This is a genomic window from Subtercola vilae (genome assembly GCF_004923255.1).
Taxonomy (GTDB): Bacteria; Actinomycetota; Actinomycetes; order Actinomycetales; family Microbacteriaceae; genus Subtercola; species Subtercola vilae.
Genome location: NZ_QYRT01000034.1, coordinates 1 through 41,114, shown reverse-complemented (window position 1 = coordinate 41,114; position 41,114 = coordinate 1). Strand labels below are relative to the sequence as shown.

46 protein-coding genes are annotated in these 41,114 nt (G+C 67.2%); 19 read left to right on the top strand and 27 right to left on the bottom strand.

Annotated elements, in window-relative coordinates; translation table 11 throughout:
- Positions 1-540, bottom strand: a 540-nt coding sequence (locus D4765_RS14725) for a DUF1003 domain-containing protein (RefSeq protein ID WP_237280461.1), incomplete at its 3' end; no start/stop codon positions are given.
- Positions 541-621: 81 nt separating this feature from the next.
- Positions 622-1,059 (bottom strand): MarR family winged helix-turn-helix transcriptional regulator, encoded by a 438-nt coding sequence (locus D4765_RS14720; RefSeq protein ID WP_136643054.1) that lies wholly within the window; start codon positions 1,057-1,059, stop codon positions 622-624.
- Between the two features lie 18 nt (positions 1,060-1,077).
- Here D4765_RS14720 and D4765_RS14715 point away from each other — a divergent pair, with 18 nt between their 5' ends.
- Both D4765_RS14715 and D4765_RS14710 read left to right on the top strand, forming a co-directional pair.
- Positions 1,078-1,314, top strand: a complete 237-nt coding sequence (locus D4765_RS14715; protein WP_136643053.1) for a hypothetical protein — start codon at positions 1,078-1,080, stop codon at positions 1,312-1,314.
- Between the two features lie 131 nt (positions 1,315-1,445).
- On the top strand, positions 1,446-2,153 hold the full coding sequence (locus tag D4765_RS14710; RefSeq protein ID WP_136643052.1) for an SDR family oxidoreductase: 708 nt from the start codon (positions 1,446-1,448) through the stop codon (positions 2,151-2,153).
- Positions 2,154-2,349: 196 nt separating this feature from the next.
- Here the strand turns inward: D4765_RS14710 and D4765_RS14705 are convergent, their stop codons facing one another.
- From D4765_RS14705 to D4765_RS14695, 3 genes are read right to left on the bottom strand one after another with little or no spacing between them, the layout of a single operon-like run.
- Entirely contained in the window at positions 2,350-2,811 is a 462-nt protein-coding gene (locus tag D4765_RS14705) for a hypothetical protein (protein ID WP_136643051.1), read from the bottom strand.
- Positions 2,811-3,518, bottom strand: a complete 708-nt coding sequence (locus D4765_RS14700) for a hypothetical protein (RefSeq protein WP_237280460.1) — start codon at positions 3,516-3,518, stop codon at positions 2,811-2,813. Before D4765_RS14700 ends, D4765_RS14705 begins: the two co-directional genes overlap by 1 nt.
- Positions 3,515-4,108: an RNA polymerase sigma factor gene (locus D4765_RS14695; RefSeq protein WP_136643050.1), complete on the bottom strand. Its 594-nt coding sequence runs from the start codon at positions 4,106-4,108 to the stop codon at positions 3,515-3,517. Before D4765_RS14695 ends, D4765_RS14700 begins: the two co-directional genes overlap by 4 nt.
- Before the next feature lie 125 nt (positions 4,109-4,233).
- On the opposite strand from D4765_RS14695, the gene D4765_RS14690 reads away from it, so the two are divergent.
- The 7 genes from D4765_RS14690 to D4765_RS14660 all read left to right on the top strand — a co-directional run bounded on the left by D4765_RS14690 (position 4,234) and on the right by D4765_RS14660 (position 7,243).
- Positions 4,234-4,671: an Asp23/Gls24 family envelope stress response protein gene (locus D4765_RS14690; protein WP_136643049.1), complete on the top strand. Its 438-nt coding sequence runs from the start codon at positions 4,234-4,236 to the stop codon at positions 4,669-4,671.
- On the top strand, positions 4,668-4,877 hold the full coding sequence (locus D4765_RS14685; RefSeq protein ID WP_237280459.1) for a DUF2273 domain-containing protein: 210 nt from the start codon (positions 4,668-4,670) through the stop codon (positions 4,875-4,877). Before D4765_RS14690 ends, D4765_RS14685 begins: the two co-directional genes overlap by 4 nt.
- On the top strand, positions 4,874-5,281 hold the full coding sequence (locus tag D4765_RS14680) for a hypothetical protein (RefSeq protein ID WP_237280458.1): 408 nt from the start codon (positions 4,874-4,876) through the stop codon (positions 5,279-5,281). The genes D4765_RS14685 and D4765_RS14680 overlap by 4 nt, the downstream gene beginning before the upstream one ends.
- Complete coding sequence (locus tag D4765_RS14675) at positions 5,278-5,898, top strand: hypothetical protein (RefSeq protein WP_136643048.1); 621 nt, start codon at positions 5,278-5,280, stop codon at positions 5,896-5,898. The genes D4765_RS14680 and D4765_RS14675 overlap by 4 nt, the downstream gene beginning before the upstream one ends.
- Positions 5,895-6,500, top strand: coding sequence for a hypothetical protein (locus D4765_RS14670; RefSeq protein WP_136643047.1), 606 nt, complete (start codon positions 5,895-5,897; stop codon positions 6,498-6,500). The genes D4765_RS14675 and D4765_RS14670 overlap by 4 nt, the downstream gene beginning before the upstream one ends.
- Positions 6,501-6,565: 65 nt before the next feature.
- On the top strand, positions 6,566-6,739 hold the full coding sequence (locus D4765_RS14665) for a CsbD family protein (protein ID WP_136643046.1): 174 nt from the start codon (positions 6,566-6,568) through the stop codon (positions 6,737-6,739).
- A gap of 72 nt (positions 6,740-6,811) precedes the next feature.
- Positions 6,812-7,243 carry a hypothetical protein gene (locus tag D4765_RS14660; RefSeq protein WP_136643045.1) on the top strand — a complete coding sequence of 144 codons (432 nt, stop codon included), beginning with the start codon at positions 6,812-6,814 and terminating at the stop codon, positions 7,241-7,243.
- A gap of 118 nt (positions 7,244-7,361) precedes the next feature.
- Here D4765_RS14660 and D4765_RS14655 read toward each other — a convergent pair whose 3' ends face one another.
- Positions 7,362-8,093 (bottom strand): polyprenol monophosphomannose synthase, encoded by a 732-nt coding sequence (locus D4765_RS14655; protein ID WP_136643044.1) that lies wholly within the window; start codon positions 8,091-8,093, stop codon positions 7,362-7,364.
- Between the two features lie 196 nt (positions 8,094-8,289).
- Here D4765_RS14655 and D4765_RS14650 point away from each other — a divergent pair, with 196 nt between their 5' ends.
- Positions 8,290-9,195, top strand: a complete 906-nt coding sequence (locus D4765_RS14650) for an oxygenase MpaB family protein (protein ID WP_161580454.1) — start codon at positions 8,290-8,292, stop codon at positions 9,193-9,195.
- 190 nt (positions 9,196-9,385) lie between these two features.
- Here D4765_RS14650 and D4765_RS14645 read toward each other — a convergent pair whose 3' ends face one another.
- The 3 genes from D4765_RS14645 to D4765_RS14635 form a co-directional block, all read right to left on the bottom strand.
- The gene (locus D4765_RS14645; protein WP_136643042.1) at positions 9,386-10,711 is read right to left on the bottom strand and encodes an alpha/beta hydrolase; all 1,326 of its coding nucleotides are present in this window, start codon (positions 10,709-10,711) and stop codon (positions 9,386-9,388) included.
- Between the two features lie 440 nt (positions 10,712-11,151).
- Entirely contained in the window at positions 11,152-12,135 is a 984-nt protein-coding gene (gene add, locus D4765_RS14640; protein ID WP_136643041.1) for an adenosine deaminase, read from the bottom strand.
- The gene (locus tag D4765_RS14635) at positions 12,135-12,785 is read right to left on the bottom strand and encodes a helix-turn-helix domain-containing protein (RefSeq protein ID WP_201799329.1); all 651 of its coding nucleotides are present in this window, start codon (positions 12,783-12,785) and stop codon (positions 12,135-12,137) included. Before D4765_RS14635 ends, add begins: the two co-directional genes overlap by 1 nt.
- Before the next feature lie 129 nt (positions 12,786-12,914).
- Here D4765_RS14635 and D4765_RS14630 point away from each other — a divergent pair, with 129 nt between their 5' ends.
- The gene (locus D4765_RS14630; protein WP_136643040.1) at positions 12,915-14,045 is read left to right on the top strand and encodes an NAD(P)/FAD-dependent oxidoreductase; all 1,131 of its coding nucleotides are present in this window, start codon (positions 12,915-12,917) and stop codon (positions 14,043-14,045) included.
- Positions 14,042-14,788: a class I SAM-dependent methyltransferase gene (locus D4765_RS14625; protein WP_237280457.1), complete on the top strand. Its 747-nt coding sequence runs from the start codon at positions 14,042-14,044 to the stop codon at positions 14,786-14,788. The genes D4765_RS14630 and D4765_RS14625 overlap by 4 nt, the downstream gene beginning before the upstream one ends.
- A 93-nt stretch (positions 14,789-14,881) precedes the next feature.
- Here D4765_RS14625 and D4765_RS14620 read toward each other — a convergent pair whose 3' ends face one another.
- A complete protein-coding gene (locus D4765_RS14620; RefSeq protein WP_136643039.1) occupies positions 14,882-16,141 on the bottom strand; it encodes an NAD(P)/FAD-dependent oxidoreductase in 1,260 nt (419 codons plus the stop codon).
- Between the two features lie 132 nt (positions 16,142-16,273).
- Between D4765_RS14620 and D4765_RS14615 the strand changes: the two genes are divergently transcribed.
- On the top strand, positions 16,274-16,615 hold the full coding sequence (locus D4765_RS14615; protein ID WP_136643038.1) for an L-rhamnose mutarotase: 342 nt from the start codon (positions 16,274-16,276) through the stop codon (positions 16,613-16,615).
- A 42-nt stretch (positions 16,616-16,657) separates the two neighbouring features.
- Here D4765_RS14615 and D4765_RS14610 read toward each other — a convergent pair whose 3' ends face one another.
- The 3 genes from D4765_RS14610 to D4765_RS14600 all read right to left on the bottom strand — a co-directional run bounded on the left by D4765_RS14610 (position 16,658) and on the right by D4765_RS14600 (position 19,883).
- A complete protein-coding gene (locus D4765_RS14610; protein ID WP_136643037.1) occupies positions 16,658-17,689 on the bottom strand; it encodes an aldo/keto reductase in 1,032 nt (343 codons plus the stop codon).
- Between the two features lie 186 nt (positions 17,690-17,875).
- Entirely contained in the window at positions 17,876-18,643 is a 768-nt protein-coding gene (locus D4765_RS14605) for a G5 domain-containing protein (RefSeq protein WP_237280456.1), read from the bottom strand.
- 100 nt (positions 18,644-18,743) lie between these two features.
- Entirely contained in the window at positions 18,744-19,883 is a 1,140-nt protein-coding gene (locus D4765_RS14600) for a lactonase family protein (protein WP_201799328.1), read from the bottom strand.
- 73 nt (positions 19,884-19,956) lie between these two features.
- Between D4765_RS14600 and D4765_RS14595 the strand changes: the two genes are divergently transcribed.
- A complete protein-coding gene (locus tag D4765_RS14595) occupies positions 19,957-20,550 on the top strand; it encodes an RNA polymerase sigma factor (protein ID WP_136643036.1) in 594 nt (197 codons plus the stop codon).
- Positions 20,547-21,584 carry a hypothetical protein gene (locus D4765_RS14590; RefSeq protein ID WP_136643035.1) on the top strand — a complete coding sequence of 346 codons (1,038 nt, stop codon included), beginning with the start codon at positions 20,547-20,549 and terminating at the stop codon, positions 21,582-21,584. The genes D4765_RS14595 and D4765_RS14590 overlap by 4 nt, the downstream gene beginning before the upstream one ends.
- Positions 21,585-21,724: 140 nt before the next feature.
- On the opposite strand, the gene D4765_RS14585 is transcribed toward D4765_RS14590, so the two are convergent.
- Genes D4765_RS14585 through D4765_RS14575 form a run of 3 tightly spaced genes read right to left on the bottom strand, consistent with a single transcriptional unit; the run spans position 21,725 to position 25,462 of the window.
- The gene (locus tag D4765_RS14585; RefSeq protein ID WP_136643034.1) at positions 21,725-23,266 is read right to left on the bottom strand and encodes a M18 family aminopeptidase; all 1,542 of its coding nucleotides are present in this window, start codon (positions 23,264-23,266) and stop codon (positions 21,725-21,727) included.
- Between the two features lie 59 nt (positions 23,267-23,325).
- Complete coding sequence (locus D4765_RS14580) at positions 23,326-24,501, bottom strand: hypothetical protein (RefSeq protein WP_136643033.1); 1,176 nt, start codon at positions 24,499-24,501, stop codon at positions 23,326-23,328.
- Between the two features lie 28 nt (positions 24,502-24,529).
- Complete coding sequence (locus tag D4765_RS14575; protein ID WP_136643032.1) at positions 24,530-25,462, bottom strand: Ppx/GppA family phosphatase; 933 nt, start codon at positions 25,460-25,462, stop codon at positions 24,530-24,532.
- A 131-nt stretch (positions 25,463-25,593) separates the two neighbouring features.
- Between D4765_RS14575 and D4765_RS14570 the strand changes: the two genes are divergently transcribed.
- Both D4765_RS14570 and D4765_RS14565 read left to right on the top strand, forming a co-directional pair.
- A complete protein-coding gene (locus tag D4765_RS14570; protein ID WP_201799327.1) occupies positions 25,594-26,856 on the top strand; it encodes a pyridoxal phosphate-dependent aminotransferase in 1,263 nt (420 codons plus the stop codon).
- Positions 26,853-27,290, top strand: coding sequence for a RidA family protein (locus tag D4765_RS14565; protein WP_136643031.1), 438 nt, complete (start codon positions 26,853-26,855; stop codon positions 27,288-27,290). The genes D4765_RS14570 and D4765_RS14565 overlap by 4 nt, the downstream gene beginning before the upstream one ends.
- Positions 27,291-27,342: 52 nt before the next feature.
- Here the strand turns inward: D4765_RS14565 and D4765_RS14560 are convergent, their stop codons facing one another.
- The 11 genes from D4765_RS14560 to D4765_RS14510 form a co-directional block, all read right to left on the bottom strand.
- Positions 27,343-28,365, bottom strand: a complete 1,023-nt coding sequence (locus tag D4765_RS14560) for a D-2-hydroxyacid dehydrogenase (RefSeq protein ID WP_136643030.1) — start codon at positions 28,363-28,365, stop codon at positions 27,343-27,345.
- Positions 28,362-29,288, bottom strand: a complete 927-nt coding sequence (locus tag D4765_RS14555) for a DUF4438 family protein (protein ID WP_136643029.1) — start codon at positions 29,286-29,288, stop codon at positions 28,362-28,364. The genes D4765_RS14560 and D4765_RS14555 overlap by 4 nt, the downstream gene beginning before the upstream one ends.
- A complete protein-coding gene (locus tag D4765_RS14550; RefSeq protein WP_162849206.1) occupies positions 29,281-30,234 on the bottom strand; it encodes a DUF4438 family protein in 954 nt (317 codons plus the stop codon). Before D4765_RS14550 ends, D4765_RS14555 begins: the two co-directional genes overlap by 8 nt.
- Positions 30,234-31,658 carry a TldD/PmbA family protein gene (locus D4765_RS14545; protein WP_136643027.1) on the bottom strand — a complete coding sequence of 475 codons (1,425 nt, stop codon included), beginning with the start codon at positions 31,656-31,658 and terminating at the stop codon, positions 30,234-30,236. Before D4765_RS14545 ends, D4765_RS14550 begins: the two co-directional genes overlap by 1 nt.
- Positions 31,655-33,178: a TldD/PmbA family protein gene (locus D4765_RS14540; RefSeq protein ID WP_136643026.1), complete on the bottom strand. Its 1,524-nt coding sequence runs from the start codon at positions 33,176-33,178 to the stop codon at positions 31,655-31,657. Before D4765_RS14540 ends, D4765_RS14545 begins: the two co-directional genes overlap by 4 nt.
- The gene (locus D4765_RS14535) at positions 33,175-34,362 is read right to left on the bottom strand and encodes a Gfo/Idh/MocA family protein (protein WP_136643025.1); all 1,188 of its coding nucleotides are present in this window, start codon (positions 34,360-34,362) and stop codon (positions 33,175-33,177) included. Before D4765_RS14535 ends, D4765_RS14540 begins: the two co-directional genes overlap by 4 nt.
- A 26-nt stretch (positions 34,363-34,388) precedes the next feature.
- Complete coding sequence (locus D4765_RS14530) at positions 34,389-35,321, bottom strand: ABC transporter permease (RefSeq protein ID WP_136643024.1); 933 nt, start codon at positions 35,319-35,321, stop codon at positions 34,389-34,391.
- Between the two features lie 4 nt (positions 35,322-35,325).
- Positions 35,326-36,249: an ABC transporter permease gene (locus D4765_RS14525; protein ID WP_136643023.1), complete on the bottom strand. Its 924-nt coding sequence runs from the start codon at positions 36,247-36,249 to the stop codon at positions 35,326-35,328.
- Positions 36,246-37,241: an ABC transporter ATP-binding protein gene (locus D4765_RS14520; protein WP_136643022.1), complete on the bottom strand. Its 996-nt coding sequence runs from the start codon at positions 37,239-37,241 to the stop codon at positions 36,246-36,248. The genes D4765_RS14525 and D4765_RS14520 overlap by 4 nt, the downstream gene beginning before the upstream one ends.
- Positions 37,238-38,254: an ABC transporter ATP-binding protein gene (locus D4765_RS14515; RefSeq protein ID WP_136643021.1), complete on the bottom strand. Its 1,017-nt coding sequence runs from the start codon at positions 38,252-38,254 to the stop codon at positions 37,238-37,240. Before D4765_RS14515 ends, D4765_RS14520 begins: the two co-directional genes overlap by 4 nt.
- Positions 38,255-38,349: 95 nt before the next feature.
- On the bottom strand, positions 38,350-39,993 hold the full coding sequence (locus D4765_RS14510) for an ABC transporter substrate-binding protein (RefSeq protein ID WP_136643020.1): 1,644 nt from the start codon (positions 39,991-39,993) through the stop codon (positions 38,350-38,352).
- Between the two features lie 146 nt (positions 39,994-40,139).
- Between D4765_RS14510 and D4765_RS14505 the strand changes: the two genes are divergently transcribed.
- Both D4765_RS14505 and D4765_RS14500 read left to right on the top strand, forming a co-directional pair.
- Complete coding sequence (locus tag D4765_RS14505) at positions 40,140-40,787, top strand: GntR family transcriptional regulator (RefSeq protein WP_136643019.1); 648 nt, start codon at positions 40,140-40,142, stop codon at positions 40,785-40,787.
- Between the two features lie 126 nt (positions 40,788-40,913).
- On the top strand, positions 40,914-41,114 hold a 201-nt coding region (locus D4765_RS14500), incomplete at its 3' end, for a hypothetical protein (protein ID WP_136643018.1).

Here is a 41,114-nt window from a genome sequence, read left to right as displayed (position 1 = left end):
GGGCAGGGAGGGCAGGGCGGGAGCGCTCATGACGTGCTGGTGGATCTCGGTGGTGAGCTGGTGCACCTGCCGGGTGAGGTCGGCGATGGAGGTGAGCTCTTGGTCGGACTTAGCGAAGTCGTGGTCGGCCTTGGCCTGCTGAAAGGCGGCCTGCCTGTTCTGGGCGATCATGACGAAGGTCGACAGGAAGATGGCCTCGAGCGACACCACCAGGGTGAGCGTGGGCCACGGGCTCTGCTCGAAGACGAGCATCCAGAGCGCGAAGAGGGCGGCGTGCAGGTAGACGAACCTGATCGACCCGGCAAACGAGGTGATGCCGTCGGCAACCCTCAGCTGCACGCTGCCCGCGCGGCGGCGCGCTTCGGCCAACACGAGTGGGTGGTGTGGCTGGCCATCGCGCAGGATGCGGCGGGGCACGGTGGCGTGGCCGAGTGGCAGCGGCGACCGGGTGGGGGCGGGAGCCATCGCCGGAGCGGCTGGTGGCGCAGTGGCCGGCGCCGGCGCACTGGCCGGGCGAGGCGGATGAACGGGGGCAGACATGCGTCGAAGTTTAGGCAGCCCGACGCTGACGTTGGCCGATTATCTATGCATTCGAGCAATACTCACATCAGAGATTCAGCGTCAGCTGGAGGCCGCCGTGGCACCGATGACGCCGTGCAGCGCCGAGCGGAGGTGCTCGAGCTCCGGCACGGGCATGCTCAGCGCCTCAGCCACCCGCGGCGGAATGGTGAGCGCCTCGGTTCGGAGTGCGGCCCCGCGGGCGGTGAGGGTGAGGTCGAGCATCCGTTCATCTCTGGCACTTCGGGAGCGAGCGAGGTACCCGGCCGCCTCGAGGCGCTTCAGCAGTGGTGACAGGGTGGCGGGCTCGAGACTCAGCGCGTGACCGAGGCTCGTGACCGAACGTGGGCTCTGCTGCCAGAGCGCGAGCATCACGAGGTATTGGGGGTGAGTGAGGCCGAGCGGCTCGAGCAGCGGACGGTAGAGCGCGATGACATTGCGTGCGGCCACCGCGAGCGCGAAGCACACCTGATTCTCGAGCGCGAGCGGATCATCCGACATAGTTAGTACACTAACAGTATGCGCACGAAACGACCACGCAAGGTCACACTGAAAGAAGCCGGCGGCGTTGGCAACTGGCTGAATGCCCGGCTCTTTCCCTACCTGGGCCCACCCCCACTGGGCACGGTCGATCAGCGCGAGCCCGCCGAACGCGCGGCCGAGGCGCTCACCCGAGCCTGCCCGCTCTGCGGGGCGCCGATGTCAGAGCACGAGGTCGACCGCTCGGGTGAGCGTACGCAGCTGTACTGTCCCTGACGGCTGCCTGAAGAGATTTCGGCTGAGTAGGAATATCCAACTCAGACAGTGGTTGAGATGAACACGCCTCGGCGGCGACCGCACGAGCGGGAGCAGCCGGGCATCCGATCACTCGAGCACAGGAGTCAGCTATGTCAACCACCCTCAGCGGCGCAACCGTTCTTGTCACCGGAGCGAACGGCGGCCTCGGCGCCGAGTTCGTTCGCCAGGCGCTAGACCGCGGCGCGGCGAAGGTCTACGCGACCGCCCGCACGCCCCGCGAGTGGAGCGACCCGCGCGTCGTACCGCTGGCCCTCGACGTGACCTCTACGGCATCGATTGCCGCTGCGGTCGCCCAAGCGGCAGACACGAGCATCGTGGTGAACAATGCGGGCGTGCTGGGTGCCGGCGGCATTCTCGAGGGCACTCTGGATGACCTGCGAGCCGTCTTCGAGACGAATTTCTTCGGCGCGGTGGCGGTGGCGCGCGCGTTTGCACCGGTCGTGGGCGCGAACGGGGGCGGCGCCTACCTCGACGTACACTCCGTTCTCAGCTGGATCGGCCTCGCCGGCGGCTACAGCGCCTCGAAGGCGGCGTACTGGTCGGCCACGAACTCGCTGCGCCTCGAGCTCGCTCCGCAGGGCACTCAGGTGGTGGGGCTGCACCTCGGCTACACCGACACCCCGATGACGGCCGGCATCGACGCCCCAATGAACGACCCGGCCGACGTCGTGCGCGCGGCCTACGACGGGCTCGAGGCGGGCGAACTCGAGGTGCTCGCCGACCAGCTGAGCGCCGACGTCAAGAGCGGCCTCGCCGGCCCGATCGAGGCGCTGTACCCGCAGTTCGCGCGCGTCTGACCCGGGCCGGCATCGCCCGCTGTGCGCCGGGGCAGCGGGTCAACCGGCTGGAGACGAGACGGCCTCGAACCTGAGGCAGCTGGTGGCCGCTCGCACGCAGCGACAGCACGGCCCGCAGCACTGGCCTCAGGGCTCAGGCATCAGGCATCAGGCATCAGGCATCAGGCATCAGGCCTCAGGCCTCAGGCCTCAGGCATCAGCCGATGCGGCCGACCGTCACCGCGATCGACTCCACCGGTTCGCCCGCAGCGGCCAGCAGGTCGGCGATGACGTCGTAGACCCGGCGGCAGGCCTCGGTGGCCGAATCTGCCTCGTCGACTCCGATGGTGACCGAGACGACAAGCCCCCCGGGGCCGTCTGACACGCGAACGCTGTCGCGCGCGGAAACGGCTTCGGCCGTGATCGCTGAAACATCGATCGCCGACGCGTCGAGCACGGCCGCGCTCCGCGACACCGAACCCGCCACCCTTCCGCCTACCGAACCCGCCACCGCACCCACGACCGAGGCTGCCGCTGTGGCTGCGACGGTGGCTGCCACCGAGGCTGCCACCGAGGCCGCCGACACGACGGCGGGTGCACTTGCATACACGGCGGTCACCCCGGTAACGGTGCGCACGGCAGCGGTGAGGGTCGCCGAGAGGGAAGCCAGGTCATCCATCAGTCGTCCTCGTCTGTTCGAACCAGCAGAGCCTCGGGTGCGCGGGAGCGGTGCACGTCGTGCACGGTCACGTCGATCGAGGCGACGGTGAGCTCGGTGTGCTTCAACAGTTCGGCGTAGATCGCCTCGCGCACCCTCGCGGCCGCCGCCACGATGGGTTCGCCCCAGAAAACGCTCGCATCGACGAGAACGGTGATGGGTTCACCCGCGAGGGTGACGTCGCCGACAAGCCGTACCCGCCCGATGAGCAGCCCGCCCACGGTGTCGCCGGCCGCCCGGATGAGCCCGCGCACGGCCCCCTCGGTGAGCGTCAGCTTCGCCGCCGGCGACGGGTGCTGCACCGGAATGTCGCGCCCCGCCCGGGCTTCGAGCCCGATACGGTTCAGGATGCCCGACACCCAGGTATCGGTGGGCGCCGGCTCTGACAGCACATCGGTCTCCAGAAGCGTGCGCGACATCTCGCGCAGGCGCAGCATGGCCGACAGCGCTATCTGGCAGCCCGGAGAGTTCTCGATCGAGGGGTCGAGCGGCTGCCGCCCGGCGTCGAGGTAGTCGTTCAGCTGCTCGATGGTGTGGCCGTCGAGGTCGGCGGGTTCGAAGCCGTCGAGTACAGCATCCGGCGCCTCGAGGTCTACGGGCAGCACCGTGTCGACGGGCAGCACGGCGTCGGTGGGAACACCTCGGGCCTGCAGGGGTTCGTCGCTCATCGCCACTCCTCCATCTGCCGGATCAGGTTCTTGCGCGCACGAGCCAACAGGCCGCGAACAGTCGAGAGGGGCAGATCGAGCTCGCGGGCGATGTCGTCGTAACTGTACTCTGCGAGCTCTTTCAGCACCCAGCACTGTCGCTGCTGCTCCGGCATCGCGTTCAGCGCGGCCGAGAGCGCCGTCTCGCGCGAATGCACCTCCGCGACGTGGTGAGGGGAGGCGGTGTGGGGCGCGGCCTGCTCGTGGTCGTCGATGTCGAGGTGGAGTTTGCGCGCACGGATGCGGTCAATGCTCTTGCGGCTCACGATGCGCATCAACCAGCTCTTGACGACTCCGCCGTCGTTCAGGCTCGGAAGCTGCTGCCAGGCAGTGATGAACGCCTCCTGCACCACATCGTCGCTCTCGCTGTTCGAACCCAGAACTCGTGTGGCGTACGCGCGCATCAACGGCGAGTACCGCCGCACAATGACCTCGAACGCTCGAACGTCTCCGTCGGCCGCCCGGCCCGCGAGGGTGCGGTCGTCGGCCTCGTCGAGCACCGAAGCACGCGCCGGCGGGAGGCTGGCAGGGAGCCGGCTGCGAACATCCACCCTCGCTCCCCCACTTCGAAACTTCTGCACGCTCTGCGTGACGAATCTGACACTGGCTGCGTCTCAGTAGTGACTATCTCATAGCCGCCCTGCAAGGTGCAGGGGTTGATATAAGGAGAAAACTGATGGCAAGCACCACAGCAGCAAGCACCCCCACCACCGTCATTCCGAACTCTGAGACTGCGATCGGCAAGACCGTCATCAACGACAGCGTTGTTGCTAAGGTCGCCGGCATCGCCGCCCGCGAGGTGTCAGGCGTTCACGCTCTGGGTGGCGGCGCAGCTCGCGCCCTCGGCGCCATTCGCAACGTCATGAACAACACCGACCTCAGCCAGGGCATCAGCGTCGAGGTCGGCGAGACCCAGGTCGCCGTCGACGTGACCATCGTCGCCGAGTACCCGGTGCCGCTGCAGACGGTTGCCGACGGCGTGCGTTCGTCGATCATCCGAGCGATTGAAACCCTCGTCGGCATGGAGGTCACCGAGGTCAACGTGACCATCGACGACGTGTACATCGCCTCTGACGACGACACCACCGAGCCGGCCGAGGCGCGAGTTCAGTGAACCCCTCAGGCATCGGCTCGGCGACCCGCACCGGCATCGCGATCGGCGCGGTGCTCGCCCTCACCTGGATCCTCTTCGGCTTCTGGGCGTTCGTCTTCGTCGGCGTCGCCATGGCGATCGGCGCGCTGATCGGCCGCATCGTCGAAGGCAAGCTCGACCCGTCGGCCCTCGTCGGGGCCCTGCGCGGCAAGCGGTCATCGTCATGAGTTCGGTCGCAGCGGCGGGCCCCGGGGTGGGGTCGCTCAGCGTTCCCGCCCAGACCGACGCTGACGGCCGAACCCGCATCACCTCACGGGCACTGAACCGCGTGGTCACGGCGGTGGCCGCCGATGCTCTCGGCGTCGAGGTTCGAAGCGTGAGCGTCGACCTTGCTGACGAAGCGGGCCAGTTGGTGGTCACCGTCAGGTCGCCGCTTCGCGTGGTGTCGCTGACCAGGGTTCAGGATGACCTTTCTCTGGTCGCCCGCACCTCTGGCACCATCCTCGAGCGTGCCGCCGCCGCGCAGCAGCAGATCCGTCGCCAGGCCGCCGATCTCACGGGCTCAGAGATCGCCCGCGTGGTGATTCGGCTGACCGGGGTCGACATTCGCACAGAAAGGCGTGTCTCATGAGTGACACCGTCATGAAGCCCGCAGCGGCGGGCGGCAGCGCCGGCTCAGGGCGGCTCTACCGCCGGCTGCTGCGCCGCGAGACGCACTCACCGAAGTCGGGCCTGGCTATCGTTCTGGCCGTCATCGCCATTCTGATGCTCGTCTACGTGGGCACCGAATGCGTGTTGCGCCTGCTCGGCCAGCCGGCCCTGCTCGTCGCGCCCGCCCGGCTCGCGCAGGCGGTGATCGACGCCCCCACGTACCCAGCGGGCGCGCTGATCGCCGGCGGTATTGTTGCGGCCGTGATCGGTGTCGCACTCGTGATCGGCGCCTTCGGCGGCGGTCGTCGCGCCCGGCACACGCTGCCGGGGTCGCGCGCGGCAACGGTCGTCGACAACGAAGTGATCGCCTCGGCACTCGCCCGGCACGCGGCGAAAGCGGCACACGCCAGCGCCGACAACACCATGGTGTCGGTCTCGCACCGTACCGCTGTGGTTCGGTTGACGCCCACCTCGGGCCGGCCGGTCGACCGTGACGCCGTGGTTCGGGCGGTCGATGAACAGCTCGCCTCGTACGAGGTGAAGCCGGGCATCCGGTCGCGCGTCATCATCAGGGAGCACGGGAAGGTCGGCGCATGAACTCCACCAATCGAGGGGCGAACCGCGCGGTCATCCTGATCGCCGGGCTCGTACTGCTCGTCGCGGGGGCCGCCGCTGTCGCCGTGGGCGCTGTGCCGCAGTTTCGTGACGGCTGGCAGCAGCGCGCACCCGAGGTGCAGAAGACCGTGACGGGCTGGCTCTACCAGACCCCGCTCGGCGATTCCGGGCACAGCTGGCTCTGGATCGTCGCCGCCGCCGTGGCACTCGTCGTCTCGGTTCTGCTGCTGGTGTTCATCCTGCGCCAGGGCCGCGGGCACACGCGTGCACTTCTGAGCGACGCCCCGACCGACGACGGTCGCACCATTGTCGAAGCGTCGGTGGCCGAACAGCTGCTGGCCGACGGTCTGAGCGGGCGCCCCGAGCTGGTTTCATCGCACGTGTCGACCTACTCGGTCAGGGGCACGTCGGTGCTCAAAGTGTCGGTGTCGTGCCGGCGCGGTGTCTCACCCCGGGAGGCGGGTCGGATGGTCGAGCAACTGCTGCTCGCCCTCGACGCGCTGCTCGGGTCAGAGGTTCCCGCGGTCGTACAGATCAGCGGGGGCTTCAGGGTTCGAACCGCCGGATCGACGCGGCTGCAGTAATTCCGCATCGTTTCACCCCCCACACCCCACAAAAGATCCCCCACAAAAGAAAGGAAGAACTCATCATGAGCGCTTCAGACAAGATTGAGAACGCCGCGCAAGATCTCAAAGGCAAGGCAAAAGAGGCTCTCGGCAACGTCACCAATGACGACTCGAAGGTCGCCGAGGGCAAGGCCGACCAGGCTGCTGCCAGCGCGAAGAAGGCCGGCGAGAACGTGAAAGACGTCTTCAAGAGCTAGATCGATCGCGACGCCCGTCGCGCCTCCCACGATGATCTGTCGGTCGGCTTCGCAGTGTGCGAGGCTGGGGCCGTGTCAGACGATCAGCTGGGCGGCGCGGCGGGCGTTGTCGTCGTTGCGCGGCCGTTTCGGCCCAACCCATTCGAGCTCGTGCTCTGGGTGATGGCCCCGGTGCTCATCGCGGTGTCGATCGCGGGGGTCTTCACCTCGGCGGCCGCCCAGTACGAGGTCAGCCAGCGGGTCACCTGTAGCCCGAACGGTGGATGCGATGTGCCGGCCAACTTCGTTCTTCGCCAGATTCTTGGCACGTTCGCCCCCGAGACGTTCGCCGTGGGGTTGCTCTGCATTGTCGTTGCCTTGGCGTTGCGGGCGTTCGACAGGAACGCCCGGCGGCGTGCGGCCGAGGCCGACAGCAACGCCGCCCGCTCAGGCGGAGGCGCGCCAACCGCCCGCCCCAGCCGCAGGCCCATCGACCCCGACCTTTTCAAGCGGCCGCCCGGGTAGCTCCTGGCCCGCGGTCGCCGGACCCTGCCGCTGCTGGCTGCCGCTCGGTGGCGGGGTCTGAGGAGGGATGGAACGGAAACGTCCTCTACGGGCTCGGCTTTCTTGGGTGAGTTGGCTTTCAGTTGCGGCGTAGGCGAAGTTTCCATGGCATGAGAATGGATTCGAATTGCACGGCGAAATTCATTTTCGATGTGCCGTTGCTTCGTTCTTCGAACCGGATCGGGTATTCCGCCACGGAGAGTCCGTGTCGGATTGTGCGGTAGTTCATCTCGACTTGGAAGGAGTAGCCGTTGCTGCGAATCGAAGACACGTCTATTTTGCGAAGGGTTGCTGAGTCCCAGACTTTGTACCCGGCTGTGGCATCTTTGATCCCGAGACGGAGTACGGCGTTCACGTACCAGTTCGCGCCTGCGGAGAGCGTCTTGCGAGACCATGCCCATGCCGCGTCGACGGATCCCCCTGGCACGTAACGTGATCCAATCACCAAGGCGGCATCTGATCCTTGTAGCTGGGCAATCATCGCCGGGATGACCTCCGGGGGGTGCGAGAGATCGGCGTCCATTTGGATCACTATGTCGGCGCCCGCCTCGAGCGCCCGTGTGATGCCGGCAACGTAGGCGCGTCCCAGTCCGTCTTTGGTGGTGCGATGCAGGACCGATACGAATCGGTCAGGCTCCGCTGCGTACTCGTCGGCGAGTTGGCCCGTGCCATCCGGTGAGTTGTCATCGACGACGAGTACCTCAAGACCCGCGACGTCTAGTGCCTTCAGGCGGCTGATGAGGTTGGGGAGGTTTTCGCGTTCGTTGAACGTTGGCACGACCACGACCACTCGCTGCTGCACGTTCGCCATACATAACCCCTATTTACCTCTGAGACGTCGAAACCCGACCGGATCGGACTCCGCAGCGAGCCTAGTGGAGCGTCCTCAGCTCTCAGAATTGGCCGCGCTGAGTGAACCGCTGGGGGCGTCACGAGGGGGATGGCGCGGGAGATGGGTGCAGACGCTAATCTGGGCGAATATCCCCAGATTCGTGGAGGCCCAACCCATGCCCGATGTCAAGATCTCTGCCCGACCCTCCAGGATCGTTGCGGGGAGGTACACGGCGGACGATGGGCTGTTCGGGCCCGACAGCATCACGTGGAAGTTGCATGCGCAGCCGAGCATGGCGTTTGTAGGCATTCTCGCTGCGACCACCCAGATGCTGCACCCTCGCGTGATGCGGATGATCGACCAGGCGTCATCGTTCCGCACCCATCCCGAGTCGCGGGGGTATCAGACCTGGCTGTACACCATGACGATCACTTATGGCGATGTGGCGGCAGCGAACCGGGCGGCCGCGACGCTTCGGCGCATCCACCAACACGTGAAAGCGATTGACCCAGATACCGGGCGAGAGTACAACGCCGAAGAACCCGATCTGCTCATCTGGGTTCAAAACTCGCTGACCTATTCGGCGATCACCGTCTTCAGCCGGTACGTACCCGACCTGATGACCGACGCCAACCGCGACCAGTATGTCGACGAGCAGCGCACCGCGGGTGAGCTGATCGGCATGAACCGCGACGACCTGCCAAAGACCTACGCCGAGCTGCAGGCCTACATCGACTCGGCGCTGCCGAGGCTCGCCACTATTCCCGAAGCACTCTGGTTCCGCGACGCGATGACCTCCCGCACAGTCGCGGGCGCGGCGAAGCAGAAACTGCCTGATTATCTGTTGGGCCGAATCATCAAAGACGAAGCCCTCGGAATGATGGTCACGTCTCACCGCGAGCTCTTCGGTATCTCGTTCCCGGTTTGGCGGCGGGTAGCCGCACGCGTGGGAGCGTCGTTGCTGCTGAAGGCGGCCGCCTCGAAGGCGCCGGTAGGACCGACGATCTCGAAGCTGCGCGAACAGGTCGACACCGAAGCCTTCGGTTCTCCGCGGCACTCTCGCGTGCCCGGCGGCCACTGATTGGCCCGGCTGCTCGACTGCACGCGACGAAGAAGTCTGGGCGGCTTGTGAATTCGGTGCCCGGTCTGGGCCGACTTCTGCGCTGGTGGTTGAGGTTCGCACGGGTGCCTGTTGTGGAGCAGCGGCCTCAAGCTCGCTTTCACCGTGCGATGGGCCCCCTCCCCTGCCCAGCGATCCGCGCAGACTGTGGTCAGCCGGTGGGGGGGCTTAGACCGAGGCGTGGGTAGAGGGCGCCGTATCCGGTCTGCAGTCCGAGTTGTAGCGCCGGGCCGTCATGGCCGGCGTTGGGAATCTCTGTGTAGCTGGATTTCCAGCTGGCTTTGACAGCCGCGTTGAAAACGGTTTGGACGCCGGTTTTGATCTCGCTGTCGTCACTGCCAGCCGTGAACACGGCGAAGGTGTCTGGGTAGGCCTTTTTCGCCATAATGTTCACTGGCCAGGTTGACTCGTACGTTGCCTTATTGCCGCCGAAGTATTTCCGGACTGCCCCGTCATCGCCGTATGCGGGATATTGGTCTCCAGAGATGTCGACGACGTTGCCGAAGGTTTCTGGGTACTTCGCGGCGAAGTAGGTGGCGCATTCTCCGCCATTAGAGAATCCGACGAAGCTCCAGTCTTTCGGGTCGTCGAGGACGTTGAAGTGCGACCGAACGTATGGCACAACATCTTTCATGATGTATGTCTCGGCTTTGTCGCTTGTCACGTCCAGGCAGAGCGGGTCTTTGCTCGGGTCGCCGAGCTGGTCCGGGTTGATCACGATCGGCGCGAGGCCGCCATTTTTGGCGGCCATACCGTTCAGAATCGCTGCGGTCGCGGTCAAGTCGGGGCTGCCAGGGGATCCCATCAGCTGGATTACGACAGGCAGCCTTGGGGCATTCGGTACCAGTGCGGCAGGTGGCAGGTACGCCAGCGCTGGCCGAGCGACGAAACCAGAATTTGCATTCGGAATGCTGAGAGAGCCCAAACTCCCTGCGGCAGGCATGTCCGCCGGAGGCGACCAGGTCTCATACAGCGGCGCGGACACCGGAATCGGGCCAGATGCGGCTGGGGTTGTTGGCGTGGGCAGCATTGGGCTTGTCGCGGGGAGGGCGAGGGGTTGGGCGGTGCTGATATCGATGAGTGCGCCGAGGGTCGTCAGGAGCCCGATGCTGGCGTTCACGCCGAGGACACCCGTCACGGCGAACACGACAATTGCTATGCCAGCGATCGTTCGCCTCCACCACCGTGCTCGCCACACGCTCACCAGCGCCAAACCGATCGCCGCGAACGTGAAAACGATCACCAGGACCGAGGTCGTGGACAAGCCGACGTTGAAAATGTCCCACACGTTTATGGTGAGCAACACGGTGATCAGCGCGATCAGGGCGCCGCTGAGAATCCCTGTCAGAGCGACCAATACCCATTTTCGTGTCGGTCGACGTGCCAGCAGGAAGATCACGAGGGCGATGCTCAGAGCGACTACCGCATGAATCGACGCGCCGTCAATGATGTTGAGGTTGAGAATGGTGTCGGTCACCGAACCTCCGAGCTGAAACGAAAAGGTACGCGTCTACCGTACCGATTCCAAACCCACGCTTACTGACAACCAGCCCGACGGTGGTAGCTCACATCGACGACACGGTTTCGGCCTTTGACGGTGATTTGGACTGAGACGGGATCGGCGCTGGTTCTAAGCCAAGCCCATCTCGAGGACGAGTCTTCGCCGTATCCGACTGCTCCTGAACGGAGGCTACCCTCACGCGAAACTCCTGACCAGTGCGACGAGAACCTGCCCATCGGGGACCTGCTGCGGAAGGGGTCCACGATCAACACGACCTCGTGGGATGGACCGAGGCGGAAACGTGGCTCCGCTTGCGCCGCAGCTCACTCTTGTCGAACTTCGAACCGCCAAGACCCTGAGCAGACGTCTTCGTTCCGTTACTACTACTGCTCAGACCCCGTGGTCCTTGGCCGCGGTCAGCGAGCCAGAGTGGCCGCGAGTTGCGCGCGCAGCTCGCGGCGCACGGAGTCGGCCATGAAGCCGGCCCGCACACTCGTCTCGGCCAGGTCGGCGAGGGCCGCGGCGTCGAAGCCGAGCTGGTCGCTCAGAACGCGGTGCTCATGGCTGAGGGTCGACCCGGTCTGGCGTGGGTTGTCGTCGCCGAGCACCAACGCCACCCCGGCCGCCCGAAACGCGGGTGCCGGATGCCCGGCGATGGCGCCGATCGCCCCGGTGTACCAGTTCGATGTGGGGCACACCTCCACGACGATGCCGTCACCCGCGATGCGTTTGAGCGCTTCGGGGTCGTCGATGAGGTGGGCTCCGTGCCCGATGCGGGTGGCGCCGAGCAGGGTGACCGCCTCGAGCGCCGCCGATGCCGGGCCCGCCTCTGCCGCGTGGCAGGTCACCCCGAGGCCGGCCGCGCGGGCGATGCCGAAGGCCCCGACGAACGGCTCGAGGGCAGCGAATCGCAGCTCGTCGCCGGCGAGATCGAACCCCACGACTCCGGCACCGGCGAAACGGGCAGCCGAGCGCGCGACGGCCTCGTTGAGCTCGGAATCGTGCAACCTCAGGGCTGCCACAACGACGCCGGCGGGCATCCCGGAGGCATCGGAGCCCTGCCGGGCACCCTCACACACCGCGGCGATGACCTCGTCGAGACCGAAGTTCTCGGTGGTGTGCGTGGCCGGGCCGAAGCGCAGTTCGAGGTAGCTCTGGCCGTCGGCCGCGGCGTCTTCGACGGCCTCGCGCGTGATGCGGGTGAGCGATTCGCGGTCGGAGAAGAGCGGGTAGGTCGAAGCGACCTTCTCGAGGTAGATGGTGAGGTTCGATGGGGCGTCGAGCTGCAGGGCATCCACCCAGCCGCCGGCCGGCTGCGAAAGGCCGAGCTTCTCGGTGAGTGCACCGGCGGTCGCGGGGCGAACGTTGCCCTCGAGGTGGGTGTGCAGGTTCACGAGCATCAGCGGGCGCCTTCGGTTGCGGGTGGGTGTGCGGGTGGGCCCGCGGGTGGGTTCGCGACAGCGGCGGCCGAGCGCGGCCCGGGGCGGGCACGAAGGTGGATGCGCTGGCCCTGCTTGCTGAAGATCATCAGCACGTTGACGTCGGTAGGGCCGGCCGCCGACATCCAGTGCGGGGTTCGGGTGTCGAATTCGGCGGCCTCCCCGGCGCCCATCACGAGGTCGTGCTCGCCGAGCACCAGGCGCAACTCACCGTCGAGCACGTACAACCACTCGTAGCCGTCGTGCGTCCGGGGGTCTGCGACCAGTGGATGCCCGCCCGCCTCCAGCGCCGGCATCGTGACCTTCACCGTCTGAACCGGTGCCGATTCGGGCGAGAGCGGCACGTAGACCATTCCGTTCGCGCGCCGCTCAGCACCGTGGATGCGCGGATCAGGCGCCGCCCGTGGCACAAGATCGTCGAGCTCGAGTCTCAGGGCCCGGGCGATGGGCACCACCAGTTCGAGATTCGGCGCACGTTTGCCCGACTCGAGCCGTGACAGGGTGCTCGCCGAGATGTCTGTGGCCACCGAGAGCTCGTCGAGCGTGAGCCCGCGTTTCTGCCGCCAGCTCTTCAGCCGCGGCCCGAGGTCAGCGAGCGAGGAATCGACCACAGCGACCTTCTCTCTCGTGCCTGAACGCGAATCACCAATGCTGCCAGCATAGCCGCAGCCGGTTGGTAAAAGTTGCCACTTCGGCACAGCGGCTTGCCAATCAGTGCGATTTGCAGCGACGCTTGACCCATGATCGAGAACAGCTATGAAGATGCCGCAACGACCGAATCCCGCGAGATCGACCACTCCCAGCCATGGGAGGTGGTGATCGTCGGGGGCGGTGCCGCCGGGCTCAGTGCCGCCCTCATCCTGGCGCGGGCCCGGCGCCGCGTGCTGGTGCTCGACGGAGGCGAACCCCGCAACCGGTTCGCGCCGCACCTGCACGGCATGATCAGTCGCGACGGATACTCGCCGCTGCAGCTCGTCGAAGACGGCCGCCGCGAGGTTCGCGCGGCCGATGGTGTCATCGAGACGGCACACGTCGTGTCGGTGCGGCGGCTCACGCCCGCCGAGAGCGCTGACGCAGACGCGCGCGCCACCCCAACTCCAACCACAACCAACGTCACGGGCGGAGCCACCGCCGCAAATCTGGGCACGGCAACACGCGCAGGCGCAGCCGCGCTGACCGGCATAGCCCCGGCACGGTTCGAGCTCACGACAGAGTCGGGCGCGAGCATCCGGGCCGGCCGCATCATTGTGGCGACGGGCATTCGCGACGAGCTGCCGCCCATCGAGGGGCTCGCCGAACACTGGGGGCGCGGGGTGGTCGCCTGCCCGTATTGCGACGGATTCGAGGCGCGCGGCCGTGCCATCGGCGTGCTCGCGGGGTCGGTGCCGGCGCTGCACAAGGCGCATCTGCTGCGGGCCTATTCTGACGATGTGACCGTTTTCACTGCCCTCGCCGGGCCCGTTCCCACCGACGACCTGCGTGCTCTCGCCGCGCGCGGCATCGCCGTCGACGACCGTCCGATAGCCCGCATCGTCAGCACCGATGGCCGCCTCACCGGGGTCGCCCTCGATGACGGCACCATCGTCGCCCGCGACGTGATGTTCGTCGACGGTCGGATGATCGCCCTCGACGCCCTGCTGACCCAGCTCGGTGCCCAGCAGAGCGACACCATGGCCGGGCCGTGGACAACGGTCGACGCCACCTTCAAGACCACCGTCGACGGGGTGTGGGCCATCGGCAACTCGGCGAGCCCTTTCGCTCTTGTGCCGATCGCGGCCGCGTCTGGAGTCGTGGCGGCCGCCACGATCAACGCCGAACTCGTGCAAGAAGATGTCGCCCGCGCCCTCGCCGCCTGGCAGGTGGCAGCGTGAGCGCCCACGAGCCGCGCGGCCATGTCGAGCACGATCCGCCTGCCGGGAACGCCGGGCCGCCCAGACCTGGGCCGCACGATCACGACGGCCAGCACCCCGCACCGCGCCCGTTCGTGCCGAACGAGGCGCACGGCAACGACGCAGAAGCCGTCTGGGAGGAGCTCTACCGCGAGCGCGGAAAGGCCTGGAGCGGCCGCGTCAACGCCGCCCTGGCCCGGGAAGCCGCGGCCCTCGAACCAGGTTCGGCGCTCGACCTCGGCAGCGGCGAGGGCGGCGACGCCATTTGGCTCGCACAGCGCGGCTGGTCGGTGACGGCCGTCGACGTGGCACCCACCGCACTGGCCCGGGGCGCGGCCGATGCCGACGCTGCGGGGGTCTCCGAACGCATCCGGTGGGTGCACTCAGACCTCGCGACCTGGCAGCCCGCTGAGACGTTCGACCTGGTCACCTCGCACTTTCTGCATTCGCCCATCGAGTTTCCGCGCGAGGCCGTACTTCGGCGCGCGGCGGCCGCGGTCGCCACCGGCGGCCTGCTGCTCATCGTCGGTCACGCCGCCTTTCCCTCGGGCCACGAACACGACACCCTCGCGCTGCCGTCGCCCGACGAGGTGCTGCAGTCACTTGCGCTGCCGCCCGGCGACTGGATGATCGTCACCAAGGCCCCCGTCGAACGCCCCGGCTCCGGCCGGCCCGGGGAGCCCGCCACCCTCGTCGACAGCGTGCTCAGCCTGCGCCGCCTCTGACCGAGCCGCCCCCGCCGGCGGGCGACGAAGTGGGGCAACTCGATAGGAAGAGTGGAGTGGGCAGGGCAGGGGGGAAGGGAGGGGAGGGGAGCGCTAAGCGCGACCCTTCAGAATGAGGTTCCAGTAGACCCACGGCAAGACGTAGCGGTCGGCGACCCAGGTGAGGCGGCGCTCCTTCGCGAGGCCCCTCCAGAAGGGAATCGTGGGCTTGGGCTGGTAGCGGTCGTCGAACTCGGCAAAGACCACGCTCGAGCGCGAGACCGTGAACGGGCACACCGAGTAGCCGTTGTAACGCTCGGGCAGGGGCTTGCCCGCGAGCGCCGCCGCGAGATTCTTGGCCAGCACGAGCGTCTGCTGGCGGAGTGCGCCGCCCGACTTCGAGTTGGTGGTGGCCGCCGCATCGCCCAGCGACCAGACATTCGGGTAGCGCGGGTGCCGCAGGGTCAGCGGGTCGACATCGACGAAACCCGTTGCGTCACCGTCGTTGCCGTCGTTGCCGTCGTTGCCCGCCTCGGCGGCCAGCCCCGTCGAGGCGATCCAGTCTGGTGCCGACTGCGGAGGCACGGCGTGCAACACGTCGTACGAGAGCGACCGCCGCGAGACGCCGCCGGAGCCTGAGTACGCGCCCACACCGGCGATGACGAGGGTCTTGGCCTGGGCATCCACTTCGACCAGTTCGCTGCTGTACTGCACCTCGATGCCGTACTCGGCGACCTTACGTTCGAGCTCGCGGTCGATCATCGGCATGCCGAAAAGCGTGGGCGACGAGACCACGAGCACCACGCGGATGTCGGCGAGCACCCCCTGCTCGCGCCAGTAGTCGCACGCCAGGTACATGGGTTTCTGCGCCGCACCCGCGCACGTCGCGGGGCCGGCCGGCTGGGTGAAGACGACTGTTCCGCTTCGGGTGCTGCTCAGCACCTGCCACGCTTTTGGCGCGTACTCGAGTTCGTAGTTCGACACACCTTGCGGCGTTGCCATGGCGTCTGCCAGGCCGGGCACGGCATTCCAATTCTTCTGGATGCCCGGGCACACCACCAGCTGCCCATTCGTCACCCTCGCGCCCGACTCGAGCATCACCGTATTCGTATCGGGGGCGATCGTCTCGACCCTGTCTCTGATCCACCCGACGCCCCGCGGAATGACCGACGCCTGTCGCCGCACCGCCATGCCGGGCGCGGCGGTTCCACCGGCGATGTGCGAGAACATGGGTTGGTAAAGGTGGTTCTCGCGAGGCTCGATCACCGTGACATCCGAGACGCCGTACCGGCGCAGCCGACCGGCCACCGAGAGGCCGGCGTTGCCGCCGCCGATGACGACGACGTTGTGGTGGGCGCTCTGTGGTGCGGGCATGCTCGTCGCCCTCCGTTCCGGAGGCGATGCCCCGCACTCGAGGTTACCCGGGGCGACAGATACCCGAAAGCGGTTGCGCGCTCCCTCGGATGTGAATACAAGCGGCGCGCGCCGACGCAGCACAATGGAGGCATGACCCGCGTCTGCTTCCAGCTCTCTGTCTCTCCCGAACACCTCGATGAGTACCGTCGCCGGCACGCGGCCGTGTGGCCGGCGATGCTCCGCGAGATCGAGGCGTCGGGCCGGCGCAACTACTCGCTGTTCCTCCGACCCGATGGGCTGCTGATCGGGTACTACGAGACCGACTCGGTCGAGGCGAGCGACGCCTACCTCGAGGCGTCGGCCGCGGCCGCCGAGTGGGAGGCCCACATGGGCGACCTGTTCGACGGCCTCGACGGGCGCGCCGACCAGGCGGCCACCCCGCTCGAGGAGGTCTTCAACCTGGGCGACCAGCTGGCGGCGCTCGGCGAGTAGCTGGCCGGCACCCTGCACGACCGCTCGCGCACACCGGTTCGCTCAGCGACCGCCTTCGAGCTTGCGCGCGCGCTGCTGCTGCCCACCCGGCCCGTACGGGTAGTCGTCGAGCTGCGGTTCGCTGGCGACGGTGAGCCGAAGCAGTTCGTCGGGAGTGAGGTCGAGATCGGTTGCACCGAGGTTGTCGTTCAGCTGTTCGAGGGTGCGGGCACCCAGGATGATCGAGGTCACGGCCGGGCGCGACGCCAACCACGCGAGCGACACCTGCGACGCCGACGCCGAGTGGATGCGCGCGATGTCGGTGACAGCATCCAGAACCTGCCAGGTGACAGAGTTCGAATTGCGCTTCTGCCAGGCCTCGAACCCGCGCTCGGGGTTGTCGCCGAGGCGCGTGCTGCCGGCAGGGGCCTGGTCGCGCACATACTTGCCGCTCAGCCAGCCGCCGCCGAGGGGCGACCACGGGAGCAGCCCGATGCCTGCGTCGAGCGCCGCCGGAACGATCTCGTGCTCGATGTCGCGCACGAGCAGGCTGTACTGCGGCTGCAGGGTGACGGGGGCCGCGAAGCCCTGCGCCCGCGCGACGTGCGCCGCTTTCGTCAGCTGCCAGCCGAGGTAGTTCGAGAAACCGTAGTAGCCGATCTTGCCGGCCGTGACCGCGTCGTCGAGAAACCGCAGGGTCTCCTCGATGGGCGTGAAGGCATCCCAGGCGTGCATCTGGTAGAGGTCGATGTGGTCGACGCCGAGCCTGCTCAAAGACGCGTCGAGCGCGGTGCGCAGGTGCCGGCGGGAGAGACCGAGGTCGTTCGGGCCGTCGCCCATCGGAAAGCGGCCCTTCGTGGCCAGAACCACTTGCGCGGCCTCGGTCGGATGCGCGGCGAGCCACCGCCCGATGATCTCCTCTGAGACGCCCGCGCTGTACACGTCGGCCGTGTCGACGAAGGTGCCGCCGGCTGCAACGTAGGCGTCAAGGATGGCGTGGGAGGTCTGCTCGTCGGCTTCGGCGCCGAAGGTCATGGTTCCGAGGGCGAGCTCGGAGACGGCGGCGCCTGACGCGCCGAGGGTGCGGTACTGCATGAAATCGTGCCTTTCGGTTGAGGCGAAGATCGCGTTCACCGGTCTTCGGGAGCACCTTCGACGCTACACCCGGGGGTTCGGCCGCCGCAGCACTTGCGCGGGCTCCCGCCCTCGCCCTCAAGTCGATTCAGGTGGGCCGCGGCGAGGGGCGAGGGCGGCGACGGCAGAGGCAGAGGCAGAGGCAGCCTACTCGCAGCCCCAGCCGTCTCCGTTGCCGTCGAGTTTGTAGATGTCGGTGCCGATGACGTGCACGGGACCCTTGACGTACGCCGGCCCATTGCCGCTGCCTCCGGCGCAGTCGACATCGCTGGCGATCGGCACACAGGCGTGGTCGTAGTTCGGGTCGCAGCCCGACGTGTCGGCAGCAGGCGCCAGCGCAGCGGGCGCAGCGGGCGCAGGCTCCGGCGCAGCAGCGGGCGTCGGCTGCCTGGTTCCCTTCGAGGTCGTCTCGTCGATCGGGGGCGTTGTCACCGCGCTGCCGACCTGCGCGCGTGACGTCTCGACGCCGTCGGTCATCGTCACGTCGTACGTGGCCGCTGACTCCCCGTTCTGCCCCGCTCGCGTGATCGCGCTCGACCCGGCATCACGCGACGGGTCGTCGACCGTTGTCTTGGCGAACGGAATCGTCGTCTTCACCGTGACCGTCGAGTGCGTGACAACCGGGGTGTGCGTCGGAGCCGGGGTGGGGGTCTGCAGCGCAGCCGCACTCGGTGATGCCGGGGCGCCCGCCCGGGCATCCGGAGCCGACGCATCGGATGGCCCACCAGCCGGCGTCGTCACCGACGCATCGGCTGAGGTGAGCGACGGATGGGAGGCCTGCGACACTCCGACCGACACCGCGACGACGACCGCAGTTGTGGTGAGCAGCAGCACGGCGCCCCCAGCGATCAGTGCGCCGATGAACAGGCGAGCCCCCACCGGCATACGTCTGGCCGTCGAATTCTGCTTCTGCACTTTCAACCCCCGTTGCGATGCCTCAACTGTAGGCACGCGTCCGCGCGCTGAACAGAGATTCGAGCCGATGTGCCCCGCTTTGGGGGTACCCGAACCGCGCTCAGCGCGCGCGAACCAACGCGGTCGGCGCGGCGACTGCGAGCGACCCGATCGGCCCCGACGGCACTCCCGTCTCGGGGTCGAGCTCGAACGCGGTCACGTCACTCGATCGCTCGTGGGCCACCAGCAGCAGCCGGCCCAGAACGGCATGGTGGCGGGGCCAGTCACCGCCGCTGTCGGTGTCGGCTACCGGATGCACGGCTCCCGCCTCGTCGATTCGCAGCGTGCTGACGAGGTTCGATCCGCGCACCCCCACGTACGCGAACCGCGCATCGCCCGACAGCGCGATTTCGGCCGCGGAGTCGCCCGCCCGTGCGCCCCCGTTCGTGGCCGGGCCGACGCTGGCGATGCCGTACCCGCCGCCCGACGTTGGCGCCGCGCCCACACGCACCACGACCACCTCGATCGAGTACTCGGTCACCACCAGCACCGACCCGTTCGGATGCAAGGCCATATGGCGCGGGCCGCTTCCGAATGGAAGCTCCACTTCGTGGTCGAGCACCAACCCGCGTGCGACACCGGTTTCGGGCGTGGTCACGGGCACATAGTTCCAGACGCGCAGCAGGTCGAACCCGAGGTCTGTGGTCATGATGCGTCCGTCGGGCAGCATCAGCGACGCATGCGCGCGGCTCACGCGCGGCGGCAGCGTTTGGGGCAACCCCGCCTCGGCGAGCGCGACAGCGGCGGCGCGGGCGGTGGCGGCGTGCGGATCCACCGCTGGAGCACCCTCGAACCGCGACCCGATCGACCCGTCAGCTCCGAGCTCGTACAACAGCACGCGGCCGTCGCCCCAGCACGTGACCGTGAGGTACCGGGCATCCGGAGCCACCGCCACATGACACACCGCTGCCCCCGCCGGCCACGGCTCGCCGAACGGTTCGAGCGTCGGTGACGCGGCGTTCGGCTGCCGGTACGCGGCCACCGTCTCGGCGGCTTCGGCTACGGCGTACACGACAGGCAGCTCCGGATGCACGGCCACGAACGAGGGCGACGATGCCGCTGCTCCCACTCCCGCCCACGCGACTTGCCCGTCGGCCGACACCGTCAGCGCGCCGACCCCCACCCCGTCGCGCCCCGCATCGGCGGTGTAACTGCCCACCCACAGCGCGGTGGATACGGATGCGGCGTCTGCTGTCGTCATTCCCCAATCTAACCAGCAGGAACATTCTTGGGCACAAATGGAACCTTTCGCCGGGCTGTGCACACTATGAGGTATGGGGACAGAAATATTTGACGAACCAGCAGCGTGGGAGCTGGCTCGAGACGGTGACGCCGAAGCCTTCGCGCAATTCTTCGACGCTCATCACGGCCGCGTGTTCGGGCAGGCTCTTCGACTCATCCGCAATGCGCACGATGCAGAAGAAGTGACGGCCGTCGTCTTTCTCGAGGCTTGGCGCAGACGCGCCGCTGTTCGCATCGTCAACGGAAGCATCATCGGGTGGTTGCTCGTGACGACCAACAACGTGTCGCACAATCTCAGACGCAGTCGGCACCGTTACCGAGCGGCCATCGATCACCTCTCGCATTCTGTAGCCGAAGAGGGGCCCTTCGCCGAACTCGACGAACGGCTCGACAGAGTGGGCCGCGATGCGACGGTGCGGTCGATTTTCTCTCAGCTCACTCGAAATGACCAGAACGTCATGACGCTCTGCGTGATCGAAGAACTTTCACTCGCGGATGCAGCAGCCGCTCTGGGTGTACCCCTGGGAACCGTCAAATCCCGGCTGTCCCGCGCAAAACAGAGGCTGGCCCGGCTTACGGCCGAAGCATTCGACGAGAACACGACCACATCGGGAGGTGTGAAATGAGTAAAGATGATCGATTCGACCCCCAGCGCAGATCTGAGATTCGGCAACTGCTCATCGAGACCGTGAATGCAACACCGAGGCGCCGACGAAACCGGCACATCATTCTCACGGTAGCGGTCATCGTCGTTGCCGGGCTGACAGCAACGGGTACCGCTGCGGTCGCTCTCAACGGCGCTGCGCTCTTCGGCCAGCCTGCGCCGGTGACAGCTGCACCGGCCGCGACCGTCACGCCCCCGCCCACGCCGCACACACCGCAGCCGACCGCAGCCCCGACGACAACCGCTCCCGTTGACACGAAGCCCCACATCTCGACGCCGACAACCCGCTTCACTGCACCGAGCTGGGGCGCCGGTGTGACGACCAAACTGACCGGGCTCAGCGCAGATTCGGCGTATTCACTCTCGATCGACTCGAGATATCGTGGCGAATCAAAGATTCCCGGTGGATACTTTTCGCAGTTCAGTACTGCCGTCGTCTTCACCACAGATGACGCTGGAAATGCGACCGTGACGTGGACTCCCGACGTCTTTCCCCGAAACTTCACCGACAGTGGGGAGAGTGGCTATCTTCTGGGCAGCTACATCCGAGTCGACGAAGGGAGTTCACCTCGGAACGACAACTCGACATCGGGAATCATCGTTCCCATAGCCGTGAGTGATCAATTGTCGCTGTCCTTTCTTCCAATCGACGACGTGCAGGTGAAGCCAGCCGCCTGCGTCGAGCCCGATCAGCTGATCGGTGATGGATCGGGCCTCGCCGTCACAATCACCGGACTGCTGCCGAACGAGTACGTGATGGTCAGCGGGCAGCAGACCAATAGCCTGGGACTCTACTACTTTCTCGACATGGGCTATGCCGACGACTCGGGTCGTATCACTCTGTTCGCGCGCAACACGTCACCCGACACCACCATCCCAACGTCGGCGTCAATCGAACCCGCTCAGTGGCGCCTGATCTGGTCAGGCAACTATCGGGTCACACCGACTGCCGCTCACCCCGACGGGTCGCTCCCGCTGACGGTCGGCAACTGCTGAGGAGCGATGCGAGTCAGCCGGACTGACGCGCACCGAGACAATCGACTTTCCCCAGATCGTCGGCGCGGAGGGAGCCGCCCGACGATCTGGGGAAAGTCGGCGAAGACCGTGGCTACGGGCTACGGGCTACGGGCTGTGGGCTACGCGGAGGGCGCGAAGAACGCGGCGATGGCCGCGGAGAGCGCGGCCGGGTCGTCGACGTGGCAGAGCTCGCGGGCCGAGTGCATCGACAGCAGGGCGATGCCCACGTCGACGGTGCGAATTCCGAGCCGGGTCGCGGTGAGCGGCCCGATGGTCGATCCGCAGGGAACCGAGTTGTTCGAGACGAACTCCTGGTACGCGACGCCCGCGTCGGCGCACGCCGTCGCCCAGAGGGCCGCGCCGTGCGCGTCGGTGGCGTAGCGCTGATTGCCGTTGATCTTCAGCAGCGGCCCGCCGCCCGCGATGGGACGGTTGGCGGGGTCGTGCTTCTCCGGGTAGTTCGGATGCACGGAATGCCCGGCATCGGCCGACACACACCACGAACCGGCGTAAGCCTGAAGCCGTTGCCCGCTGGTGGCTCCGAGCCCGCCCGAGATACGGGTGAGGATGTCGTCGAGCAGCGGCCCGCTCGCCCCCGACCGCGACTCAGAGCCGAGCTCCTCATGGTCGAACGCCGCCAGCACGGTGATGTGCCTGGCCGCCCCCGCGCCGCCCGCCGCCCCAGCGCCGCCCGCCGGTCCCGCGCTTGCCGCGGTGCGCGCAGCAGTACCACCGCGCGCACCCGCCACCGCGATCAGCGCCCGCAGCCCCGCGTAGACCGACGAGAGGTTGTCCATGCGCCCAGCCGCAAACAGCTGGCCGCCGAGCCCGAACCGGGCCGGCGCCGCGGTATCGGCGGTGAGAATGTCATACCCCGCAATGTCGGCGCCAGTCACAGCAGCACCGGCTAGCCCTCCGCCCGCACCCGCGGCCGTGAACGCGCCACCAGCACCGCCAGCACCAGCACCAGCACCAGCACCAGCACCAGCACCAGGCTTCCGCCCCTTCCCCTTGGCGGGCACAGCCGCCTCCACCAGCCCCGCGAGGTGGTCGAGCAGGTCGGCCTGCGACACGTCGCCGACACCGAAGACCGGGCTGGTGTGCCGCTGCCGGTCGAGCGTGAGGCCGCTGTTGGCCTCGCGGTCGAGGTGGATGGCCAGCTGCGGTATGCGCATGAACGGCCCCGTTCGCACGAGGTGTTCGCGGCCGTCACGGGTCACGATGCGCCCCGCCAGCTCGAGTTCGCGGTCGAGCCAGGAGTTCAGCAGCGGGCCGCCGTAGATCTCCACGCCCGCCTGCAGCCAGCCGTTCGACCCGATGGTCGGCTTGGGCTTCAGCTTGAAACCGGGCGAGTCGGTGTGCGCCCCGAGGATACGGAACGGCGTCGTCGGCCCGGCGCCCTCGGGCAGCGCCCACGCGATGATGGCGCCGTCGCGCACCACGAAGAACGTTCGCGGCGGCTCCTCTGACGCACCAGCCGCAGCCGCAACGCGCCGACCCCGCCCCGGGGCGCCCGCGGTACCCCAGTCTGCCTGCTCGTCGAGCCGCACGAACCCGGCCGCTTCGAGCTGCCGAGCCGCCTCGGCGACGGCGTGGTACGACGACGGTGAGGCGGTGATGTAGTCGGCGAAGTCGGCGATGTAGTCGGGTGCGGCATCCATGCCCCCAGTCAACCACTCCCCACTGACGCGCAGGCCACCAGCGCCGCACCGCACAGGCCTCACTGCTCGAGCAGCGCCAACCCCGCAGACACCGGATGACCGCCCTGCACCGCCCGCGTCACGAACTGCTCGAGCGTCACACCGTCTTGCGTGGCCGAACCGAAAAGGTCGCCCGTCGCGAGCAGGCCCGGCGTCTCGCCGTGCGCGTCGGCTCCGTAGTTCGTCACGAACACCGTCGCCCCCACGTCGCTGGCAGTGAGGGTGCGCAGAGCCGATTTGAGCTGAAAGTTCCAGTCGGCCCCCGCCTGGGGCGAGTAGTAGCCGTCGTCGAGTTCGGCCGAGAATGCCGCAGATGAGCGGTCGAGCAGGGTCTGTGAGAGGAGGGTGGTGAGCCGACTGCCGAACAGGCCGGTGTTGTAGACGGTGGCCGCGGTCAACGGCGACCGGGTGGGCGAGAACCCGAACCGGTGCTCGAAGTTCGCCTGCCACACCCCGTCGATGACGATCGGAAACGATGACGCCTCGATGAAACTGCTGTCGGAGTATTCGGTGAGCGGCTGGGTGCGGTAGTGCGCCCCAACGTCTCCCAGCCAGATGGCCGAGCTCAGCCCGCCGGTGCCCGTTCCGGCCACCATCACGGTGTCGGGAGACGGAACATTCGCGTACACCCAGTCGAGGGCGGCACGCGTGTTCGCGTAGCCGTTGAACACCGAGGTGGCCGCCTGGCCGCCCTTTGAGACGGTCGACGTGGTCGTGTCGCCCACGCCGAGGTCGCCCGTCGTGGTGGGGATCACGACCGTGGTGTACCCGGCGAACGGGTTCTGGTCGCTCGCGCTCAGCAGCCCGCCGAACGTGTTGACCTCGTAGAACGGCAGGTGGTCGCTGTAGAAGTTGTCGCCGCCGAAGATGGTGGTCGCGAGGCTCACCGGCTGAACGGCCGTCTCTGCGGTGAAGTTCAGCCCGCCGTCGCCGAAGAACACCATGAGGCCTTTGCCCGTGCCCGGTTTCACGAAGATGTTGTACGCCGAGCCGTCGCCGTTCCGGGCCGGGCTGCCGAGCGTGACGCTGCTCCACGCGCCCGCGTGCGCCTCCGACAGCGAGGAGACAGAGGGGGCCCGCTTCAGCACCACGGCGCCCGTGACGACCACTGCGAGCACCACGACCAGCACCGCGCCGACGACGATGAACGGCCAGCGACGGCGTCGACGCTGACGGGGAGGGGGCGCGGGTGTCACCGGTTCATCATGCCATGCCGCCCGGCCCTCACGCCGCGCGCAGGTGGTCGAAGCGGCGCAGAATCAGGCCTTCACGCAGCGCCCACGGGCAGATCTGCACGGCGTCGATTTTCAGTGCGCTCATCGCCTCCTCTGCCACGAGCGCAGCGGCGAGCAGCTGCTTGGCACGAACATCCGAAACCCCCGGCAGCTCGGCACGGTCGGCGGCCGACATCGCGGCGAGCCGGCTCGACCAGAGCGTGAGGTCGTGCAGCCGCAGTTCGCGTTTCACGTACAGCCCGGCCGCCCGCGGTGCAGCACCCGTGATGCGCGCCAGCGACCGGAACGATTTCGACGTACCGGCCACCACATTCGCGCTCTCGCGCGCCGAGAACGCGGTGATCGAGTCTTCGAGTGTGGCCCTGATGTACTTTCGCAGCGCCTTCACACTCTTCGCCGTGGGCGGGTCTGCCTCGAGGTGATCCCATGTGAGGCGCCCGGCACCGAGCGGCACCGATGCTGCCAGCTCCGGATGCTCGTCGGCACCCATGGCGAGCTCGAACGATCCACCGCCGATGTCGAGGTTGAGGATGGTGCCCGCGCCCCAGCCGTACCAGCGCCGCACGGCGAGAAAGGTCGAAGCGGCTTCGTCGTCGCCGCTCAACTCTTCGAGCCGGATTCCGGTCTCGGCAAGCACCCGGGCGAGCACAGCCGACCCGTTGGCCGACTCACGGATGGCCGAAGTGGCGAAGGCGAGCAGGTCTTCGGCGTTGTTCGTGCGCGCGAACTGGGCCGCCTCGGTGATGAAGTCGATCAACTCACGCTGCCCGGCCTCGGTGATCGCACCCTTCTGATCGAGGTACGCCACCAGCTGCAGCGCCCGTTTGAACGACCCGAACGGAATGGGGCGGGCACCGGGGTGCGCGTCGACGAGAAGCAGGTGAACCGTGTTCGAGCCGATATCGAGAACGCCAAGTCGCATGTGTCGAACCTATCGTGCCGGGTGCCCTCTGAATTTGAGGCGACCCCTCATTTCGGTGTACTGTCGACAAACGACAGTCTTCGTTAGCGCACGATGCCCTTCGCCAACGAGTCACAGAGCTAGGAGCCCCTATGACCACAACCGCCCCCCTGACGGATTCGGTTGACAAGATGCCCGGCTCGCCGAGCGAGCGTGTGCTTCGAACCCACCTCCCCCAGCGCGAGGCGGCCCCCGGGGTCTCGGTGCGGGCGGCCGACCTGTCTCTGCGGCTCGACGGCGGCGGCAACGGGTTGCTCGACACCACCCACTTCGACACTGTCCGCTTTCCGCCGCCACCGTGGGTCGCGGCCGACATGGCAGCCGCCATCGACAACGGAGCCTGGGCGTATTCTCCGTACCGCGGTGACCCGACGGTGCTCGAGGCACTGTCGGCACCCATCAGCGCATTTCTGGGATCGCCTGTGGCCTCGAGCAACCTCGCCCTGACACCCGGCACCCAGGGGGCACTATTCACCACGCTCGCCGCCCTGGTGAACGAGGGCGACCTCGTGCTGCTCGCCGACCCCGACTACCTGTTCTGCGAACGCATCCTCGCGTTCCTCGGCGCGCGCGTCGAGCGGGTGCCGCTGGTCTTCGCCTCAGCCGAGCCGAGCCTCGACCTCGACGTGCTCGAAGAACTCATTCTGCAGAAACCGAAGCTGCTGCTCTTCTCCCACCCCAACAACCCCACCGGTGCGGTGTACTCCGAAGCGATGATCGCCCGCGTGGCCGAGCTCGCGGTCGAAGGCGACTTTCTGGTCATGGTCGACGAGCTCTACAGCCGGCTCGTCTACGAAGACACTCCCTTTCACCACCTGCGCGTGCAGCCGGGCATGGCCGAACGCTCGATCACGCTGCTCGGGCCGTCGAAGACCGAGTCGATGAGCGGGTTTCGCATCGGGGTCATCGTGGCGCCCGACGCTGTCATCGACACGGTGGAGCAGTGCCTCGCCATGACGTCGCTGCGAGCTCCCGCGTACTCGCAGCACCTGCTGGCCCGCTGGCTCGTCGACGACCACGCGTTTCTCGCCGAACGCATCATCGAGCTCGAGAACCTGAAGAACCTGACGATCGAGAAGCTCAGCACCGTTGCGGGCCTCGTTCTGACGCCCCAGAAGGCAACGGCGTATCTCTTCGTCGACGTGACGGCGTTCGGCGCGACCGATGTCGAGATCGCAGCGGCCCTGCAGCGCGAGGCGCAGGTGATCGTGTCGCCCGGCTACCAGTTCGGGGCCCGCGGCACCGGCCACTTTCGTATCTGCTACGCCCGCGACGAAGCCGAGTGGGAGGCCGCTCTCGACCTCATGGTCACCTGCCTCGGGGCGTTCGCGGCCCGCGCCGGAATCACGTCGTGAGCGCGCCCCAGGCGGCGGGGTCGTACTCCGTCGCCCGCGCGCTGGGGGAGCTGGTCTTCACCGCCGGCATGACCCCGCGCCGCGACGGAGCCCTGGTGACGACCGGACTTCTCGGTGCAGGCATCGGCGACGACGAGGGGCGCCAGCTCACCGCGCTGGCAACGGTTCGGGCGCTCGACGCGGCGGCGAGCATCCTGAGCCCGGGCGAGACGATCGCCGAGGTGCTCTCGCTGACGGTCTATGTGGCGAGCACGCCCGAGTTCACGCGGCACAGCCACATCGCCGATGCCGCGAGCGCCGTCGTGGGCGACCGGATGCCCGGCACCGAGCTGCCCGTTCGGGCCACCGTGGGGGTCGCCTCACTGCCCGGCGGCGCCCCTGTCGAGGTGCAGCTGATTGCGCGGCGTGTGGTCGAGCCGAGCGCTGCCCGCTAGAGCGACGCCGTTCCGGCAGAAGCTCTGCAGCTCAACGCCCGCCGAGCGCGGCTCAGTAGCCCCGCTCGCTCACGAAGAGGTTCTTCAATGGCTCGCCGGCCCGCCAGCGCCTCAGGTTGTCGATGAACAGCGCTGTGAGCGTCTCGTTCTCTGAGGCGAGGGTCGAGGCGGAGTGCGGCGACAACATCACGTTCTCGAGTTGCCAGAGCGGTGAGTCGTCGGCGAGGGGTTCGTGGTTGACGACGTCGAGGGCCGCCCCGAGCAGCTTTTTGCTTTGGAGCGCATCGATGAGGGCCTGCTCGTCGATGACCTGGCCCCGCGAGATGTTCACCACGATGGCGCCGTCGGGCAGCAGCGCGATCTGGTCGCGGCCGATCAGCCCCTCGGTCTCGGGCGTCAGGGCCGTGCAGAGAATCAGGATGTCGGTGCGCGGCAGTACCTCGGCGAGGCGGCCGATATCGCTCTGCTCGACACCCGCCGGCAGCTCGTACGACCCGCCGACCCGGCCGATGCCGGTGACCCGCGCACCGAGGGCGTTGAACACCGCGATGACGTTGCCGCCCATGCCCCCGATGCCGAGAACCGAGACCCGCATCCCCGCCAGCTGCCGGGTCGTGTACCGCCGCCATTCGCGGCGGCGCTGCTGGTTCTTCAGGTGCGGAACACCCTTCACGAAGTGCAGCGCCCCCGTGAGGGCGAACTCCGCGAGCGGAATGGCGTGCACGCCGGCCGCAGTGGTCGCTGTCAGCCCCGTGGAGTCGAGGCCGGTGCGCTTCATGAAGGCACCGATGCCGGCACTCGTGGCCTGCACCCATTTCAGCCGGGGAGCATTCACCGGCAGCGCCGCGGGGTCGCGCCAGTCGAAGTCGAATGCCACGTCGGCCTGGGCGAGCAGGTCGAGCCAGCGCTTCTCGTCGTCGGCGCCCAGTTGGAGCGCGACACCGGTGTGGTCGGAGGCATACCGCGGCACGGGCACCAGTTGGGGGGCGTAGAGCACCTCGACGTCGGGCTCCGCTCTGATCAGGTCGACCAGGGCAGGCTCGAGGTAGGTGGAGATGAGAACCTTCGTGGTCATGAGCGGGCCCTGGAGGGGAGAGCCGCCAGCACGGCGTCGGTCAGTGCGGGCGCGGCGTCGGCATCCTGAACCTCGAGACGGAACGCGCTCCGCGGGCCGGTGACGATGGGCACCAGGCCCGGCCCGTGCCCCGGCAGCGGAGAGCCGCCGTGGCAGATGATTCCGAAGGTGACCCAGTCGCGCCGGTAGCCCATGTTGTGGCGCACATCGAGGTGTTCAATGGCCCAGAGTTCGCCGAGGCGCATGGTTCGGCCTCCGAGGTCGGGTGAGTCGGCGACCACGGCCAGGTCGACATCCCACATCTGCGCGGGGCGCCCGATGCCGTTGCCACAGACCTTGCTCGGCAGCACCCCCGCGACCGCGACCGTGACCGACACGGCATCTGAAGCGACCGCACCAGCACCGGTATCGGCATCGTCGTCACCAGCACCGGTAACCGCGAACGGCAGCAGCGCGAACAGCTCGGGGTCGACGTTCAGCACCGCGACACCCTGCGGCACACCGTCGGGAACGAAGCCCTGGCCCACCGCACGCACGCTCAGTTGATCGCCCGGCAGCAGCTTCGCCATGGCGTCGTCGTCGAGCAGCGCGATCACCCGCCCGCTCTCGCCGCGCTTGCCGGTCACCCGCCCGATGCTGCCGGCGGCGAGCCCCGACCGCACGATCACCTCGTTGCCGATGCAGGCGAAGGCTGTGAGGGCGAACCGGGCACCGGCATCCGGATGCACCAGCGTGACCCCTGGGGCCACATGGTCTCCATCGGTGGCGAACACCGAATCACCCAGCCGCACGCCCTGCACGATGCCGCCGTCGCCGATGGGCACGTAGGGGTGCCCGTCGCGATCGATGCGGTACGCCACCATCGGCGTGAGTGCGGCGTGCTCGGCGATGCCCAGCAGATTGTTCGCGACGAGGTCAGGCATGGGTGCGCTCCGGGTTCGAGGTGGGGTGTGAGGTGGCGGCAGCAGTGGCGGCAGCAGCAGCGCCCGGCACGAAGTGTGCGGCAGCGGCCGGCGACAGCGCGTTGGCCAGGTTGGCCGAGTCGCTCTCGGTGACGGTGAAGGCCGACGCGGGCCCCGACAGCAGAGTCGAGGGGCCTGGGCCGTGCCCGAACAACCGGCACTCCCCCGTGGAGATGAGGCCCACCGTCACCCAGCCGGGCCGGTAGCCGCGGCCGTACGAGTGGTCTTGGTCTTCGAGCAGCACGAGGTCGCCGATGCGCAGCGTCTCGAGCCCCAGCGACAGGTCTTCTGAGAGCCCCGGGTACGCACCCATCAGGTCGGTGTTGGCGAACTCCGACAGCATTCCGCCGCCGGCGCCGGCCGCCTCTGCGGGCACGCGCCGGGCCACCTCGACCGCCAGCGTGCCGTCGGGCGCGGTACTGAACGGCAGGCGGTCGACCAGCGCCGGGTCGAGGTTCTTGACCCGCACGTCGGGGTGATCGAGAAACCGCAGCCCCTGGCCCACGGCGTCGACGCTCACGCGGTCACCCGTCGTGACGAGGCTGAGCACGTCGTCGGCGAAGTCGGCGAGCACGTACGCGTGCTGCCCGAGCACTGTTCCGGTGGCGCCCGTCGCCGGGCCCGACCGCACGGTCACCCGGTTGCCCACGCAGCTCAGAAACTGCAGCGCGGCGTTCGCCCCTTCGTTGGCGTGCCTAATCGACAGCCCCGGTTCGAGGTGGTCGCTGGCATACCCTGTGGCGGCCTGGCCGATGTGCGCGGCCATGCTCACCCCGCCCATGCCGGGCAGCAGAAACGGATGCCCGTCGGCATCGACCCGGTAGCCGTGCCGGTCGGCCAGCGGAGGCCACACCTCGCCGGTCAGGGTCTGGGTGACGAGCCGGTCGGCGTTGGTCGCGAGGGGCATCAGGCGTTTCCTTTCGAGACCGGGGCGGTGCCCAGCGAGAAACCGCGCACCCGGATGGCCGGCGACGAAGCCGAGCCGTTGAAGACGTTCATGAGCGGTTGGCTGAGCGAATCGGTGCCCACGCCGTCGACGCGGGCCAGGGCATCCAGAACACTCATCGTGAACCGCATCGACTCGACCGGGTAGGCGATGCGCCCGTTCTCGATCATGAAGCAGGCGTCGCGGGTGACGCCGGTGATGGTGGTGTTCACCGGATCGACCGTGCGGGTGTACCAGAACCGCTGCAGGTACACGCCGTTCTCGATGCCGGCGATGAGGTCGTCTTCGGTGGAGTCGGATGCCCGCAGCACGACGTTCATGGGAATGGCGTGCGGAGCCTCTTCGCGGGCGATGTGGAAGTTGCCGGTCGACTCGGAGCCCAGCGCGAACGCGGTCTCGCGGTCGGTGACCACCGACTGGGCGCGCCCGTTCGAGATCATCGGCACGTCACGCTTCGAGGTGCCCTGAAAGTCGAACGGAAACGGCAGGCCGATGTCGGCCGTCGCATCGTCGTGCACCGAGACCAGGGGAGAGGCGACCTGTTCGCCGCCGCGGGTGGCCACGGTACCGAAGCCGGCCCCGAGGGCAGACCCGGTGAACCCGAAGGCACCGAAGAAGTCGAGCAGCTCACCGGCGGCCAGCGGGCCGAGCACGACGTCGTATCTGCCGGGCTCGAGTTTCGCGCGGCCCCGGGTACGAGAGGCCTGAGAAAGCGTTCGGTCGATCGCGGCGTCAGCGCCGAGCCGGTCTGAGAAGCGGGTGAGGTCTTTCCAGTGCGACGACCCATCGTCGATGCGCACAGTCAACGAGCCCTGCGCCTCTGACGCGAAGGCGTGCCGGGAGAGGTGCGCCTCCCGATCGTGGAACGCCACCTCGGTCACCGCTCGGCCGAACATGCCGGCCGCCACACCGCCGAGGGCCTGGGCTTCGTTCATCGCGCGGTCGGCCAGGCGAGCGTGCTCACCGACCGACCATGCAGCGGTGTCTTCTCCCCACAGGATGCCCGAGTCGAACGAGCTCGCACCGAGATCGGCCCCAGGGTCGGCCAACGGCGTCTGCCGGGGAGCCGGCGTCACCTTGTCTGCCGCCTGCTGCGCTGCGGCGGCGCAGCTGCGGTCGACGGCGGCCCGCAGCGCACCGAACGAACTGGCCGCGGCACGCGATACCCGGCCGTCGACCTCGGCGCGCACCATGATCTGCACCTCGTCAATGGCCTGGCTCTGGTGGATGCGCTGGCCGGCGAACCGGGTGAAGTCGCCTCGCCGGGAGGTGATGAACGCCTCGATGCGGTCGGCCGGTGCCGATTCGAGTGCCTCTTCGAGTGCGCTCGTCGCGCGGTCGCCACCGAACGCGGGGGCGAAGATGTCGTTGGCCGTGTCTGTCATCTGTCCACTCCGATTCGAACGTTGCGCACCAGCGTGGGCGATGCCCCGTGGCCGAGAAAACCCCACTGCTTCGGTTCACCCTTGCCACAGGGCATGCCGAAAGCCTTGAACTCCGACGGGCCGGCCACGGCTTCGACCGAGTTCCAGAACTCGACAGTCGTACCACCGTAGGAGAAGCCGCGGTGCAGTTGGCCGCGCCGACCGTTCTTCACCTCGTACGCCACCTCGGTGCCGAACTGAAAGTTGTGGCGCCGTTCGTCGATCGACCAGCTGCGGTTGTCGTCGACGTAGAACCCGTCGCCGAGCCGCTCTTCGAGCTCGGCCGTCGTACCCTCGCCGGGCTCGAGAAAGACGTTCGTCGCGAAGCAGACCGGCAGGTAGCCCCAGCCGTCAGAGCGCGCCGCACCCGTCGTCTCTGCACCGATGCGCGCCGCCGAGTCACGGGTCGAGAGAAAGTTCGTGATCACTCCCCGCGAAATGAGCGGCTGCCGGGAGGCCGGCACCCCTTCATCGTCGAAACCGAAGGAGCCTCGAGTGCCGGGCACCGTCGGGTCGGAGGTGATGTTCACTGCCTCTGATCCGTACTGCAGGGTTCCCACCGCGTCGGCCGTGATGAACGACGTGCCGGCGTAGTTCGCCTCGTCGCCCAGAATGCGGTCGAGCTCGAGGGCATGACCGGTCGATTCATGGATCTGCAGGGCCATCTGCGCCGGCCCGATGATGAAGTCGGCGTAGCCCGCCGGGGCGAGCGGGGCGGTCAGCAGTTCGACCGCCTCCCGGCCGATGCGGTCGGCCTCGGCGACCATGTCGAGGCCCTCGACGTACTCCCAGCCGGCCTGAGCAGTGTTGCCGTGGAACGAGTTCGGAAACGAGCGCCGCTGCATCGTGCCGTTACCGACCGCATTCACGAGCGCCATGGCACCGCTCTCGATGAAGTGCTGGTGCTGCACCGACCCCTCAGTGTTGGCGAAGTGCCGGTGCTGGCGTTTCGCGTTCAGGCCGGCCTGCGCCATCACGATCTCGACTGGCGCGCTGGCCGCCGCCAGAATCTGCCCGAGCAGCTCGTAGCGCTCTGAGGCAGCCACCGCGAACGGGTCGGTCTCGACCGGGCTGAGGTAGCTGCCGCTCGCTGCCGGCAGGGGCGGCAATTCGGTGCGGTACGCGTTCGCCACCGAACCCGCAGCCCGCGCGTTGCTGAGCGCCCGTTCGGCTGCCAAGGTGATGTCGGCCGTGCTCGAAACCGGTACAGAGGCGAACCCCCAGCTGCCGTCGACGAGCACCCGGATGCCCACGCCCAGGTTGTTCTCGATTCGCTCATCGAGCCCGGCATCGAGTGTGGTGTAGAGCCGCAGTTCTTCGGCCTCGATGAGGCGAACGTCGGCGTAACTCACACCCCGGGCATCCAGGGCCGCCAGGGCGAACTGCAGCAGTTCGGCCGCCGCAGCGTCGTTCGCCAGATCGCCCCAGTGATGCGCCGCGTGGCCGACGCTCGGCCGCGCCAGAGTGCGCTCGGCGCTCATGAGCGAGCGAGTTCGAGGTTCTCGGCACCGTCGCCGGCGGCAGCACCCTCGACAACAGCGGCCTCGACGGCCAGTGGGAAGTCGCACCACGCACGCGTGCGGAACGACTTCTCGAAGGCGTTGATGGTCTCCTGCACCAGCGCGCCCTGGTCGAAGTTGCCCTGGTTGAAGTCGTCGCCGCTCAGAATCTCGGTGGCGAAGTCTTTGACCAGGTTCGAGTAGAAGAGGAACGGCCACTGCTCGGTCGACACGCCGCCCTCAGGAAAGAACTCCTGCGGAATCTCGAGTTCGACGAACTCGACCGAATCCTTCTTGGCCACCTTGATGGTCTGGCAGATGCCAGCCTCTTCGACCAGGCGCACGATGATCGCACCCTCGGAGCCGTAGATGCGCGCCTCGATGCCGGGGTAGTTGCCCACCGTGACGTACGACGACTGAATCGACGCGAGCCGGTTCTTCTCGAATTCGGCGATCCACATGTCGCCGTCGTCGATGTTCATCGCCTGCATCTTGCCGGTGTCGCGCACCATGCGCTCTGGCACGAAGTTGCGCATGGTTCCGACGACACTCGTCATCGGGGCATCCACCCACCAGTGCATGATGTCGATGATCGGTGCGCCATAGCCTTCGATCGACGAGACGGCGATGCGGTCGGGCGAAGCCTCGAGGTCGACCTGGCGAAGCGGGGTCTGCGGGTCGATCCACTGGCTGTTCTGCTCGTAGCCGTTGAACATGTACGGCTCGCCGATGTACCCAGTGTCGATGAGGTGCTTGGCGAACTGGATGGCCGGGGCGAACCTGAAGGTGAAGCCGAGCTTGGTCTTCACACCCATCTCGGCGGCCAGGGCGGCGGCGCGGCGCGTTTCGAGGTAGTCGCTGTTGACGGGCTTCTCACAGAGCACGTGCTTGCCGGCGGCGATGGCCGCCATCGAGATCTCGAAGTGCATGTGGTTGCCGGTGGCAACGTCGATGACGTCGATGTCGGGGTCGTTGATCAACTCGCGGTAGTCGGTCACGGCGCGGGCGATGCCGAACTCCTCGGCGGCCGCGGCCAGGGCTTCTTCGTTGATCTCGGCGAGCGCGACCACCTCCACGCGCGGGTCGCGCTGCCAGCCGGGGATGTGCGAACGTACGGCCCAGCGGCCAGCGCCGATGACGGCCACGCGAAGTTTGGGTGTGTTCATGGGTGAATCTCCTTAGGTGGGGTGCGTCAGCTGTTCAGCCGCACGCGCGGATCGATCACGGAGTACAGAAGGTCGACGATGAAGTTCACGACCACGATGAAGATCGCGGCGAAGAGCACTGTGCCCACGATCATCGGGGTGTCGAGGTTCGAGATGGCGTCGAAAGCGAGCCGGCCGATGCCGTTCAGGCCGAAGACCGTCTCGACGATCACCACGCCGCCCAGAAAGTAGCCGAAGTCGAGGCCGATCATGGTGAGCAACGGAATAGCGATGTGCCTGAAGCTGTGTCGCCAGAGAATGACGCGTTCGGGCATCCCCTTCGCCCGCGCCATGCGTACGAACGGCGAGTCGAGGGTCTCGATCATGTTCGTGCGGGTCATGCGGGCGTACCACGCACCACCGCCGGCACCGAGGGTGAAGGTGGGCAGTACGAGGTACCAGAACACCGGGCTACCGAGTCCGTTCAGCGGAAACAGGCCCCAGGTGAACGCGAAGTAGTAGATGAGCAGCAGCCCCAGCCAGAACGGCGGAGCCGAGAGCCCGATCAGCGAGAGAAAGGTGATCAGCCGGTCGACCCAGCTGCCACGGCGGTATGCGGCGAAGATGCCGGCGGGCACCCCGAGGATGATCTGCCACAGGATTCCGCCGACCGCCACCATCAGCGTGGTCGGCAGCGCCGCGACGATTCGCCCGAAGACCGGTGTCTCGCGCAGCACATACGATGTGCCGAGGTCGCCGGTGAGCAGGCGGCCGATGAAGCCGAAGTACTGCTGCCAGAGGGGGTTGTCGAGCCCGAGCTGCGCGTGGATCGACGCGATCGTCGCCGCGCTCGCATTCGGGCCGGCCAGGGTCGACGCAGGGTCGGCCGGCACGGCATAGACCAACAGAAAGGCCAGGCTGACGACGCCGAACAGAACGATCAGCATCTGCCCGAGCCGTCGCAGAATCCACCAGATCATGCCGTCACCTCGCCAGCGGGGTCTGGGAGTTCAACATGTCAGAGAGCCAGTCGCCCACCAGGTTGAACGCCATCACGGTCAGAATGAGGCAGATGCCAGGAATGAAGAGCATCCACGGGGCGATCTGAAAGTACGTACTGCCGTCGGAGATCATCTGGCCCCACGAGGGTTGCGGTATGGGAACCCCGATGCCGAGAAACGACAGCGCGCTCTCGATCAGAATGCTCGAGGCCACACCGAGCGTCGTGTACACGATGATGGCCGGCACCAGGTGCGGCAGAATGTGCCGCCACATGATCGAGCGGTGCGAGAGCCCGAGCGTCTGCGAGGCCACCACGAACTCGCGCTCCTTCAACGACACCACCATGCTCCGGATGATGCGGGCGAGCGTCGTCCAGTAGATGAGTGCGATCACGATGATGACGTTGAACGTGCTGCGCGTGGTCACGGCAATCAGCGCAGTGCACAGCAGCAGGATCGGAAACGAAATGACCACGTCGGTGATTCTCATCAGAATGGCCTCGACCACGCCGCCGAAGTACCCGGCCACGATGCCGACCAGAACTCCGAAAGCCGTGGCGAGCCCGTTGGCCACGATGCCGATCACGAGCGAGACCTGCGCGCCGTAGATGAGGCGAGAGAGCACGTCGCGCCCGAGCGCGTCGGTGCCGAGCAGAAAGCCGGGGGTTCCGGGCGGCAGCGGCTGGCCCTGCGGGCCGAGCCCGATGTCGGGAAACGTCTGCAGGGGGTCGTGCGGCGAGAGCAGCGGGGCGGCGAGAGCGATCACAGCGAGCGCGAGCAGAACCACGATCGAAGCGAGGGCCGCAGGGTCTTTCTTCAGGCTGCGCAGCACTTCGCGGGCTCGCACCGGCTTGTCACCGAGGGCGAGCGGGTCGACGGCCGCCGCGGCGGGAACTGCCTCGCTCATGCTTCTGCCACCACCAATTCGGGTTCGGCGAAGTGGCAGGCCGCGAGCTGGCCCGACGACGTCACCCGGCGGGCGGGGGCGGTCGTTCGGCAGATCTCCTGGGCCAGCGGGCAGCGCGGGTGAAAGCTGCAGCCCGTCGGCGGGTTGGTCGAACTCGGCGGCTCACCCGTCAGCCGCACCCGCGGCAACCGAACCGTTCGGTCGATGACCACGGGTTCGGGCACAGCCGAGAGCAGGGCACGCGTGTACGGGTGCTGGGGGCGCTCGAAGATCTCGTCACGGGTGCCGAGCTCGACGATCTTGCCGAGGTACATGATGCCCACGTAGTCGGCCATGAACCGCAGCGTCGAAAGGTCGTGCGAGATGAAGAGGTACGCGAGCCCCAGGTCTTCCTGCAGGTCCTTCAGCAGGTTCAGCACCTGCGCACGCACCGAGACGTCGAGTGCCGAGACGGCCTCGTCGCAGAGAATGAGGCGCGGGTCGACGCACAGCGCACGGGCGATCGACACCCGCTGGCGCTGGCCGCCCGAGAGCTCGCGCGGTCGCCGGGAGGCGAAGCTCTTCGACAGCCCTACCTTCTCGAGCAGCTGGTAGACCTCGTTCAACGGGCTGGCCGGCTTGTTCTTTCGCAGCTTGATCGCCTCGAGCAGCGTCTCTGACACCTTCATGCGTGGGTCGAGCGAGTCGTACGGGTCTTGAAAGATCATCTGCATTGTCTGGCGGTACTGAGCAAGTTCCCGGCCGCGCAGAGCCCCCACATCGGCGCCGTTCAGCCGCATCGACCCGCCAGAGGGCTTGTTGATGCCCATCAGCGTGCGGGCGATGGTGCTCTTGCCCGAGCCGGACTCCCCGGCGATGCCGAGCGTGGTTCCAGCCTCGAGCTGAAAACTCACCCCACGCACTGCCGGAACCGATGCCGCCCGTCGACCGGGGCCGGCCGAGCGCCGAAAGGTGACCTCGAGGTCGTCGACCTCCAAAAGAACGGTGCTCATGCTGCGGTCACCTCATCTGCCAGTTCGAAGGCTGCAGGTGCGGCCACTCCGCACGCCACCCTCTGGCCCGGGCTGGCGTTCGACGCGGGCACGAGAGCAGGGTCGAGGGTTCTGCAGGCATCGATCGCCAGAGCGCATCGAGGGGCGAAGGAGCATCCGGATGCCCGCTGACCCGCCAAGGGCGGGGCACCGCTGATCGGCTTCAGTCGCCGGGGGATGGGTTCGGAGAGCCGCAGAATGGAACTCAGCAGGGCCTTTGTGTAGGGATGCTGTGGGTCGCCCACGATCTGCTCGGCAGTGCCCTCTTCGACGATGCGGCCCGCGTACATGACCAGGATGCGGTCGCAGAAACTCGAGATGACGCCGAGATCGTGGCTGATCAGAATGACGCCGGTGTTCAGCTCGGTGGCCATGTGGTCGAGCAGGTCGAGAACCTGCGCCTGCACGGTCACGTCGAGGGCCGTAGTGGGCTCGTCGGCGATGATCAGCTTGGGCGAGCAGGCGGTGGCGATGGCGATGCACACGCGCTGGCGCATGCCGCCCGAGAACGCGCCCGGAAAGTCGCTCAGGCGCGACTCGGCATCGGGAATGCCTACGCGCTGCAACAGTTCGATGGCGCGGGTGCGGCTCTCGGCCTTCGACAAGCCGAGGTGCTTCTGCAACGATTCGGTGATCTGACGGCCGATACGCATCAGCGGGTTGAGGCTCGACATCGGGTCTTGAAAGACCATGGCGGTCTGTGAACCGCGCCACTTCTGCAGCTTCTTCGCGCTGAACGCCATCACGTCGGCGCCCTCGAACAGCACCGAGCCCGACGAGACCGTACCGGGTTCGGGCACGAGGCGCATGAGCGCCTGCGAGGTGAGTGACTTACCCGAACCGGATTCGCCGACAATGCCCACTCGCTCGCCGGCACTCACTGTGAACGAGACCGAATCGACGGCGTGGAACACACCGTCTGCAGCGGTCGGAAAGTCGACAACAAGATCGGAGACTTCGAGAAGAGCTGACATTGCGCTTCCTTTCGGGAGGGAGCGCCGTTGCCGATGGCAGGAGGGCCACCGGCAACGGCGCGGTTTCGTGGCGAGGCTGCGGCGCTGTGGCGCCGCTACGAGCGAGAGCTCGTACCGTCAGCCTTCCAGTACTCGGCCATGTCCCAGCCCCAGATCGGCTGCGGGAAGTAGTTGCCCACATTCGCACCGCGGATCTCGGTCTTGGTTCCGAAGTACAGGGGAACAACCGGGTTGTCGGCGAGCATGAGCTTCGACGCATCGGTGTACTTCGCGGTGGCCGTGGCCGGGTCGGTTGCGGCGAGCGCCTGCTGGACATCCGCATCCATCGCAGGGTTGCAGTAGTAGGCGAAGTTCTGGCCCTGGGGCACAGCCGTCGCACACGAGAGCAGCGCTTGGAGGAAGTCAGAGCCTTCGGGGTAGTCGGCAACCCAGAAGGTCAGCGCCAGCGGCGCCTTGCCCGAACCGGCCAGCTCAGAGAACGTGTTCGGTGCGAGAGTCTGAAGGTCGGCGTTGATGCCGATGGCCTTCAGATCTTGCTGCATCTGCGGCGCGAGTGCCGAGAAGGGTGCCACGTTCCAGGCGTAGAACTGCGTGTCGAAGCCATTCGGGTAGCCGGCTTCGGCCAGCAGCGACTTCGCCTTGGCCACGTTCTGATCCTGCGTCATGGTCTCGCCCGAGTTGCCGAGCACTCCCGGCGGAATGAACTCGGTCGCCGGCTTGCCCTGGCCATTGACCAGCTTCAGCAGGCCCGTGCGGTCGAAAGCGTACGAAACGGCCTCGCGAACCTTCGGATTGTTGAACGGAGGCGTGTTCATGTTCATCGTCAGGTAGTACGTGCTCGGCTTCTCGATCGTCACGATCTGGGCCTTGTACTTGGCGTCTGTGGTCACCTGAAGAAACTTCGCCGGCGGAATGGGGCTGCCCATCAGGTCGATGTCGCCCTTCTGCAGCATCAGCACCTGATTGTCGGGGTCGACACCGAGAATCATGTGCACGTGGTCGACGTACGGCCGCGGCGAATCCCAGTACTTCGGGTTGCGGTCGAGCATGACCTGCACGCCGGGCTCGAACTTCGCCAGCGTGAACGGGCCAGAACCAACAGGAGCGGTGCTGACGGTCGAACCGGTACCCGACGGGATGATCGAGCCGGCCGGCATCGCCAGCACGTACTTGAACGACGAGTTCGGTGCGGTCAAGGTGATAGCGAGGGTCAGATCGTCGACGACCACGATGCCGCTCGGCAGACCGGTCGGGTTCGCAGCGTACGCGTCAGCACCGGCGATGCCCTTCCAGAACTCGGCGAGCCCGGCCTTGGTGGCGGGGTCGAGAACGCGAGCGTACGAGTAGGCCACGTCTTTCGCGGTGACAGGGGCCCCGTTCGAGAAGGTCAGGCCCGACTTGAGCTTCATCGTGTACGTGAGGCCATCGGCGCTGACAGAGGGGAAGTCAGCTGCGGCCTGCAGCTTCAGGTTGCTCGTCGAACCGTCGTAGTCGTACAGGCGGTCGAACACCATGCGCATGATGTTCCAGCAGGTGGCTCCGGTACAGACGGCTGGGTCGAAGGTCTCCGGATCAGACGCAGCGGCGGTGGTCATTGTTCCGCCATAGAGGGCAGTGGCGGCGCTGGCCGAGCCTCCCCCCGCGGTGCTGGAGGTGCCGGAGGTGCCGGCTGCGGTGCAGGCTGTCAGTGCGATCGCCAGAGCTGCTCCCAGCAGCCCGACTCGCAAGCTTCGTTTCACGAATTACCCCTAATCTCTTGGAGTCGGACTCCTGAGGGAGCAAGCAACCGACTGATCTGAAGCGCTGTTGATTGAGCCACGCTAGCACAAATCTGCAGACTGTCGACAATCTACTACGCAGCAGATTTTGTCGGTAAGGTATTCGCATGGACACACTCTCCCGAGCTGGCCTCTCTGGCGCAGCAGTCAACGAGTTGCGCGAAGAGATACTCGAAGGGCGCCTCACCCAAGGCGAGCGGCTCAGCGAAGTGAGCCTCTCGACCACCCTCGGTGTCAGCCGGGCCCCCATCCGCGAAGCGCTGCTGCATCTTGAACAAGAGGGCCTCGTCGTCTCACTCCCTTACAAGGGCGCGTCAGTCGTCACGCTCTCCCAGCAAGACTTTCTCGAGCTCTCCACCCTGCGCATCTCACTCGAGAAGCTCGCTTGGGCGCGCGCCATGGAACGCGTCACCCCCGAGGCCATCACCGACCTCAACGCGATCATCGCCGACATGCAGTTCGCCGTGAAAAGCGATCAGAAGGCCAAACTCGTGCGCCTCGACCTCGACTTTCACGAGCGGGTCTTCATCATGGCTGACCACTCCCGCCTCTACACCGCCTGGACCGCCATCAAATGGCAGGTCGCTCTCTTCCTGCTGGCTCGACGGGTCAAAGTCGACGACTATCACAACATCATCGTCGAAGAGCATGCCGAACTCATCGAGGCCATCCTGAAGCGGCACGACCCCGCGTTCGAGCAGCTCATCGACGTGCACATCGGGTCGGGGTATGGGCGGCTCAGCACCATTGTTTGAGTCGTTTGAGTCGTTTGTCGTTGTTGCTTGACCTGCCGGAAAAGAATTTTGAGATTCTTTTCTGAGAGGGTCGATATGGGCCCTAAATGTTGAGTGAATGTCAGTGGTTGGTGGTTGACTTGGGTCATGAACGAATCGGCCATCACTTCTCCTGCTGCTGACGCGGCGAGCTTCGGCGAGCTGGTTGGTCTGCTGTCGTCGTGGTGTGGGGCTGCCGCGCCCTTCGGGCTTGCCGATGAAGCGTTGTTGTCACGGATCGCAGACGCAGAGAAGCTGGGCCGTCTTGTGGACGGGTTGCGTGTGCGGTTGGCTGGGGAGGTGGCTGAG

What these genes read in the sequence shown, in the direction of transcription:
- D4765_RS14650 (WP_161580454.1), top strand. Translation starts at nt 8,290, where the DNA reads ATGCCCGATGTCAAGATCTCTGCCCGACCCTCCAGGATCGTTGCGGGG.
- D4765_RS14570 (WP_201799327.1), top strand. Translation starts at nt 25,594, where the DNA reads ATGACCACAACCGCCCCCCTGACGGATTCGGTTGACAAGATGCCCGGC.
- D4765_RS14705 (WP_136643051.1), bottom strand. Translation starts at nt 2,811, where the DNA reads ATGGATGACCTGGCTTCCCTCTCGGCGACCCTCACCGCTGCCGTGCGC.
- D4765_RS14515 (WP_136643021.1), bottom strand. Translation starts at nt 38,254, where the DNA reads ATGTCAGCTCTTCTCGAAGTCTCCGATCTTGTTGTCGACTTTCCGACC.
- D4765_RS14665 (WP_136643046.1), top strand. Translation starts at nt 6,566, where the DNA reads ATGAGCGCTTCAGACAAGATTGAGAACGCCGCGCAAGATCTCAAAGGC.
- D4765_RS14555 (WP_136643029.1), bottom strand. Translation starts at nt 29,288, where the DNA reads ATGCCTGACCTCGTCGCGAACAATCTGCTGGGCATCGCCGAGCACGCC.
- D4765_RS14540 (WP_136643026.1), bottom strand. Translation starts at nt 33,178, where the DNA reads ATGAGCGCCGAGCGCACTCTGGCGCGGCCGAGCGTCGGCCACGCGGCG.
- D4765_RS14690 (WP_136643049.1), top strand. Translation starts at nt 4,234, where the DNA reads ATGGCAAGCACCACAGCAGCAAGCACCCCCACCACCGTCATTCCGAAC.
- D4765_RS14620 (WP_136643039.1), bottom strand. Translation starts at nt 16,141, where the DNA reads ATGCCCGCACCACAGAGCGCCCACCACAACGTCGTCGTCATCGGCGGC.
- D4765_RS14525 (WP_136643023.1), bottom strand. Translation starts at nt 36,249, where the DNA reads ATGAGCGAGGCAGTTCCCGCCGCGGCGGCCGTCGACCCGCTCGCCCTC.
- D4765_RS14715 (WP_136643053.1), top strand. Translation starts at nt 1,078, where the DNA reads ATGCGCACGAAACGACCACGCAAGGTCACACTGAAAGAAGCCGGCGGC.
- D4765_RS14630 (WP_136643040.1), top strand. Translation starts at nt 12,915, where the DNA reads ATGATCGAGAACAGCTATGAAGATGCCGCAACGACCGAATCCCGCGAG.
- D4765_RS14535 (WP_136643025.1), bottom strand. Translation starts at nt 34,362, where the DNA reads ATGAACACACCCAAACTTCGCGTGGCCGTCATCGGCGCTGGCCGCTGG.
- D4765_RS14590 (WP_136643035.1), top strand. Translation starts at nt 20,547, where the DNA reads ATGAGTAAAGATGATCGATTCGACCCCCAGCGCAGATCTGAGATTCGG.
- D4765_RS14670 (WP_136643047.1), top strand. Translation starts at nt 5,895, where the DNA reads ATGAACTCCACCAATCGAGGGGCGAACCGCGCGGTCATCCTGATCGCC.
- add (WP_136643041.1), bottom strand. Translation starts at nt 12,135, where the DNA reads ATGCTCGTGAACCTGCACACCCACCTCGAGGGCAACGTTCGCCCCGCG.
- D4765_RS14530 (WP_136643024.1), bottom strand. Translation starts at nt 35,321, where the DNA reads ATGATCTGGTGGATTCTGCGACGGCTCGGGCAGATGCTGATCGTTCTG.
- D4765_RS14610 (WP_136643037.1), bottom strand. Translation starts at nt 17,689, where the DNA reads ATGCAGTACCGCACCCTCGGCGCGTCAGGCGCCGCCGTCTCCGAGCTC.
- D4765_RS14675 (WP_136643048.1), top strand. Translation starts at nt 5,278, where the DNA reads ATGAGTGACACCGTCATGAAGCCCGCAGCGGCGGGCGGCAGCGCCGGC.
- D4765_RS14505 (WP_136643019.1), top strand. Translation starts at nt 40,140, where the DNA reads ATGGACACACTCTCCCGAGCTGGCCTCTCTGGCGCAGCAGTCAACGAG.
- D4765_RS14520 (WP_136643022.1), bottom strand. Translation starts at nt 37,241, where the DNA reads ATGAGCACCGTTCTTTTGGAGGTCGACGACCTCGAGGTCACCTTTCGG.
- D4765_RS14575 (WP_136643032.1), bottom strand. Translation starts at nt 25,462, where the DNA reads ATGCGACTTGGCGTTCTCGATATCGGCTCGAACACGGTTCACCTGCTT.
- D4765_RS14545 (WP_136643027.1), bottom strand. Translation starts at nt 31,658, where the DNA reads ATGACAGACACGGCCAACGACATCTTCGCCCCCGCGTTCGGTGGCGAC.
- D4765_RS14550 (WP_162849206.1), bottom strand. Translation starts at nt 30,234, where the DNA reads ATGCCCCTCGCGACCAACGCCGACCGGCTCGTCACCCAGACCCTGACC.
- D4765_RS14600 (WP_201799328.1), bottom strand. Translation starts at nt 19,883, where the DNA reads ATGACGACAGCAGACGCCGCATCCGTATCCACCGCGCTGTGGGTGGGC.
- D4765_RS14700 (WP_237280460.1), bottom strand. Translation starts at nt 3,518, where the DNA reads ATGAGCGACGAACCCCTGCAGGCCCGAGGTGTTCCCACCGACGCCGTG.
- D4765_RS14655 (WP_136643044.1), bottom strand. Translation starts at nt 8,093, where the DNA reads ATGGCGAACGTGCAGCAGCGAGTGGTCGTGGTCGTGCCAACGTTCAAC.
- D4765_RS14710 (WP_136643052.1), top strand. Translation starts at nt 1,446, where the DNA reads ATGTCAACCACCCTCAGCGGCGCAACCGTTCTTGTCACCGGAGCGAAC.
- D4765_RS14680 (WP_237280458.1), top strand. Translation starts at nt 4,874, where the DNA reads ATGAGTTCGGTCGCAGCGGCGGGCCCCGGGGTGGGGTCGCTCAGCGTT.
- D4765_RS14615 (WP_136643038.1), top strand. Translation starts at nt 16,274, where the DNA reads ATGACCCGCGTCTGCTTCCAGCTCTCTGTCTCTCCCGAACACCTCGAT.
- D4765_RS14585 (WP_136643034.1), bottom strand. Translation starts at nt 23,266, where the DNA reads ATGGATGCCGCACCCGACTACATCGCCGACTTCGCCGACTACATCACC.
- D4765_RS14720 (WP_136643054.1), bottom strand. Translation starts at nt 1,059, where the DNA reads ATGTCGGATGATCCGCTCGCGCTCGAGAATCAGGTGTGCTTCGCGCTC.
- D4765_RS14595 (WP_136643036.1), top strand. Translation starts at nt 19,957, where the DNA reads ATGGGGACAGAAATATTTGACGAACCAGCAGCGTGGGAGCTGGCTCGA.
- D4765_RS14560 (WP_136643030.1), bottom strand. Translation starts at nt 28,365, where the DNA reads ATGACCACGAAGGTTCTCATCTCCACCTACCTCGAGCCTGCCCTGGTC.